General features: G+C 49.2%; 50 protein-coding genes, 1 tRNA gene and 1 pseudogene (2 of these 52 running past the window's edge). 30 read left to right on the forward strand and 22 right to left on the reverse strand.

Annotation, left to right across the window (positions count from 1 at the left end; translation table 11 throughout):
* From dnaG to G8764_RS16660, 3 genes are all read left to right on the forward strand, one after another.
* Positions 1-2024 carry the 3' portion of a DNA primase gene (gene dnaG / locus G8764_RS16650; protein WP_166165809.1) on the forward strand. The gene continues 79 nt to the left of window position 1, outside the view, so 2024 of the gene's 2103 nt are visible here — the last part of the coding sequence; the start codon falls outside the window, past its left edge; its stop codon occupies positions 2022-2024.
* A gap of 230 nt (positions 2025-2254) precedes the next feature.
* The gene (gene rpoD / locus G8764_RS16655) at positions 2255-4132 is read left to right on the forward strand and encodes an RNA polymerase sigma factor RpoD (RefSeq protein ID WP_166165810.1); all 1878 of its coding nucleotides are present in this window, start codon (positions 2255-2257) and stop codon (positions 4130-4132) included.
* A 253-nt stretch (positions 4133-4385) separates the two neighbouring features.
* Positions 4386-4462, forward strand: a tRNA-Ile gene (locus tag G8764_RS16660).
* A 697-nt stretch (positions 4463-5159) separates the two neighbouring features.
* Here the strand turns inward: G8764_RS16660 and G8764_RS16665 are convergent.
* The gene (locus G8764_RS16665) at positions 5160-5795 is read right to left on the reverse strand and encodes a hypothetical protein (RefSeq protein ID WP_166165811.1); all 636 of its coding nucleotides are present in this window, start codon (positions 5793-5795) and stop codon (positions 5160-5162) included.
* A gap of 17 nt (positions 5796-5812) precedes the next feature.
* Positions 5813-7783: a T6SS effector amidase Tae4 family protein gene (locus tag G8764_RS16670; RefSeq protein ID WP_166165812.1), complete on the reverse strand. Its 1971-nt coding sequence runs from the start codon at positions 7781-7783 to the stop codon at positions 5813-5815.
* 404 nt (positions 7784-8187) lie between these two features.
* Here G8764_RS16670 and G8764_RS16675 point away from each other — a divergent pair, with 404 nt between their 5' ends.
* The 3 genes from G8764_RS16675 (at position 8188) to G8764_RS16685 (ending at position 12628) form a co-directional block, all read left to right on the forward strand.
* A complete protein-coding gene (locus G8764_RS16675) occupies positions 8188-11145 on the forward strand; it encodes an Eco57I restriction-modification methylase domain-containing protein (protein WP_166165813.1) in 2958 nt (985 codons plus the stop codon).
* Between the two features lie 76 nt (positions 11146-11221).
* The gene (locus G8764_RS16680; RefSeq protein WP_166165814.1) at positions 11222-11737 is read left to right on the forward strand and encodes a hypothetical protein; all 516 of its coding nucleotides are present in this window, start codon (positions 11222-11224) and stop codon (positions 11735-11737) included.
* Positions 11738-11749: 12 nt separating this feature from the next.
* Complete coding sequence (locus tag G8764_RS16685; RefSeq protein WP_166165815.1) at positions 11750-12628, forward strand: hypothetical protein; 879 nt, start codon at positions 11750-11752, stop codon at positions 12626-12628.
* Between the two features lie 592 nt (positions 12629-13220).
* Here the strand turns inward: G8764_RS16685 and G8764_RS16690 are convergent.
* From G8764_RS16690 to G8764_RS16700, 3 genes are all read right to left on the reverse strand, one after another.
* Positions 13221-13637 (reverse strand): hypothetical protein, encoded by a 417-nt coding sequence (locus G8764_RS16690; RefSeq protein ID WP_166165816.1) that lies wholly within the window; start codon positions 13635-13637, stop codon positions 13221-13223.
* Between the two features lie 523 nt (positions 13638-14160).
* Positions 14161-14718, reverse strand: a complete 558-nt coding sequence (locus tag G8764_RS16695) for a hypothetical protein (protein ID WP_166165817.1) — start codon at positions 14716-14718, stop codon at positions 14161-14163.
* 147 nt (positions 14719-14865) lie between these two features.
* On the reverse strand, positions 14866-15306 hold the full coding sequence (locus G8764_RS16700; RefSeq protein WP_166165818.1) for a thermonuclease family protein: 441 nt from the start codon (positions 15304-15306) through the stop codon (positions 14866-14868).
* Positions 15307-16399: 1093 nt separating this feature from the next.
* Between G8764_RS16700 and G8764_RS16705 the strand changes: the two genes are divergently transcribed.
* Positions 16400-16990, forward strand: a complete 591-nt coding sequence (locus G8764_RS16705) for a hypothetical protein (protein ID WP_166165819.1) — start codon at positions 16400-16402, stop codon at positions 16988-16990.
* Positions 16991-17214: 224 nt separating this feature from the next.
* On the forward strand, positions 17215-18348 hold the full coding sequence (locus G8764_RS16710; RefSeq protein ID WP_166165820.1) for an HNH endonuclease signature motif containing protein: 1134 nt from the start codon (positions 17215-17217) through the stop codon (positions 18346-18348).
* A gap of 82 nt (positions 18349-18430) precedes the next feature.
* On the opposite strand, the gene G8764_RS16715 is transcribed toward G8764_RS16710, so the two are convergent.
* A complete protein-coding gene (locus tag G8764_RS16715; protein ID WP_166165821.1) occupies positions 18431-18577 on the reverse strand; it encodes a hypothetical protein in 147 nt (48 codons plus the stop codon).
* Positions 18578-18607: 30 nt separating this feature from the next.
* Positions 18608-19057 carry a hypothetical protein gene (locus tag G8764_RS16720; RefSeq protein ID WP_166165822.1) on the reverse strand — a complete coding sequence of 150 codons (450 nt, stop codon included), beginning with the start codon at positions 19055-19057 and terminating at the stop codon, positions 18608-18610.
* A gap of 668 nt (positions 19058-19725) precedes the next feature.
* Here G8764_RS16720 and G8764_RS16725 point away from each other — a divergent pair.
* Positions 19726-20640 (forward strand): restriction endonuclease, encoded by a 915-nt coding sequence (locus G8764_RS16725; protein WP_243748857.1) that lies wholly within the window; start codon positions 19726-19728, stop codon positions 20638-20640.
* Between the two features lie 580 nt (positions 20641-21220).
* Here G8764_RS16725 and G8764_RS22985 read toward each other — a convergent pair.
* Together G8764_RS22985 and G8764_RS16735 are read right to left on the reverse strand one after the other, a co-directional pair.
* A complete protein-coding gene (locus G8764_RS22985; protein WP_207951933.1) occupies positions 21221-21730 on the reverse strand; it encodes an SHOCT domain-containing protein in 510 nt (169 codons plus the stop codon).
* 39 nt (positions 21731-21769) lie between these two features.
* The gene (locus G8764_RS16735) at positions 21770-22156 is read right to left on the reverse strand and encodes a hypothetical protein (RefSeq protein WP_166165823.1); all 387 of its coding nucleotides are present in this window, start codon (positions 22154-22156) and stop codon (positions 21770-21772) included.
* 170 nt (positions 22157-22326) lie between these two features.
* Here G8764_RS16735 and G8764_RS16740 point away from each other — a divergent pair, with 170 nt between their 5' ends.
* The 11 genes from G8764_RS16740 to mauJ all read left to right on the forward strand — a co-directional run bounded on the left by G8764_RS16740 (position 22327) and on the right by mauJ (position 32042).
* Positions 22327-22938, forward strand: a complete 612-nt coding sequence (locus G8764_RS16740; RefSeq protein ID WP_166165824.1) for a hypothetical protein — start codon at positions 22327-22329, stop codon at positions 22936-22938.
* Between the two features lie 312 nt (positions 22939-23250).
* Positions 23251-23955: a recombinase family protein gene (locus G8764_RS16745; RefSeq protein WP_166165825.1), complete on the forward strand. Its 705-nt coding sequence runs from the start codon at positions 23251-23253 to the stop codon at positions 23953-23955.
* Between the two features lie 14 nt (positions 23956-23969).
* Positions 23970-24164: a hypothetical protein gene (locus G8764_RS16750; protein ID WP_166165826.1), complete on the forward strand. Its 195-nt coding sequence runs from the start codon at positions 23970-23972 to the stop codon at positions 24162-24164.
* The gene (locus tag G8764_RS16755; RefSeq protein WP_166165827.1) at positions 24157-24324 is read left to right on the forward strand and encodes a hypothetical protein; all 168 of its coding nucleotides are present in this window, start codon (positions 24157-24159) and stop codon (positions 24322-24324) included. The genes G8764_RS16750 and G8764_RS16755 overlap by 8 nt, the downstream gene beginning before the upstream one ends.
* A 28-nt stretch (positions 24325-24352) precedes the next feature.
* Positions 24353-24589 (forward strand): hypothetical protein, encoded by a 237-nt coding sequence (locus G8764_RS16760; protein WP_166165828.1) that lies wholly within the window; start codon positions 24353-24355, stop codon positions 24587-24589.
* A gap of 53 nt (positions 24590-24642) precedes the next feature.
* On the forward strand, positions 24643-25065 hold the full coding sequence (locus G8764_RS16765) for an antirestriction protein (protein WP_166165829.1): 423 nt from the start codon (positions 24643-24645) through the stop codon (positions 25063-25065).
* Positions 25066-25342: 277 nt separating this feature from the next.
* Positions 25343-26425 (forward strand): hypothetical protein, encoded by a 1083-nt coding sequence (locus G8764_RS16770; protein ID WP_166165830.1) that lies wholly within the window; start codon positions 25343-25345, stop codon positions 26423-26425.
* 239 nt (positions 26426-26664) lie between these two features.
* A complete protein-coding gene (locus G8764_RS16775; RefSeq protein ID WP_166165831.1) occupies positions 26665-28446 on the forward strand; it encodes a hypothetical protein in 1782 nt (593 codons plus the stop codon).
* A gap of 106 nt (positions 28447-28552) precedes the next feature.
* Positions 28553-28840 carry a hypothetical protein gene (locus G8764_RS16780; protein ID WP_166165832.1) on the forward strand — a complete coding sequence of 96 codons (288 nt, stop codon included), beginning with the start codon at positions 28553-28555 and terminating at the stop codon, positions 28838-28840.
* A 101-nt stretch (positions 28841-28941) separates the two neighbouring features.
* A complete protein-coding gene (locus tag G8764_RS16785; RefSeq protein ID WP_166165833.1) occupies positions 28942-30114 on the forward strand; it encodes a tyrosine-type recombinase/integrase in 1173 nt (390 codons plus the stop codon).
* Positions 30115-30533: 419 nt separating this feature from the next.
* Positions 30534-32042, forward strand: coding sequence for a methylamine utilization protein MauJ (mauJ, locus tag G8764_RS16790; protein ID WP_166165834.1), 1509 nt, complete (start codon positions 30534-30536; stop codon positions 32040-32042).
* Between the two features lie 1236 nt (positions 32043-33278).
* On the opposite strand, the gene G8764_RS16795 is transcribed toward mauJ, so the two are convergent.
* The 6 genes from G8764_RS16795 to G8764_RS16820 form a co-directional block, all read right to left on the reverse strand.
* Positions 33279-33587, reverse strand: coding sequence for a hypothetical protein (locus G8764_RS16795; protein WP_166165835.1), 309 nt, complete (start codon positions 33585-33587; stop codon positions 33279-33281).
* Positions 33571-34071 carry a hypothetical protein gene (locus G8764_RS16800; RefSeq protein ID WP_166165836.1) on the reverse strand — a complete coding sequence of 167 codons (501 nt, stop codon included), beginning with the start codon at positions 34069-34071 and terminating at the stop codon, positions 33571-33573. Before G8764_RS16800 ends, G8764_RS16795 begins: the two co-directional genes overlap by 17 nt.
* Before the next feature lie 116 nt (positions 34072-34187).
* Positions 34188-34649, reverse strand: coding sequence for a hypothetical protein (locus tag G8764_RS16805; protein ID WP_166165837.1), 462 nt, complete (start codon positions 34647-34649; stop codon positions 34188-34190).
* A gap of 11 nt (positions 34650-34660) precedes the next feature.
* Entirely contained in the window at positions 34661-37804 is a 3144-nt protein-coding gene (locus G8764_RS16810) for an RHS repeat-associated core domain-containing protein (RefSeq protein ID WP_166165838.1), read from the reverse strand.
* A 1317-nt stretch (positions 37805-39121) separates the two neighbouring features.
* Positions 39122-39652, reverse strand: coding sequence for a hypothetical protein (locus G8764_RS16815; RefSeq protein WP_166165839.1), 531 nt, complete (start codon positions 39650-39652; stop codon positions 39122-39124).
* A gap of 9 nt (positions 39653-39661) precedes the next feature.
* Positions 39662-41650, reverse strand: a complete 1989-nt coding sequence (locus G8764_RS16820; RefSeq protein WP_166165840.1) for an RHS repeat domain-containing protein — start codon at positions 41648-41650, stop codon at positions 39662-39664.
* Positions 41651-42002: 352 nt separating this feature from the next.
* Here G8764_RS16820 and G8764_RS16825 point away from each other — a divergent pair, with 352 nt between their 5' ends.
* Positions 42003-42182, forward strand: a complete 180-nt coding sequence (locus G8764_RS16825; protein ID WP_166165841.1) for a hypothetical protein — start codon at positions 42003-42005, stop codon at positions 42180-42182.
* Positions 42176-42466: a type II toxin-antitoxin system RelE/ParE family toxin gene (locus G8764_RS16830; RefSeq protein ID WP_166165842.1), complete on the forward strand. Its 291-nt coding sequence runs from the start codon at positions 42176-42178 to the stop codon at positions 42464-42466. Before G8764_RS16825 ends, G8764_RS16830 begins: the two co-directional genes overlap by 7 nt.
* 366 nt (positions 42467-42832) lie before the next feature.
* On the opposite strand, the gene G8764_RS16835 is transcribed toward G8764_RS16830, so the two are convergent.
* Entirely contained in the window at positions 42833-43531 is a 699-nt protein-coding gene (locus G8764_RS16835; protein ID WP_166165843.1) for a hypothetical protein, read from the reverse strand.
* A gap of 451 nt (positions 43532-43982) precedes the next feature.
* Here G8764_RS16835 and tnpA point away from each other — a divergent pair.
* Positions 43983-44177: pseudogene (gene tnpA / locus G8764_RS23085) on the forward strand (IS66 family insertion sequence element accessory protein TnpA); the annotation flags it as partial.
* A gap of 1193 nt (positions 44178-45370) precedes the next feature.
* Here tnpA and G8764_RS16840 read toward each other — a convergent pair.
* The 3 genes from G8764_RS16840 to G8764_RS16850 form a co-directional block, all read right to left on the reverse strand.
* Positions 45371-46084 (reverse strand): hypothetical protein, encoded by a 714-nt coding sequence (locus tag G8764_RS16840; RefSeq protein ID WP_166165844.1) that lies wholly within the window; start codon positions 46082-46084, stop codon positions 45371-45373.
* Complete coding sequence (locus G8764_RS16845; RefSeq protein WP_166165845.1) at positions 46081-47262, reverse strand: hypothetical protein; 1182 nt, start codon at positions 47260-47262, stop codon at positions 46081-46083. Before G8764_RS16845 ends, G8764_RS16840 begins: the two co-directional genes overlap by 4 nt.
* Positions 47263-47638: 376 nt before the next feature.
* Positions 47639-47995, reverse strand: a complete 357-nt coding sequence (locus tag G8764_RS16850; protein ID WP_166165846.1) for a winged helix-turn-helix transcriptional regulator — start codon at positions 47993-47995, stop codon at positions 47639-47641.
* Positions 47996-48132: 137 nt separating this feature from the next.
* On the opposite strand from G8764_RS16850, the gene G8764_RS16855 reads away from it, so the two are divergent.
* From G8764_RS16855 to G8764_RS16870, 4 genes are all read left to right on the forward strand, one after another.
* A complete protein-coding gene (locus G8764_RS16855; protein WP_166165847.1) occupies positions 48133-48717 on the forward strand; it encodes an NAD(P)H-dependent oxidoreductase in 585 nt (194 codons plus the stop codon).
* Between the two features lie 20 nt (positions 48718-48737).
* Entirely contained in the window at positions 48738-49106 is a 369-nt protein-coding gene (locus G8764_RS16860; RefSeq protein ID WP_166165848.1) for a cupin domain-containing protein, read from the forward strand.
* 24 nt (positions 49107-49130) lie between these two features.
* Complete coding sequence (locus G8764_RS16865) at positions 49131-49688, forward strand: carboxymuconolactone decarboxylase family protein (RefSeq protein ID WP_166165849.1); 558 nt, start codon at positions 49131-49133, stop codon at positions 49686-49688.
* Between the two features lie 423 nt (positions 49689-50111).
* A complete protein-coding gene (locus G8764_RS16870) occupies positions 50112-51404 on the forward strand; it encodes an SGNH/GDSL hydrolase family protein (protein ID WP_166165850.1) in 1293 nt (430 codons plus the stop codon).
* 51 nt (positions 51405-51455) lie between these two features.
* On the opposite strand, the gene G8764_RS16875 is transcribed toward G8764_RS16870, so the two are convergent.
* Both G8764_RS16875 and G8764_RS16880 read right to left on the reverse strand, forming a co-directional pair.
* Positions 51456-52361: a hypothetical protein gene (locus G8764_RS16875; protein ID WP_166165851.1), complete on the reverse strand. Its 906-nt coding sequence runs from the start codon at positions 52359-52361 to the stop codon at positions 51456-51458.
* Positions 52362-52372: 11 nt separating this feature from the next.
* Entirely contained in the window at positions 52373-53056 is a 684-nt protein-coding gene (locus G8764_RS16880) for a hypothetical protein (RefSeq protein ID WP_166165852.1), read from the reverse strand.
* A gap of 361 nt (positions 53057-53417) precedes the next feature.
* On the opposite strand from G8764_RS16880, the gene G8764_RS16885 reads away from it, so the two are divergent.
* From G8764_RS16885 to G8764_RS16895, 3 genes are all read left to right on the forward strand, one after another.
* Complete coding sequence (locus G8764_RS16885; RefSeq protein ID WP_166165853.1) at positions 53418-53849, forward strand: DUF4156 domain-containing protein; 432 nt, start codon at positions 53418-53420, stop codon at positions 53847-53849.
* A gap of 423 nt (positions 53850-54272) precedes the next feature.
* Entirely contained in the window at positions 54273-55178 is a 906-nt protein-coding gene (gene lpxL, locus G8764_RS16890) for an LpxL/LpxP family Kdo(2)-lipid IV(A) lauroyl/palmitoleoyl acyltransferase (protein WP_166165854.1), read from the forward strand.
* 541 nt (positions 55179-55719) lie between these two features.
* Positions 55720-56109, forward strand: coding sequence for a hypothetical protein (locus tag G8764_RS16895; RefSeq protein WP_166165855.1), 390 nt, complete (start codon positions 55720-55722; stop codon positions 56107-56109).
* A 102-nt stretch (positions 56110-56211) separates the two neighbouring features.
* On the opposite strand, the gene G8764_RS16900 is transcribed toward G8764_RS16895, so the two are convergent.
* Positions 56212-57671 carry the 3' portion of a TonB-dependent receptor gene (locus G8764_RS16900; RefSeq protein WP_166165856.1) on the reverse strand. Its footprint extends 1105 nt past the window's final position, so the window shows 1460 of its 2565 coding nt (coding positions 1106-2565); its start codon lies beyond the right edge, outside the window; its stop codon occupies positions 56212-56214.

The raw sequence follows: 57671 nt of genomic DNA on the forward strand, positions 1-57671 counted from the left end.
TCAAACTGAAAAAGACCGGCAAAAACTACAGCGCCTGCTGCCCGTTTCACGACGAGAAAACCCCGTCCTTCACCGTCAGCCCCGACAAACAGTTCTACTACTGCTTCGGCTGCGGCGCCAGCGGCACCGCACTGGGTTTTGTGCTGGAATACGACCGCCTCAACTTCCCCGACGCCGTCGAGGAACTCGCCAAGCTGGCGGGCCTGCAAGTGCCGCGCGAAGCCCGCAGCGACTCGCCCAAAGACCAGGTGCGCAAAAGCCTCTACCTGATGCTGGACAAAGCGGATCAATACTACCGCCAGCAGCTGCGCCAGAATCCGGCCCGCTACCACGCCACCAACTACCTGCAACAGCGCGGCCTGAGCGGCGAAATTGCACGGGACTTTGGCATTGGCTACGCCGCACCGGGCTGGGACAACCTGCTCACCACCCTGGCCAACTCGGAGACGGACAAAAAGCTGCTCACCGAATGCGGCATGTTGATTGAGCGCCCGGAAGACGGCCGCCGCTACGACCGCTTCCGCAACCGCATCATGTTCCCCATCCGCGACACCCGCGGCCGCGTAATCGGCTTTGGCGGCCGGGTACTCGACGACAGCAAGCCCAAGTATTTGAATTCGCCGGAGACCCCGGTATTTCACAAGGGGCACGAACTCTACGGCCTCTATGAAGCCCGCCAGGCCTACCGCCAATTACCGCGCCTGCTGGTGGTCGAAGGCTATATGGACGTGGTGGCCCTGGCCCAGTTCGGCATTCGCTACAGCGTCGCCACCCTCGGCACCGCCTGCGGCGAAGAGCACCTGACCCGGGCCTTCAAATACACCCAGGAGATTGTCTTTTGTTTTGACGGCGACCAGGCCGGCCGCAATGCCGCCCGCCGCGCACTGGAAAACAGCCTGCCGGTGATGCAAGACGGCCGCCAGGTAAAATTCCTGTTCCTGCCAGACGGCGAAGACCCCGACACCCTGGTGCGGCAGGTAGGCGCAGAGAAATTCAGCCGCATGATTGAGCTGGCCATCCCGCTGGAAGACTTCCTGTTCGACAGCGTCGCCGACGGCATCGACATTCGCTCCATGGAGGGCCGCGCCCGCTTCAGCAAGCGCGCCGCGCCGCTGCTGCACCGCCTGCCCAGCGGCGTGTTCCGGGAACTGATGTTTGCCAACCTGGCCCAGCGCACCGGCCTGCCCATCGACACACTGATGGAACTGGTGCAAGCACCGCCGGAAGAGCCCCCCCCGAGGCGCGGGCCGGAGCAAGGGCGCCCGGAGCAAGCCCGATCAAACCACGCCCGACCCAGCCAAACCCGAGGAGATCAACCCCGGCAAGAGCTGTCGCGGCAAGAACCATCCCGACAAGAGTTATCGAGGCAAGAGCTAGCCAGGCAAGAGCGATCCCGGCCCGAGCGCGCCAGCAGCGATCACAGCCAGACCGCAGACTCCCAGCCTGCCCACACCGGTGCGCACCGCCACGGCGACAGCGCACAGCACACGGAAATCGACGCGCGTTACCCGGAGCAGGCGCCCGCTCATTTGCCGCCCCCCGCCTTGCCACAGCGCTCCAGCTACAACGGCCCGATCAAGCTGCCGCCGGCGCGGTTTCTCTGCGCCATGCTGCTGCAACACCCGGAACTGGCAGCGGCCACACCAGCGATCCCGGCGATCGAGGCCAGCGACAGCAGCGATTTGGAGCTCTTTCTCGACCTGCTCACCCTGCTGCGCCAGCGCCCCAATTACAACCTGCCGCGCATTCTCGGCCACTGGCGCGCCACCCGGGACTCGAAATCCACCGATCAACTGGCCCAACTGGCGGCTACGGAAGTACTGAGCGAGGCGCGCCAGCGGCAGCCCTTTAACGCCCGGGACGAATACCTGGACTGCCTGCTGCGGCTCGAACAAAAACTCAACCGCGACAAGAGCCAACAACTGCTGAACGCACTCAGCACCAAGAACTTCAGCGAACTGAGCGCGGAGGAAAAGCAGCAAATCCGCGAACTGCACAACCAAAAACCGGTCAAACCCGGGTAGCAAGCTGGCGGCGGACATAGCGGCACCACTGCCCCAAAACAGTCACTAACCCAGCACTTAAGCCAGCACCAAAGTGAAGCGCAAAAACCAGGCGACAAACAGGCAAAAGCAGCCCCGGAAGCACAAAAAATAAGGCCTTTAGCCTTGATTTTCTAGAAAACAACACAACTTACGGGTTATAATGGCCGGCTTTCTGCCGACCATACCATCAGTTATCTACAGGCTATCGAATGACACAGCAAACCGAGCAGCAACAGTCTCGCATCAAGGAATTGATCGTTCGCGGTAGGGAGCAGGGCTACCTGACTTACTCCGAGGTCAACGACCACCTGCCCGAAGACATTTCCGATCCGGATCAGGTCGAAGACATCATCCAGATGATCAACGACATGGGCATCCAGGTGTTCGAAACCGCGCCTGACGCCGACACCCTGCTGATGTCCGACGGCGACTCCACCGCCGATGAAATCGCCGCCGCCGAAGCCGCCGCCGCGCTCGCCGCAGTGGAAACCGAAGCCGGCCGCACCACCGACCCGGTCCGCATGTACATGCGGGAAATGGGCACCGTAGAACTGCTGACTCGCGAGGGCGAAATCGCCATCGCCAAGCGCATCGAGGAAGGCACCCGCGAACTGATGCACGCCATGGCCTACTGGCCCGGCACCGTACAGACACTGCTCGACGAATACAGCCTGATCGAAAAGGAAGAGCGCCGCCTGCCGGACGTCATTGCCGGCTGGCTCGACCCCGCCGAGGAAGTGCCCTCCGCACTGGAAATCGAGAAACAGGCCGCCGCTGCAGCCAGCGCCAAGAACGCGGAGAAAGCCGACGACTCGGACGATGACGACGATGACGATGACGACGACTCCTCCAGTGACGACGACGAAACCACCAGCGGTGTAGACCCGGAAGAAGCCCGCGCCCGCTTTGAAGAGCTGGCCGCCGCAGTCGCCAAAATGGAAAAGGCCCTGAGCAAGTCCGGCCGCGAGAGTAAGGCGGCGGAAGCCGCGATGACCGAGCTGGGCGACATCTTCAAGTTCTTTAAATTGCCGCCGCGCCAGTTCGACCCGCTGTACAACAATATCCGCGGTGTACTCGACCGTGTGCGCGCCGAAGAGCGCCGCATTATGCGCCTGTGCGTGCGCGACGCGAAAATGCCGCGCAAGACCTTTATCAAGGAATTCCCCGGCAACGAGATCAACGAAGACTGGATTCCCGAGGTCATCAAGAAGAAGCGCGAGTACTCCGAGACCATCAAGGTGGTGAGCGAAGAGATCCTGCGTTCCCAGCGCAAGCTCAAGCAGTTGGAACAGGATGTCCGCCTGGAACTGTCGGCGATCAAGGAAATCAACCGCCGCATGTCCATCGGCGAAGCCCGCGCCCGCCGCGCCAAGAAAGAGATGGTCGAGGCCAACCTGCGCCTGGTAATCTCCATCGCCAAAAAGTACACCAACCGCGGCCTGCAGTTCCTCGACCTGATCCAGGAGGGCAACATCGGCCTGATGAAGGCGGTGGACAAGTTTGAATACCGCCGCGGCTACAAGTTTTCTACCTACGCCACCTGGTGGATTCGCCAGGCCATCACCCGCTCCATCGCCGACCAGGCCCGCACCATTCGTATTCCGGTGCACATGATCGAGACCATCAACAAGCTCAACCGGGTCTCGCGGCAGATGCTGCAGGAAATGGGCCGCGAGCCCACCCCGGAAGAACTGGGTGAGCGCATGGAAATGCCGGAAGACAAGGTGCGCAAAGTTCTCAAGATCGCCAAGGAACCCATCTCCATGGAGACCCCCATCGGCGACGACGAAGACTCCCACCTGGGTGACTTTATCGAAGACGGCACCATCACCTCACCGGTGGAATCCGCCACGGCCCAGGGCCTGGAAGAAGCCACCCGCGAAGTGCTGGCCGGCCTCACCGCCCGCGAAGCCAAGGTGCTGCGCATGCGCTTCGGTATCGACATGAACACCGACCACACCCTCGAGGAAGTGGGCAAACAGTTCGACGTCACCCGTGAGCGCATCCGCCAGATCGAAGCCAAGGCGCTGCGCAAACTGCGCCACCCCTCGCGCTCCGACCACCTGCGCGGCTTTATCGACGACTGATAAATTGCAGGTAGAAAGATCGAGCGGGGCGCTTTATAATGCGCCCCGCTGCTGTTTTGGGGCGGGCGATATGCGCAATGCGGCCACATCCCAAAAGGCAAGTTAGTTAACAGCGGATTTTTTGTTTAGGGCGTGGCGTGTATCACCCAACGCAGCCACAGGCGAAAAAAACAAGTTTGTTAACGCAGGATTTTTCGTTTAGGGCAAGGCGCTTATCACCCAACGCCTCCATCAACGAAAAAGACAAGTTTAAGGGCCTTTAGCTCAGTTGGTTAGAGCATCCGACTCATAATCGGCAGGTCCCCAGTTCAAGTCTGGGAAGGCCCACCATTTTTCAATAGCTTACAGCGATTGGAGCTGCCGACTTTCGGGTTGGAGCTGCCGATTTTGACCGCCCTGTAGTCGGACGCTCCAAATGGAGTGCCGGGATCTCTGCTAAGTAACCTTGCCACCCCTCCTCTACCCCCTTTGGAAATTGACTGACTAGGCTTGCCCCTGCACCGAGACCACCTCCAGAACGGCCAGAGTGGGCGCCTCTTGGGAAACCGGGACCGGGGCATGGCTGACCCACTGGGGGCGAGGCGGGGCGGAGAGAGGGGCAGAGGAACTCGTTATCGCTGCTGCCTGTTTGCTTATGAGGTTATTTCTTCAATGGTACATTGCCGGCTCACACCTGGGGATTGGCACTCGTCGCTTACAACCGGCAGGCATGATCACTCGCTACTAGCGGCGATTGGGAAGCTCTTGGCGTTATCAGACTCCTGATCTTCAACCAGAACCCTGCCCACTCCATCTGGGCAGCTATATCGGCGAGTCGTTCAGACCAAAACAGCACAGACAAATAAATTCTAACAGCGAGTCTGTTCAAGTCCGGCAGTATACGCATTTGCGTGCGCTGGACGGATTTGCACACTGTGCTGGCCGCACTTGAACAGGTGTACTGGAATCACCTGAACGCACCGCTGGCTCACTTGCATAAAAAAGGCGCTCAACATGCCTCCACTTCCATCTGGAAAAACTCATTGATCTACAAGCACTCCAAATCAAACCATACCTGTGCTGTATAGGGGACGATGAAATCTCCAGTAATACCGACCTCATCATAAGGTGCTACTTCATTAATTTTTTTCACCAAAACGCCTTCTGTAGAGCTCACAGACAACCGAAAGCCCATGGCTTTAAAGATGCTCATTAGCTCATTAAAAACCAAAGAGTCATTTAAAATATTTCCAACTTCAGAAATATTTTTTGGCAAGGTCGATTTTTTTCCATTATCTGTTAACTCCAACCACGCTGGTGAATTCAATGCCCCGAGAGCTAGTCTTTTTTGAAGTTCAGGGGATTCTATTCCTCCCCAAGAAATAGTTCTGACCGTATCAAGGAGATCATCATTTTTTAACTCTGCCAGCAAAACAGCAATCAAACCCATTTCATAAGAAAACCCTAAAGTACAGCTTCTCCGAATACGAAGAACGTGAGAATTCACCGTGTCTTCATCAAATACAGTTAGGCTCAAAGAACACCCATCAGTTACATGTATATATTGAGTTTGCCCCAGAGTGCCATCATAACTTCGCTGCATAATTTCTGAACCAGCATGGACTAGCCCAGAAATTAATACTGCAAAACATAATAAAACAACTTTAGCTGAGTAAAAAATCATATCGGGATAACTCCTGTCTAATCTGGAAGCGCCCATAGCATGACTCTGGATGAACTATTAAAATAATTACTTCCATCGACTGTACTACTACCATTCCACAGAGTGGCATGCCCTGAAGCATCCGTCCATGTCCCTGTTGTATCAAATATCAAAATACCTTTTTGACCACTAAAGTCAGCTATATTTGTACTTAACACATCCGGCGCTCCCCAACTTTCTGTTAAGTAACCCTCTAATGTTCTAACTCTATACATGTGCCACTTTCCATTTGCGCCAGAGCTCGTCTCACCCTTCATAAATGGAATATCAGCGCCACTAGCATTTAGACATACAGATATTCTAACCGTACAGGAGTTTGCCCATCCTCCCTTTTCAACTGGAATCTTTCCATTTACAGCAACCTTACCGCCAACAGCCTCAAAAACATCTTTAGCTTTACCCTCAGGATAGTTTTTTTCCATTTCTGCATAGCTTGGTCTATTTTGCGCGTTCCTTTCATTAGCAGCCTGCTGCTCTCCATTAAACAGTTGGCCAAATGCTGCGGTAACTGCTCCATTTGCGAACTTACCACCCGTTGCTTCTGAAATAGTTCCACCAATAACAGCCGCCGTGACAACTCGGACTGCTGCCAAGTCGGCATCAATGCCAACAATTCCATTGACATTAATAGCTTTCGTGAGGCCTGCACTAACAAATCCATGCCCGAATTTGCCGCCTTGAAGCTCAGACATAATGCCGCCAACAAGCCCGTGGGCTAGCGGCCTGATAAAAGCATCATAAGCCCCAAAGTCCGCGCCACCTATAGCTGAGAATGCCTGAGCGGAAATATAAGCTGTAGCTCCAGCTCGAAGTGCATCTCCCCAAGATGCTCCATGACCTCTAGCAGAGGCGGACGCGTATGCGGCACAGCCCCAAGGACCACCGAAATAGCAAGCAGCAACCTGAGCAACAGCATTCAGAATGGGGCTTTCAGTAATACCCAAAATGTCATCGAAGACCTCAGAGAAAAACCCATAGCCACTCGGATCTATACCACTGAGGGGGTTATTCTTCCCATAGCTGTATCGGTTGTACCCTTGGGTATTAAACTTGCCATCAACAAACGGATCCGCCTGCCAAAACCGCCCAAGCTTGGCATCATAAATCCGCCCGTTCATATGAATCAGCCCCACCTGATCCAGCATTTCATGGCCGGTGAAGCCCCTCGTGGTCGCTATAGTCGCCACCGAGAAGTTGATGTCCGTTGCAATATTCGCCAAGACGGCAGACGTACTGGGGTTGATGCGCTGTCCCCAGGCGTCAAATCGATACTCCTGCGTATTGCCGCCCTCAACAATCACATCCAGCGAGCCCAGGTGGTCCTTGTAGAGGTACTGGGTGGTCCTTGCGGTTTCGGTACCACTGCTGCTTTTTGAAATTGTGACCAGTGCATCACCGATATAGCGCTTGATCACCTGGCTGCCATCCGGCTTGGTGACCTTTTCAACGCTGCCGATATAGCGGGTCACCGTGGTGCCATTGGTGTCGGTATCGGTGCGCAGGTAGCGGGCGCGATTCGGGCCATACTTGAATTCGGTGGTGTGGCCACCTTTGCTGATTAACTTTGGCTTGTCGAAGGTGGTGTACTGCAGGCTGCGCCCGGAGGTATCCGACGTCATGTTGCCGTTGGCGTCGTAGGTGTAACTGATGTTACCCGTGGACGTTTTGGTGACGGCGTGGGGTCCGGCATTGTTGCCGTAGGTGTAGGTACCGACCCCGGTTTTGGATTTGATATTGCCGTTTTTGTAGTACTGGATATCCTGCTGGATGGCACCCCCGACCTTGACGTGCCTGAGTCGATTCAAGCCATCGTACTCAAAGGTTTCCTGGAGTGTGTTTGACCCCGTCGTCCTGGTGCGCTCGGTCAGGTTCCCGATATTGTCCCAGTCGTACTCGTGATCCTGCACCACACCAAAGCTCGCCAGCATCGATTGTAGGCAAAGGCTCACAAATCACTGGTTCTGATTTCGTATCCCAAAAACGACCACATATGGAGTAGGGGCCAAAGCCAAACCCTCAATTTATTGATTGCTTTTTTCAAAACAGTCACTATGATCACTTACCAATGGTATATATTTGGCGTATTGGAAACACCGCCTTCAGCAACCTGTTGAAAAATGTCGATTACTCTTGTAAAACTACTCACAACTATACTTCTGATACGTGAATCAGCGACAAGGAAGCCGCAATGAGAATCACAACCACCTTTCTCGTCGAAAAAAGCACCTTTGCCTCCAAGAAAGAGTTAAGATTGCATAAAATTTTAGCCAATGGCTTCCTTAGCCATTGCCTCATCCTAAGCGCCTCAACTAAAATTTCTCCTTGATCATCTCAGATCGGATTTTTATTATCTATGCCTGCTCCCGAATCTGTAAAACTACTCGTCGAAACCTTTGACAACAATTTCGATTTTTATAAATCCTCTCAATACAACGAAGCTCAACTCCGCCAAGAGTTCTTGGATCCTTTTTTTCGAGAACTTGGCTGGGATATGGATAACTCTTCCGGACTCGCCCCACAATACCGAGACGTGATCCATGAAGCATCCATAAAAATTGGTGGATCAACAAAAGCCCCTGACTACGCATTCACCATACATGGGCAATACAAATTTTTCTTAGAAGCTAAAAAGCCTTCCGTTGACGTACAATTGGATCCGGAACCTGCTTATCAGCTACGACGATACGGATGGTCTGCGAAACTTCCAATATCCATACTGACTGACTTTGAAGAATTTGCGGTTTATGACTGTAGAAAACGCCCAAAGCGAGGAGAGCGTGCATCAACTGCAAGACTCAACTTCTTTAAATATACAGACTACTTGGACAAATGGGAGGAGCTATATAGCACCTTTTCTAAGGAGGCAATATTAAAAGGATCTTTCGATAAATATGCCACAGATTCCAAACGCCACCGAGGCAGCGAAACCGTCGATGATGCGTTTTTGGTGGAGATTGAAAACTGGAGAAGTTTGCTTGCAAAAAATCTAGCACTAAGAAACCCAAACCTTTCTGCCAGAGATTTGAATTTTTCTGTTCAAAAAACAATTGATAGGTTGATATTCCTGCGAATCTGCGAGGACCGTGGCACCGAGGACTATAAGCGGCTCGCATCTATACTTAATGGCAAAGGGGTTTATGCTCGGCTATTAGACATTTTCCGGCTTGCTGATTCTCGATACAATTCCGGCTTGTTTCATTTTTCAAATGAAAAGGGCAGAGTCAACCCGGACACCATCACGCCCAATCTAAACCTCGACGACAAGATTCTTAGAGATATTATATCCAAACTTTACTATCCTGATTCTCCCTACGAATTTTCAGTGTTGCCAGCCGACATTCTGGGTCAGGTCTATGAGCGATTCCTAGGAAAAGCGATTCATCTTACCGCTTCGCACAAGGCAAAAATTGAAGAAAAGCCGGAGGTTAGGAAAGCCGGAGGCGTCTACTATACACCTAGCTATATTGTTCAATATATAGTACAGAATACTCTGGGTCGCCTCTTAGATGGTGGAAACTCTAAACCATTGAAACCATTATCTATCTCAAAGGCAGCCAGCCTAAAAGTACTTGATCCAGCTTGCGGATCTGGCTCCTTCCTTATTGAAGCCTATCAATATTTACTCGATTGGCATTTGCGTCAATATACCGTAAACCTGGAAAGCGAGGAGCTCGATACTCGCAAGATCAAAAAGCACTCTTCTGGAAGGAATCAGAAGATTTACAAATCTCCCGGTGGCGAATGGAAACTGACCACTGACGAAAGAAAGCGAATTCTTCTGAATAACATATTTGGCGTTGATATAGATTCTCAAGCCGTCGAGGTTACGAAACTTTCACTACTACTCAAAGTAATCGAAGGTGAGACCCAACAAGTACTCCAGAAGGATTGGATTTTAGAAAGACAACGAATACTACCGGACTTGGAAAAGAACATTAAATGTGGAAACTCACTCATAGGTCCTGAATTTTATAACAACGATGAAATGATTCTTCTCGATGAAGAAGCGCAATTCCGCATTAACGTTTTTAATTGGCAGTTAGCATTTGAGGACATAATAAAGAGTGGAGGTTTCAATTGCGTGATTGGAAACCCGCCATACGTGTTTGGACGAGACTGGAATCAACTAGGAATCTCGCCCGACGAAAAAAGATTCTTTATCGAGAATTATTCATGGTCTCCTTATCAGTTAGACATGTTTTCGTTATTTATGGAGCAATGTTCAAGATTAACGAAAGAAGCTGGTATGATTGGCCAGATCGTCCCCAACATATGGCTAACAAATACTTTTTCCTCCCTTACTCGAAATAAAATCTTGACCACATCTAAAGATCTTATAATTTCAGATCCGCCAAGAGATGTTTTCGCAAAAATAACGGTAGATACTGTCATTTATACTTATCAAAAGAGCTCTAAGATTGGAGACGAACTTGAGATACGCTCACTAAATAGTGATGGCTCTTATAGACAAACCTCTATCACCTCCGTCGAAGAGTACTTGAGCGGTGAAAGACCGATTTCATTGAATCTTTCAGAGAAAGAAGCAGAGATAGTATACAGGCTTTCTGAAATACCTACAAAATTGGGGCACTTGGCAGATATTACTCGCGGGGTACATTCCTACCGAACCGGTGGATATGGAAAAAGCGCCTTTGGAACCGGCCCTCAAACTAAAAAGGATTGCGAAGAACGACCATACCACTCAGAAGGAATCAGTCCTGGCTACAGGCCATTTATTTATGGCAAAGACCTAAGGCGATTTGGGCCGTTGGAGCCAAAAGAATTCATAATGTATGGTAATTGGCTCGCAGAACCAAGAGCACCTGAATTTTTTCAAGGAAAGCGAATTTATTCTCGAAAAATTCTCGCCAAGAGACTTGTGGTAACTATTGAAGATGGAGATAGCGTAGCTGATCAACAGGTCTACATTACAAAGCTTAAAAATGATGCATCTCTTCAACCAGAGTTCGTATGTGGCGTATTAGCAAGCAAATTAATTGCATTTTTCATATACGGATATTACGATGAATCTCTCGATTCGTTCCCTCAAATTAAAGTTGGACAGCTTAAAAACATTCCTATAAAAAGTGTCGACTTCAACAATCCTGAAGAGAAAGTTAATCACGACAAACTGGTTAGGCTGGTTGCTCGGATTCAAGAGCTTAATAGAAAAAAACTGACGGAGAAAAACCCTAACTCCTTGGAGCTCATAGAGAATCAAATTTCAGCTTTAGATAGCCAAATTGACAACCTTGTATATACCATATACCAACTAACACCCAGCGAAATCTCTGTAATCGAGCAAGGATAAATTCAGCCTCGCGAATGCCCGGATAATCATTCAGTATGGATGGACGAACCGAGCACCAGCACTGGAAATGTAGAAAATGACCAAGCTAGCCAAACTACTGCTTGTACTAACATCGACAGCACCTATTTTACTTACACTTGCTTTCGTCGAGTTCATCACTCAAAAGGATTGGTCAATCATCCTCCCCCTTATTCTGGTTGTGGTAGCGTTTGCATTATTTTGTTTCTATATACTGGGTCAGGCCCCTAAAAAACTTGAGTCATTTCCCATAACCAGCGTATCTCTGAAACCCGCAGACAACGAAATAGTTGGATTTGTTCTTGCTTATTTGGTCCCAATATTAAATACCGGCTACAATGAAATAAATTTCTTCCTAATGGCTTTTATTTACTTGCTATTTGTAGTTATCGCTTGGAATAGTAACGCCTACCACTTCAACCCAATTCTTGGAGTCCTTGGCTTCAACGCTTATGAGGTAACAACGAAGGACAATATTACGTATGTACTTCTTACAACGAAAACTCTGAGAAAGAACTCTGACATTTCAAACGTCTGCCAACTGACGCAATATATGCTTCTTGATATTCAATGATAAGGGATGATCATGCCGTACAATTTCTTTGCACTTATAAAAGAGAATAACGAAACGTATGTAAACCGCGTTGCACTTGGCAACGAGCTTCAACACGAACTGTCTGACATGTTCATTACACAAAGAGATGACTTTCTCAACGCTAACGTGGATGTAATCCCTTTCGACGGGCAATACAAACCGGATCCAAATGAAATTTTGGCGATAGGCGGATTCGAATTGCCGGATCCATTCAAGGAGGCTATAGATAGCCCCATGACACTACCACAACTTCATTTCAATGAAGAAACTGAGAGTAAAATCACAGCCATATTCTGCGGCCAGAATATTGAAGGAAAGTATTCGGTCTTAGTCCAATTATTCGAAGGGACTCGACTTATTAAGCCTAAGATGATGAATATCGTATTTGGAGCAAACGACGTGTTTCAACGGTTGGAATATTTTGGCATGACTTTAGACTCCAAACTAACCGCTTACTATGAAGATAATCAACTTCACTTTAGGTCGTATCATTTTACTAGAAGGATTTTTGATTTGTCGGGACACTATCGTGAAGCAACAAACCAAGAAGTCATTGAGCTAGCAAGTCATGAGCACTTTGCGCCTGTAAATCAAGCTGAGTTCCTTGAAATGGCAGATCATGTAGTAAGACAAACGATTGCTAGAATTCAGCGAAATGATGTCCTCGGAACCTTTAGCGTTAAGGATCTAGCCGAGAAGGCGCTTGATGTCAACCTACCTTTAGAACTCGACGCTAATGAAAGGATTGTCCTTCCCAAAGAAAAAAGGGAATTAAAGCTTGTTCTGAGCTTTTTAGATGACCAGCTGTTTCTTGGCCCAATTTCAGGGCAAACCCGGATTTCAAATTCAAGCAAAGTAATCGCAGCATGATTTTTAGCCAACCAAAATCGCCAATAGCAGCGAACACAAGAACTTTATGGCTTCACCTTTTTCGCCAAGCAGTGAGTCTAGCACCACTTGGCGCGAGATAAATCGTCGCAGGGATAACTGAAGGCCCCTCTCAGGCACCTTCTATACGGCTACCAGAAAAACTTTTCGTGAAAAACGCTTTCCCCGACAAAACAAAAGTCATTAATTTTACTGGTACCAGAGGCCGGACTCGAACCGAACCGGCACAGATGTTACCCCGGGGTATTTTTAATGCCCAACCCAGGAAGGCGGGTTGGAGATATCGATAAAATCACCCTACATGGCCTGATTGGGGAATAGTTCTGCCACCTGTTTTAACTGTTGGAGGCGATGCTGTGCTCCTTACTGTATGCGTCCAGAGGCATCACAATAGCCGCATTTCTATCGAACAAGTCCTTCCATTACGACTTGGTACGTCAGACTTTGATTATCGGTTTTAATGCCGGCTGCGAGGGCTGTTTAGTGGATTCAGACATAATCATTTCTCCTTTTGTGGTTGAACCGAGGCCACTTTGCGGAGAATGCCCCTCAGAATGAACGGGTACTTCCAAGCTTAGTACCTTTCAGCTTTTTTTAGAGGATCACCATCTCCTCCAGTAATATCTAATAGCTCACAAATGAGCTTGAAATACATTCTGGTGATTCCTCTAACAACCTTTTCATTTCCGTGGTCATTCATTGACCTCATCTCTGTAAACCTACCCCACAACCCTTTGTTAGTGATGTAGTTGTTTACTTCATGATGTTTAGTAAATGAGTTATCTCGATATATTGACACGTACTCTTTCACCTGTTCCCATGCTTTATCTGAAAGCCCGTACTCTGATTTGAAATGCAACTCTTCTTTCTTTGATAAAAGCTTCGATATTGACTCAGATCCACTTGCATATTGACCTAACCACTTATCCATAAAGTCTGGGTCGCTTGCACACCCACCATAAGATTCACAGAAGTCTGAATAGTCACCCATAAAACTACGCCCTTAAGCTAATTTGCTTGATTTACGAAAAAGATACCTAACATTTGTATACCCTCATGAACAGCGGCAGCCGATCAGCCAGATATTTAATCAAATTACTCCCAGAGCCATCTCTGAAGACACGAAATCAATCAACGTATAAAATCCTTGAAATGCATCAAAAAAACTCTGCAATAAAGACAGGGCTCCCTGTTACTCATTGAGCAATAACATAAACGGTAAAGGGGCGCTGGGAAGGGAGCGCCTCGCTCAACCGGCCCAATTCACTACCGTGTATACTGCCAAAACCAGGTTTCGGTGGTATCGACTGAACCTCAGCTGGCCATGATCAACGAGCACACACGCTATGGCAATCCCCTTGCGCAAGACCCGCACACATTAGCTCCTGCTGAACCGGCTCAGTCCAGAGTTGCACTTTGATAGCAAGCTGGAACTGGGGCAACTACCGCCCCATGGGGGACCCCCGGTGTGGAGAGCGGACCAGAGAGCGGCCGAATAGAGACCGCTAGATACCTCACCACATCCCCTTGCCATTTTCGACTCTGCGCGTCCCTAGTAGTTCTTCTTTGAAGCGAGTTTTTGGGTGGCACCACCTCAGCTTAAATGACCACGGAGGAAAGACACCATGCGAAAGCGCTTCGCTCAAATCATCAATCTGTTTCTCCTTGTTTGCTCCTGTTTCTGTTTCTACTTGATCAACGTAAACTTCATTTAATTCGAGTAGAACCGGGTCATATTGCTTCGACATAATCTCCCGTATTTTTGTAGGGACAATTTTCACTGCAGATTCACGATGACCTAGAAAATTAAAAGCAATCGCTAAATAATTTAGCTGTTGCAAAAGCTCAGATCCACAGGGGCTCTCAACAGCGTACTTTACTGCTAGCCCACGGTAGCAAGTGATATAAGTGCCCCTATGGGAAAAATTATATTTTGTGGCTTTGGGCGTTGCTTGCGCTGCGTATTCGCGAAAGCGCTCTCTGTACTTCTGCCATTTGCTATACCCAGAAAAGTTGGTCTCTGCAAACTCGAATAACTCTTTAAAAACTGAAATAATACCCAATTCCTCCATAGGGCTTTTCCCTCCTAGCCCGTGCTTCCTGATTGAGTCGATAAAAAGGCTCGTAGTCCCGTGATAAAGAGGGATGGTGAAAATTCCATTTTTAGTTATGCGCATTTCAATTGTCCGGATATCCTAAGGGATTGATAGGTTGATGTTTTACTCACACCAACTCTGCTTCTTTTTACCGACATACCCGTAGCCCAACCCCGCGTCTACCAGACCCTGGGCAACGCTTGCCCCATCAACGCAAACATCAGCCAAGATCCTGAAGTACTTATCCCGGCGTAGATTCCTCAGCTCCACTCGTTTCCCTGTTGTCACTGCAGTCCGGGTGTAGGCTCGGGCTTTCATGGCGAGGCTCTTTTCCCCAGGACACTTGCCCCGTATCTCAGGGGTATCAACCCCGGCAATTCGAACACCAACGGAATCCCCAATGATCTTTGGCCAATCCTCAATAGTCACCGTTATGGTATCGCCGTCATACACACCGACGACGTGATCCACGACCGCATGGCCGTAACTCTTTGGGAGGGATTCTGTACAAGGATTAACCGATAACGGGAGTACCGCAGCCAACGCGATGAGGTTTAAAGCCATATATTGTGGTCATCCAACAAGGAGGGTTCTATCAGGCCTCGATTGAAGTCTTGGGTGAATTTCGTGACGGCTTGGAGGTCCTGCCACTCGAAGAGATCATGCTCTCGTCCCTGGAGGACATAGCCAGAGCGATCGCCATCTCGGGCGGGGTATACCGATTGGTGATTGAGATTGAATGCTTGGTCCCTGAAGATTTCCATAGCGCCTCCTTGCTGTGATAGGTGAATAATAGCAGATAACGAAAGAGGCGCCACCGGTAGAAAGTATGGGAATTCGTAAAAACCTTGCAGCAGTACCATTCGACGAACCCGACGCATCGACGCCTACCCTTGCTTCCGCCAGCATAGATGTGGCGTCAGGTCGTCAAGTGCGTCAATTAGATACCCGCTGACAGATTCTGGGGGGAATGATGGAGCCCGGGGTCCAACCCCCCTCCCCCCTCTCCACCAACTTCGCCCAGAGTGGCCACCTGTGGTCCGATTTCGGGTGGTGCATGGCTGCCCCCATACAGCCCCATGTTGGGCCGCTCCGGCGGAGACTGGGGAAATCTCGGAGGGGCCCCTCCCGCCCCAGTTTGCCAGAATTCCAGTTTCCCAGAATTTCAGATTTTCGGGGGTACCGCGCTAGCCCACTATGATCTCACCTGCCCGCATTGGCCTCCTCCCCCGGCGGGTCCGAAGCCACCCCACTCACCCAGAGTGGCCACCTCTGCCTCGATTCCGGGCTGGGCATGGCTACCCCATTGTGTCAAGTGATGGGGCGCAGAGTGGGTCAGTCTGGCGGAAGGCCGGTTTAGCCCATCAAGGAACTGAATACCTGAAAATCTGGAATTCTGGGGACCTGACCTTGTCACTGCTGGGCCTGGCGACCCGGCGCCAAAGACCTCAATCAGATGCCCTTGCTGGCAACGAGTCATCGAACCACTACCAATAGTATGTCACTGGTTCCGCTGCCACAATGATAGTATCGCCTCCCTAGCTCTACACCCGGATACGAGCTGAATCTTTTTTTGAGCACTTTTCCCGATTATATTTCTAACAACGGCCCCCTTAGGATAATATTTAAGAATTACGCTCAATAAGGACAAATGGCCATGACTTTCCCAAACGAATTTGTCGAATTCTGTAGATTGCTATCAGAGATGGATCCAGGTGTATTGGCCGGCGAGAATAACTCTATGGCCCTATCTGGGCTAAAAAATACCTGGGATCTGATCCCTGGAAGCGAAGAGTCGAGCACTACCTCAGATAAGCTACACCGCGCCGAGAAGCTGACCTGGGAGCCTCCAATACTAAGCTTCACACTTGAACGCCACGGTGGCACGGTTAACGGATCCTCTCGTGCCGAGCTTCATCACTGGGAGATAGACACAAGCAATTTCCGAGCAAAGATTTCAAAGCGCGGCAGCCGTCAACTGGAACCAACGGCCCCTAGATTCTATGCAAAAGCATGTGCAGAGAAGGTCGCCAATCTTATTTTGAAGGGCGAAAATCATGAGTATTTAACCTGGAAAACGGAGCACGAATGGGTAATCATAAATATTGGAAAGGTTATTCCTGAATCCTTTCCCCGAACGACATCAGGAAGACGAAAGCGCTTCCGGGATGAGCTTGGGAAAATCATGGTTAGTAAGGGTTGGATAAGGCGAGATCATGGCAACAAGATTGGCTTCGAGAAGAAATAGCCTCTTTTAGAAGAAAGACCAGAGCTGAGTCTTTGTATTTTAGACAAGGCACTGTCAACTATAGTCAACACTTTCTCGAAAGTAACAACACCCTGTGATTAGCCAACAGCCCAAATATAGTCATAGCCAAAAAGTAATGGGTTCTGCCCTCCTCAAAAACAATGAAATTCTTTCGGTTTTCTACTCAATAGGAATAAAATCAACTGGAATCGAGAGCAATGGCAATGAAACCAAAAGATGTAATCAGCAGAGAAGACGCAATATCAAAAGGACTAAATAAATATTTCACTGGTAAACCATGCTCAAGAGGGCACATTGCTGAGCGAAAAACTGGAAATAGTACCTGCATCGATTGTGAGAAGCTCTATCGGAAATTAAAGAGATCTGGAACTCCATTAGAACCACTACCACCTAAATCAGCTAAAGAAAAAACCAAAACAATCAACACTAATATAAAGAAAAAAGCACCACCTGCACCCCCTCAAAAACGTTCTCGAAAGAAACTTACAGACGAGGAAAAAGTAGCTGTTAGTAGAGCTAGACACCACCTTAGCACTCTAAAACCTTACAAACATACCAATAGACCCTACTCTATTAATTATGAGATCTCAGAGGATGTATTGGGCTATACCTATGAAGAGCTATATGCTCACCTCTCTTCTCAGAGATCTGGATACGGCGAATGGGGCAATCGTGGTCGCTGGCATATAGACCACATAATCCCGGTCTCAGAATTAGTTCGTCGCGGAGTTAGACAGCCATCAATTATTAACCACCTGGACAATTTACAGTTATTAACCGCTTCGCAGAATCTAAAAAAATCTGACAAGATAACAAAGATTCCTGATCAGCAGATCGAAGAGTTTATTCAAAGAAAAACCAGCGAACACGAAAAGGCAAGCCTTTGGTGTGACGCGGTGTGTCGAGACTTAGAAAAGACCTTTATAAACGAAGGATACTCTCTAAAATGGGACATGAAGGCAAGATACTTCGCTATCAAGTTTTACTACTCTGCCAATATAGCCTTACCGTACAATAGCACTGCCAAAAAGTGGCTAAGATTTTCAATTGACCTCGAAGAAAATTCTTTCAACCTAAATGATATTGATAGTAAGAAGCTCAACAGAATCGGTTTCGTTATCAATAAGGCGTACGGGCCAATAGTAGAGAATACTTGTAAGACCGCATTCGAAGCGGCGAAACAACATGGCGAGGGAAGTAGAAAACATGTACTCGCTATTGAACGAATACTAAACGAAACGCAACATGAATATCATCAGTATAAAATAATGCAGTATCTACAACGTACGATAAAACTGAGAAATTCAAGAGGCTTCATCTGGAAAATCATTCATTAATCACAACCTGCGAGAATTTCGCATTGGCCAGAAGCGGTTCTAGCAGGTTTTGTTATGTAATGTGTTGTAGAATAAGCAGCTATTACTTACCGGCCACCTCATCCTTTAATCTTTGCAATCTTGTTTTAAAGTACATAAATTTTTCTTTTTCTTCATCACCATCACAAATATCTATACAATTTTGCCATAATGATTTTCTTCGCTTGTCACTTGTTAACTCTTCAGACACCTGGTGATAATCTGAATCAGACTTCAGATCCTAAAATCTAAAAATATTGGCAAACCGTTTCTTTTCTGAATAGGAACTTTGAACAACTTTTTCTATTTCGATACTAGACTTCTGACCACTCGCGTCAATTATAATGAATTCTCCATACAGCCCCAAAAGTAAACCAAGCGTATATGCGTATGGCCCCGCACCAACTTCAAACTCATAATGATTGCCCAACAATGAGAAACCATTTTCTGCCGGATCAAAACCGAGCAACCCAAGAGCACCGACTGTTATCGAGACTCTCGTCAATAGAGGAAATGACTTTCTATTAGCCACAAAGTAGAGCGGAATAAACCAAGCTGGCAACAACATAAAAGCCTGATTACTCCAACCACTGATCTCTCGAATCCCCAACTGAGCCCATGGTAAAAACATAGAAAATATTACTACAAGAAAAGAAAGATACATCCACTTTTGTTTTTGTGTAAATTCCATATACATCTAGCCTCTAATTAGCAACGTCACACTTTAATTATATTTAACTGAAAATACTGTACCGGCTGCCCTCTTCTATTCACTATGCAATTCATACAACCAATCTGTTGTAACAACTACCAGCAATAGCCCGGCAAAACAAGTATAAAATAGGCCGGCGAGGCTGCAGGCTCGCCCCAAGAGCCCCTCTATGACCCTTGTGCTCTTGGGGTTGCGTCGGGCCATGCCAGTGTAGATTTCAGGCCCCCAGAATTCCAGGATTTCAGCTTTTCAGGGTTCCGGGAGTTCTTCGGATGGCATCCGCTGCCGGCTGACCGGCGCCGCCGAGGCGCCCCCCCCTCCGAGGTTCAGCGCCCTCTCCCCCAGACTTGCCACCTCTCGACCGATCCAGTCTGGGCATGGCTACCCCCATGGGTCCCCGAGGCCCGCCAGAGCGGGGCAGTCTGGTGCCACCGCCAACTCCACCCCGACTGCTGCCGCTGTGGCCCGCCGGTGAGCTGGAAAGCTGGGATTCTGAAATCCTGAAATGCTGGGCCGGCGCCGGATCGTCAAGTGCGTCGGGTCCCATCGTAAATTTTTTCTAAGCGCCGCCCGGCAGCTGCTTGGTCTCCTCTTTCAACTCATGGTACATTGCCGTTAACTCACCAGTGACTTCAAGGAACGATCACTTGGCTATCCCTGACTTCCAATCCTGTATGCGCCCTTTACTTGAAGCAGTAAGTGATGGGGAAGTACACGCCTTTAATGAAGCGTTCGATAGAATCTGTGCTCATTTTCAGCTGACAGAAGGAGAAATCACTGAAAAGCTCCCTTCCGGCAAACAAACTGTTATTCGCAACCGAGTCGCTTGGGCAAGAACTTATATGAACAAAGCGGGCCTGCTAACTTCCCCCGGCAGAGCTCAGGTCCAGATCACCGATCGAGGTTTACAGGCTCTCGCCGACAAACCAGACAGAGTCACTGTTGCCTACCTCAAGCAATACCCAGAATTCGTGGAGTTCCATACAGCCAAGCCAAAACCTGTGGTGGACAGCAGCCCTTCAGGAGACGGCGACTCTGACACAGACCCCCTGGAACGCCTTGAACAAGCTCATGGAGAGATTCAGGATAGCCTAGCAGGAGATTTGCTTGAACTGATAAAGCAGCAACCACCACAATTTCTAGAAAACCTTGTCGTGGAGCTTCTGCAGGCTATGGGGTACGGAGGCTGGAGCGAAACTTCTGGTGCTGCGACTCAGTATACTTCTGATGGAGGTATAGATGGTGTCATCAATGAAGACCCCTTAGGACTTGAGACCATTTACCTCCAGGCCAAACGTTACACAGACAATACAGTGAGCAGACCTGATGTTCAGGCATTTGTTGGTGCTCTTGAGATGCGTAGATCCCGCAAAGGTGTATACATCACCACTAGTCGATTCAGCCGAGAAGCTGAGGACTATATCAATATGATTGAGAAGAAAGTTGTACTGATAGATGGCAAAAAACTAGCTCAATTAATGATTGGGTATAACCTCGGGGTTTCCGTAAAATCTACCTATCAAGTGAAATCGATTGATACTGACTATTTTGAACAACCCTAAAATGCACAATCGATCCGCGACGGAGTAACCGTTGCATCAAATGAAAGGCCAGGTATCTACCGGTTTTTATGTGGCGAATGACCAATGGTCATAGGAGAAACCAGGCAAAGCACGGCTTTGGGCGCCTACGGCCTCCACCCTCGAACCTAGTAGAACCCAATTCCTTATAGCCATGCTGGTGGCAACCCTACTATCTAATATCAAGCCGCAGCAGTAATAACTTTGTATTTCAACCTAACTACAATAACACCCGTTTTTAGCACCGCACGATGGACAACGCTGTTTGGATTTCCCCGCACCTATCCTCGTTAGTGCCGCAATTGATGGTTTGTCTTTCTTTTTCTTTCTCTTTTTCGATTTGGTTGAATCGCTCAATGAAACATCTTTCGAGTGGTACGCTTGATTCAATGCTTCTCTGGAAAAGCATAGTGAACTCTCTATAGCCTTCTTTCTAGCTTTTTGTTTACGAGTTAGTTTCAATTTCTGTTTCATAGCGATACTGGTCTCCTTTACCAAATTGGAAGAAAAAGTACCTGATAGCGGCTCGCCAATTCAGGAAATATTTTTCTAACTTATTAATTTATGGTGACCTGTCCAATATTTTACGCTTTTGTTCTTCAAATTCTGAATCTGTTATTAGCCCGTCCTGTCGCAGTTTATCAAGAGACCTGATTTCACCAGAAACGTCCATTTTCTGAACTTCGTTATGGCGCTCCATAAAGAATTCAGTAGATAGCCTGGCATCTCTAACAATATCTATATCAGTCATATTTCTGTAGGATTCTGGGGCACCCTGATCAACCAGTTCAAACTTATACCAAAACCAAGCCCAGTCCCCCAAAATACCGACTCTGTGAATTCGAGCAGCCAAGGGACTCGCAACCTTACCCTTTTCAGACGCAAATTTGTCTGCTTGACGTAGCACAGATTTCTGTAGAGAAGCTTCTCCACCAAAAATCCCCCTACGATCCACATCGAGAATCTCATAAACATTACCCGAAATTAATAGTACTTGTTCATCTGGCACCTGTTCCGTAACTGACGCACACCCGAACAGCATAAGTATTGCTAGGAACCCTAATATCTTCACAAATAAATCCTTCCATGCGATTAAAAATATTATAATTTCTTATATTTCAGCTGACTTTCTATTTTCAACAATATGTGTATATAGGTCTACGCATTTTTTATTTAATGCTGCTTCTTCAATAGCAATCACTTCTCCTTTCAGGATTGCAATCTCTCCATCTTTCGATCCACCACTCATAAACATAAAAGGAAAAACAATATTCAAAACCCCGGAGGCTAATGCGACCCTATCCATTGTTACTGCCACACCTTGTATTTGAGCTAGTTTATACGCTCTGTCAATGACCTTTTCAAAGCGATTTTCAAGCATATTACATTCATAGTATTGATACTTTTTCGCGGGGATTTTCTGAGCAGGGATACTTTCGTATTTTGAAGCGCAACCAATAAATAAGGGAAGAACGGCAGCCGCGAGGAAATATTTCATGTGTATCTTCCGTGATAATTTGGTGCGTAGGGTTATGAGACTACCCGACAATTGCACTATTGTGAATAAATTTTGAAGCGGGCCCCTATCATTCATGCAATGAGCTCAGAAAGATGACTGCGCATATCTGGGTATCTTATATGAAACCAACCCACACCCTGGAGGTGCCCATGCGTATCATCAAGAAATCCACCTGTTCACTCATCACACCCACTGCCCAAGGCAAGCTGACTTACAACATTGGCCATGAGGCCGCCGATGACAACTACCATCTCCGCATCACCCATAACTCGGGTGGCGGATTCTTCAGCAATGAATGGATCTCCATCGAGGGTGTCCTGACTTGCATAGAGGAAGCCCCCGAGGACAAGCCTTTTCGAGCCCTGATTTTTCGCAACCTGTATCAAAGCCGAGGCGCCAACAACCACGGCTTTCTCGCGGCAGCACTTCGGGCCGAAGGACTATTGTTGCCGGTGAAGAAAGCCACCTACAGCCACCAACCGGGTGACCCCAAGGTATTCTTCGCAGCCATGAAGAAGCTGGTGGCCAGCAAGGTGGATCTGGAGGACGAGGTCGCCAAAGCCCAGGCGGAGATCACGGCCAAGCGGGCACAGCTGGCTGCCAAGATGAAAAAGGCAGGCAAGGCAAAGGCGGCATCTGCACCGGCCTCAGAAAATGAGACAGAAGCATCTGAGCCGGTAGATGAGACACCGAAGAAAAAGCCATCTCGGAGAGCACCCCGAAAGGCCCCCGCCAAGTCATCCACACCGCCTGCCAAATAGCACCAGTCCCCATCAGTGGTAGCTCTGTCTGCCTGCTGCACTAGTTTGCATATCCGTTAAGGCTCCTTTAGTGAAATGCAAACCACCACCACCAGTCCATCAGGGATACCTGCTGCTGTCCCCCGGGTGATTTCGCCCAACAACACACCCCGTTCCATTCGTCGCACTCGACGCCTCGACGCAGCTCTTATACCGCAAGGCCTCTGGGGTCTCCGGTGTTGCGTCGGGTCGTCGGGTGTGTCGTATGCGCGGGGTGATTCCGTCCATAACCCCAGTCACCCGCCAACATCTCATTTATCGAGGACAATGACCATGAACGCGCACCAACCCTCCCCTGCCCGGTATGTGGCCTATTACCGGGTGTCCACCCAGAAGCAAGGCCAGTCCGGGTTAGGCCTGGATGCCCAAAGGAAGGCAACCACTGACTTCCTGCAGCAGTACGGCGGTCAAGTGGTCGCTGAATTTGTTGAGGTGGAATCCGGTAAACGATCCGACCGGCCAGAGTTCAACAAGGCTGCCGACTATGCGGAGCTGGCCAACGCCACTTTGCTGGTGGCCAAGCTGGACCGCCTTTCACGGGATCTTCACTTCATCACCAGCCTGCAGAAGCGGGGCATTCACTTCAAGCTGGCGGACTATCCATCCATCGATCAGCTCACCATCCACATACTGGCCGCAATGGCTGAACACGAAGCCCGCATGATCTCCCTGAGGACCAAGTCTGCGTTAGCCATAGCCAAGGACCGCGGCACTCTCTTGGGCAACCCTTGGCTGGACGCCCAACGCAACCTGGATAACACCGAAGCCAATATCGTTCGACTGGATGCCTTGAACGCCTGGAAGGTCAAGATTCTCAAGGTGATCCGGCACATCGAGCAATTCGATGGCATCCGCTCTTGCAAGGGCATTGCCGAGGCCCTCAATGAGCGAGGCCTCAGCAGCTACTGGGGCAAGCCCTTCTCAATACCCATCGTCAGTCGCCTTCGACGCGAATCCCATTCAACCCAACACCACTAACCCAAGGAGAAATAATGAGCATTTCCACGATGTTGCTTGTTGCCACCATCGCCTGCGTTCTCGTGCCGCCGGTACGGATGTACAGCATTGGCACCGGAGCACTGCTGTTCCTGATGTATCCATTGACGTTCTGGCTGGCTGTGATCCTTATCGCAGCCATAGCCTTGGCTTACTACTTATACAACAAAAGGAAAAGAAACCATGTGTAACTATGAAGACACCGTTCAAGACGCGATCGATATGGTCAGCGCCTGGGACTCTTTTGACACTGACGAAGAGTTCTTTGCCGCTGTCCGGGACCAAGCGATGCTGATGCAAGGCCTCGCTATCGATGACACCTCCACCTCAATCTCATTTCACCACCGCTAGCCCCTCCACTACACCAAAGGAACCTCCAATGACCACTATCGGCAACCTGGCTGAGGTCTACGCACGCCTGGAAGAAGCGGTTTCCCGGCTGGCTGACCAAGCCACCACCCCCCAGGAGCAGTTTGACCAGTATGAAATGCTGGCCATCCAGATCCTCGACAGCGAACACCAGGACTTCACGCCCGGCAGGCTGGAGGAGTATCTGCAAGTCTGCCTCCACAAGAAATCTCTGGAACTGAACCTCACCGACGATATTCGTCAGTAACCCCATTGGGACCTGTCCATGTGATGGGTCCTTCTTTATATAGGTAAGTGACTATGAACACTGACAACAACACCATAACCCGGACTTTGGTACCCGAAGACCAGCGACTGGACACCACCGCCCGGCTGTTTGACCACCACTTCCCCCTGGCCATCGAGCCGACCATCTATGCTTTTGCCGACCGGTTGAGTGAGGGCTACCGGGGCGGTTACTGGCTGTTCTATACCCTCAGCTCCGGTGGCTTCTATATGGCTCCCGAGTCGGACACCCCTTTTCAGGTCACCTGTGACAACGGCTATGAGGGAGAGCTGTCGGCAGATGCCTTCGGGATCACCGTCTGTCTGTATGCCTACAGCCACCTGAGCTTTCATCGGGATATCTGGCTGTCGGAGCTCTGCGCCAACCATTACCATTGGTTAAGGGAGTGCATGCTGGAGCATCCAGAGGCCCGGGTGATTCTGGCTGCGGTTGACTAATACCACCCGGCGCACCCGTCGACCTGTCGCCCCTGCAGCGTCGAGTCGTCAGGTGCGTCAGGTGGTGACCTGTAATCCAAGCTGGTTTATAGTGCACGTTGAAACCGCTTTCCCGTATATTCATAAAAGCAACGGGGCGGATCGTAGCGACAGATAGCATATTCTCGAAAGCATTGTAGTAAAAAGTGGCTGGCACGACTTATGCCGTTGTTTTCGATTCGCTGCTTCACCACAAATGACACGGTAGAATTCATTTACCATTTACCGAGATATAGTTATGAGCACGAAGAGATTCACTCTACATATTCCAACAATTAGAAAAAGAATTGAACAACAAATCGATGGTCAAATAATGAACCTGAATGATGCTCTGGGTGCTGTTTTTAACAGAGCATCACGAATTACAGCTGGCTCATGCCATGAAGTTGAATATGGATCAATTGAAATTTATCAGGATTGTATCTATGAAGACACTATTGGTAAGCACATCGACATAATTAACCTTCTTGATTCTGAATTAGAATATTCAGATTTTCAAATTACAATAGAGGAAGAAACAAACGGTAAAACGCGATTGCTGAATAGGCTTACTAACGAAAAGATTAAAAAACAAGAAGAAAAAACAACGGCTTTACGGCTATGTAATTTCGGTCTCATTGAAATTACCAAAGCTCAAAAGGGAGAACACACCGAGCTTATCTTAGCTTCAAATTCAAATTCGGATTCCGACGTCAATCCTCGTTTTATATATTTTACGACCCAGAGTTTTTATAGATGGATGAGCCATAGAAAACCACTCACCAATCCTCCGAAAGAATTTAAGGACAGATTCATTGATATTCTAGCTACAAGCACAATGAATATTCAAATAGACAAAACAAAAGGTATAACTGACTCAAATGATAAATCGACATGGGACAAAGTCACCATCTACTTGCAGGCAAAAAATAGAATTGGGTACCAAATAGAAAATAATCCCATACAAACTAAGCATATGATGGATATAGGTTTACTAAACAAGAAAGCGAATACACCCAATACGCAATACACAATACTCCTTGGGTTGTCAAGAGGTATGAGATACCCCACCAAAGCACTCCCCAAAAACAACGAGAAGACAGCAATAAGTAAGTTGCGTCGTTCACTCGAAGCTCTTACCGGTATAAGAGACGATCCATTCAAGAACTTTGATGACGATCAAGGCTGGAAACCGCTATTTAAACTACTGGATCGTACACATTCTGCCGACGAGCGAGCCAAAGAAAGGGCCATTCACATCCCTTTTGATGATTCCTTTTCTGACTCGACAGCCGATTTCGATGATGAAGATGACGCGGCCGGCGAATTCCTAAAACAGTAAAAGACCTCATAGACCAGAAGCATCAATCTGTCAGGTTACCAGAACCGCCCCCCTATTTTTACACACAAAAATATGTAACCAACTGATTTATATAGAATTTTCACCAAGAAAAGACCTCCCCTAAGTTACCAGAAGCGCCATATCTCTGAAGGGCTCTGTCAATTTGTGCGTGCCCGGTATTGGGTCGGGCAACTTTTTACCGCTCTGACCCGGTGATTTTGCAACCTGAGGTTTTTTCCATGTCCAACCCTTTTGATCCAAGCAATACGAATACGACCCCTACCCCAACTACCACAGTTCAGTCCGCGGAGGGGAGTAGTGATTCTGAAAACACTTCACCACTCGACGCACCCGTCGATTTGTCTCTCTCCCCTGGCGTCGATACGTCGGGCGCGTCGACCGAAAAGCTCATACCCTTTTCCCTCACGCCACAATCTACGTCACCGTCCTCCCTAACTAAATCCCCTCCAAAGGCAGTTGGTGAAGAAAGTGAAAAAGAGCTGCCACCCGACGAGATTGACGAAATGTCGCCCACCTCTGGCGTCGAAGCGTCGGGCTCGTCAAATACAGGCGGGGCATTTTTAACCCTCGAATCGCTTCCAGCCCCGCTGACGACAGATTATGAAATCTGCCGCGACTTAAATGGTGTCGGCCACATTGTCAATAAAACCATTTCCGAAGCGTTCATAATCGGCAGCAAAAGGGCCAACTCTGAATTACGAAGAATAGCCAAATCCAAGCAATTAAAAGTATCGCCCAAGGACATGCGCGATATTAACGAAGAGCTGTTCGAACTCGCGGAGGAAGCACCCCGCCGTCAGATTTTTAACCGCGTTGGACCAATCACAAACGGTGTCGAGCTATATCTCGGAGATGAAAAAGGATCACGAGTCAGGGTTACGGCAGCTGGTGTCGAAGTCATTCAAGATACCTCAATCAATGTGTTTTACGTACCCCCCACTTCCGGCTCCCTTCCGATACCCGAAACCATCGGAGACCTCGCTAAATTAAAACCCTACGTGAATGTGAGTCATGAAGATTACATCCTTTTTCTGGCCTGGATGAGCTTTACTTTGGCACATCCAAAACTGAGCGCGACCAACTATCTTCATCTCGATATTCGGGGATGCCAAGGAAGCGGAAAAACCAGTTTGTGTAAAAATATCGTTCTTCCGCTACTGGATCCCACCTCAATCGGGATACAGTCTTTCCCACGAAAAAATGAAGACTTGGCAATCCTAGCCTCCACGCTCCATGTCGTTTGTTTCGATAACATGCGGAATTTTAAATCGGATACAAGCGATCTACTATGTATTCTTTCAAGTGGCGGCGCTTTCAGCACTCGAGCCCTTTATACCAACTCAGAATTGAGCGTCAAACACGCCCACTGCGCTATAGTCTTCAACGGAATACACACCGCAATCCTGCAACCTGACCTAGCACAACGATGCCTCCCGATTCACACTCTCGCTATCGATGAAAAATCTCGACAGTCGGAGGCGTTTATGATGCAGCGGCTACACCAAGAGCTGCCTGCCATATACAAGGGCTTGTTAGATCTGACGTCGAAAATACTGTTCCACCTGCCCGGTGCAGCTGTAACGCATCCTGAACGCATGGTAGATTTTTGTCAGTGGCTTGCCGCCTTCGAATCGGTTAAAGAAGTTCCCGCCGGTACTTTTCAGCAGCTGTACAGCGACGCTCTTCGGCAAGCATCCTTCGACAAGTTGATGGAACACCAACTTTCTGCCGTTATGGTGGAGTTTGCCATCCAAATAACAGGCGGTGAATGGTCTGGAACTCCGAAGGCACTACTACAAAAGCTCGACGAAATGTCCGATACCGAGAACCGGTACTCAAGAGAGTGGCCTCAAAATCCTATAGCGCTCACCAAGCGCCTCAAGGGCCTCGCGGCCAGCCTTCTCACGCAGGGCATTTCGTTGGAGTTCGCGCGTGGTAAGTACCGCACGATCACGGTGAAGTACACCGGCACAGCGATCGACGATTCCCCAGAATTTTAAAGGTGCTTCCAAAGGAAACGGCTTCGGCCGATTTCCTCACCCCAAAACTAACCACAAATCGCGGCCACAGGCCCCGACCACGCTGTCAAATTCTACGAGGTATTTCATGCCAAACGAACTAGAAAATAAGTACTTTCAGGTACATACCACAGATACCGAAGACGAAGTAGTGCTGATCACTTACATCGAATCGGTCTATCCAACTCTTGAAAAAGGAAGGAGGATTACCTTCCACGAGCTCAACTTGCTTTTACCGGCGAACGAACGCTACTCCCCGGAAGAGTGTAAGAGCCAAGGTAAACTGCTTTCCAAGCTTGTAGCCGCAAAGAAAGTCCCATTCGTGCATCTTGAAATTGCAACCTCCGGTCGTATGAACGTTTACAAAGTCCTTTAACTTGTCGCTATTGCCTCGACGGCTCATCGCCCAAATCCACCAGGCGCCGAGTCCGTCTAGTGCGACATTTTTTCATGTTAATTTATTGGAGAACTCAATATATGATTCTTGATTCAATCGACCAAGCGTTCCTGGATAAAGGCCTTGTCGTGCCCGATGGCAAAATCAAGGAAGAATACCGTGCCAAGGACTGGCCGAAAGGGTTTCGAGTTGAGACGCGAGCCACAAGCAACGGTATCGGTACCTACCGGCTCCGGCTCAACGGCAAAGATATTCGCATTGGTAGGACCGACGCCATGTCCCTTGCAGAAGCTTTGGATATCGCCCAACCTCAAATCGATGTAAAGGCCAAACCCACCAAGACGCCTGTTTCCACAACAGGCATTACCTTGGAAAGCTTCTGGGATAACCATTACGAACCCTACGCCAAGGCTCGACTCAGATCCTGGCGGAATCTGGAATCCCTCTACCGACTCAGAATTGCCCCCCGCTTTGGCAAGCGGTCCCTACCCTCAATCACCACCACTGAACTGGAGCAATTCCAGACCGAACTTATCAACGAAGGCTTATCCGGAAGCCACGTCGTGGGCCATCTGAAGCTACTATCGCGGATGATGACACTGGCAATCAAGTGGGGACACCTACAGTCCAATCCCTGTCTCAGTGTTGAATTGATCAAGTTTGACAATAAAAAGGAGCGCTTCCTCACCAAAAACGAACAAAATCAATTAGTTAACGCAATAATGTCCGATGCGAATCGGGAGATTGCCCTGTTGATCCTCTTCTTGCTTGCATCAGGTGTCCGCTGTGGGGCTGCCAGGGCCCTGCGCTGGGACTGGGTATCCATGGAGAACTGCACGGTCACCATTCCACCCGAGGCATCCAAAAACGGAAAGTCCAATGTGGTGTATTTAAACGACACAGCTATGACCGTACTGGAGGAACTCAACAGGGCCAGCAGGCGGGAATGGGTATTTACTAATCCACGAACCAAACTGCCCTTCGTCAATATTACCAAGGCCTTCAAGCGGATCCTCAAGGCAGCAGGCCTCCCCTCCTCTATCCGGATCCATGACCTCCGCCACACCTATTGCAGCAATATCCTGTCAGCCAACCACTCCCTCGCCACGGTCCAGCAATTGGTCCATCACTCCAGCTATGACACCACCTTGAGGTACGCCAAGTTGTCTCAGGATGTGCTCCGAAATGCCAGTCAGGCAGGGGCTCTATCCCTTCCTGCCGGCTTGGGACGTCTCAAAGCGGTTAAATTTTAATCAACACACCATTTGCCCCCCGATCATGTCCTTACGGATGTGATTGGGGTGGCTCCTTTCTTTTTTTTGCTCTGGAGGTACGGTAGAAGTCAAATGACTAAACCCTGTGCCTGCCACTGAAATGGTCCTATAATCGATAAAGCTCCCTGAGACAAAATGGACTTTGTATGTACAGCCTGCCGATCCTCTATTCAGCAGATTCAACTCCAATAGCGTTGCAAAACACTGGATTTATTGAGCAATGGTTCCAGCATCGGCTGTTTGAGCTGCCCAAGCCACTCGCCCTCGCAGAGATCGACCCTGCATACACATCTGTAGCGTCCCTACGCACTGAAATAATCACCTCTTCTGGCCCCGGGCACCACTATGATGAGGCATAGTTTAGTATGTCCCAATCGAGCGTGTGAGGTCCACAAGATATGAAAACACCTTATGTTCGACATATTTTTGGAGAGAAAGTAGAACAAAAGTTGCGTGACCAAAGAGGATGGTTGAATGCGGGGGTGGCTTCTTCCATTCCATGGCCTTCACATGATGTATGTATTGAATATGCTGGACATGAGTATTTTCTTCGCGGGACGAATCGTGGAGAGCAGCAGGGCCCACCTTGTATATCAATACCCTGCGATAAAAGCGATATCGATGCAGCAATTTCAAAGATCTATAGATTCACGTCAATACTAGGTTGGTTTTCCGGTGGGTATGTTGATGTTGCCGGCTACGCATGGGGATCCCACCCGATTCTTTATGGAAGGCGCACTGTTTATTCCTCAATGGGGACTTCCGGTCCTAAAAGCTTTCACTGTAACCATATGCCAATTATTGAAACTGAAAATGTACGGAAAGCTCTGGCATTTTGGAGAGAAGGAAAGATGCTTGATGAAGTTCATGATAGTTACGCTTTCCTAAGTTTTTACAAGGTAATTGAATCGCAGTTTTCTAATGGAAAAAAGAAAGCAAAATGGATCGAGTCAAACATTGACAAACTTACAGGAAGAGCGGCGGCACGTGTAAATGAGCTCAAAGCGGTAGGTGTTAATGTTAGTCGACACCTTTTCGAAAGTGGGCGCTGTGCAGTTGCACATGCAACGTTCGAAGGTGAAATAGTTGATCCTGATATACCGAAAGATAGAAAGCGACTCACTGCTGATCTTGTAATTATGGAGGAGTTGGCAAGAATCTATATTCGGGACGAGTTAAATATTCCTGATTCGCAAAGTTTATATCAAACACGCAATCGGTTAGAACCGTGGTCTAACCTTCTGACTTCTAATGAAATCATCGAGTTGAAAAAAGGTGCAAATATAGAAGCGCCATTATCTTTTTCGGGCAGAACTATTTCTGTTGGAATATGGCCTGATGGGATTGTCCCAGGTCTAGAGAATATGACTCTCCAAGTACAAGGAGTAGAAAAAGGTGTAGTGAAAATTGCACTTTTTAACGACCGGAAAACAATCTCACTTATATTTTATCTAGACTACAAGCACGGAAGAATTCACACGAGCCTAGAGGAGGGAGGGATTGCATATGAAGGTGGGAATGTTACTGAAGGTGATATAAGAGCATATTGGACTTTCTACTACAAAGTTTTCAGCAATGGCATTGCTGAATTAACATGTGATAAATGTGAGCCTATAGACTGCGAAGTCGTTATCCCGACTAATATGATGATGAGAATGTCAGCCGATGACGCTATACAATATGAAATCCTTAGATTTCAAAATGAGAAACCGCGTTACCGTTTAACATTAGATTCAGGTTTTGAATGGTATATTTCAACAAAAAAATATGATGATAGATACCAAGGCTTTGCAGAACATAAAAATAATAATGACAGCTTGCTCACAATATTTGGGGCCATTTCAAAAAGCGAAAAAGAATCAATCGTTAATACCGCCGAAATGATTAGTAAAAAATTTAATAGATAGATTAGACCAATTCCAGCGTCCGCTTTTGCCGAATTGGGACGTGACGGAAACTAGGGTATAAACCGCAATCTAGAGACTCGTTTCCACTCAACAATGCGATGCGCCAAAACCGCCGAAACCTCTTCCGTTCCGTGGTTCCGTTTCCGTTCCGCTTTCCGTCACCCTCCCTAAGCCCTTGATTTACTTGAAAACCTTACAAATCTCCTAATATTTCCGACTTTCCGAAGCGGAAACTTCCGAAAAAAGTCCATTTAGTCGTTATTTATCATAGACTTACGGACACTGTTCGTCTAACTCATAATCGGCAGGTCCCCAGTTCAAGTCTGGGAAGGCCCACCATTTTTCAATAGCTTACAGCAATTAGAGCTGCCGACTTTCGGGTTGGAGCTGCCGATTTTGACTGCCCTGTAGTCGGACGCTCCAAATGGAGTGCCGGAACTCTGCGAAGTAATCTTACCCCCTCCTCTATCCCCTTGGGAAATTGACTGACTCGGCTTGCGCCTGCTCCGGGACGCCGCCAGGGCAGCCAGAGTGGGCGCCTCTTGGGAAACCGGGGCTGGGGCATGGCTGACCCACTGGGGGCCAGGCGAGGCGGAGAGAGGGGCAGAGGGACTCGTTATCGCTGCTGCCTGTTTGCTTCTGAGGTTATTGCTTCAATGCTACATTGCCGGGTCACCCCTGGGGTCTGGCACTCGTCGCTCATAATCGGCAGGTACCCGGGTTAGGCCCGAAGGGAGACAGTGGCGCGGGCTCCGAGTAGCCAGTCAATAGAGTCCAATGACAATTGGGAATTGCCCGGACGTTAGCACTCTCCTGACCCCCAATTGGAGCTCTTCCCACTCCATCTGTGCAGTTAAATCGGTGAGTCGTTCAGACCAAAACAACACAGACAAATAAATTCTAACAGCGAGCCTGTTCAAGTCCTGCAGTATACGCAGCTGAGTGCGCTGGACCGATTTGCACACTGCGCTGGCCGCATCTGAACGGGTGCTCTGGTTTGATCCGAACAGGCTGCTGGTACACTTGCATAAAGAAGGCGCTTGTCGAGCCTTAGTTTTGTCTGGCCTCACTATTCGAGGCAATGTTAAGTTGTATCACTATATGCACATGCCCGCGCTGGCCCCAACTGACCAGCTAGCCGGCGACAACCGATCACCTGCGCCAATTGTGACAAAAAGCACAACAGGCAGATCCAAATTTTTTCGGAGAAAACTTCCTACTTTCAATATTTTATTTTTAGGGATTCATGAGAGTATCCGCGCCTAGAACTAGCATTAATATTGCAACTACACTACCGAGAACAGCCAACATCCCCCTTTCCCCATACTTTTCATCTCGGCATTCAATAATTCCTCTTGCTAGCAGTGTTTTATTAAAAATAAAGGCATAAGGCCACTGTAAGATACCAAGTAATAGTATTGAAAAAACTATTACTTGGAGAAGTGACACTTCTTGCCAATCAATATATAGCCTCAAGCCAAGTAAAGAAAAACATACAGCCCAATATAAAACCTCTAGAAATCTTCTACTATTTGATGATGTCATTTAAAGAGTCACCACTAAACATGAAGTAATTATCAACTGCAAAGCCAATTTGGCCGTTACCAAATCCAGCTACAGTTCCTAATGCTCCAGTAAGATAATCACCCGTATATGTTCCTTCTACGGTAGAAGTAAACAGTCCGACGGGAGCTGTCACGTATGTACAAGCTTTACAAATTGCCCCCACATAAGAGTTAGTGTAGGAAATTTTTGAATTTATATTTCTCACCATATTGGATTGAGAGTCGTAATAAGATTCTATCCCTGTTCCTGGTAACAGCTCATTTCTTAATGGCCCAGAACTATAAAGAGGGGTATCGCTATAAGGAAGAGCCTCCCATATATCTACTACTGAAAACGTACTAGCCTGAGGCACATCCCTATAAATCAAAGGCTTTGGTACTGCCTTGTCTCGCTGCGAATATGGTTGCTTGGTCAAGTCAATTGATTCTTCCACAGGGGTTAATTCAATATCTTTAGCAGGCACACTTGTATTCATTTTCGGTGAAGGCACTGAAGGAGCGCTGAAGTAAGTTACTAATCCGGCTACGACTGCGCTAAAAGCACCAGTTGAAGCTCCATTTGCGAACTTACCGCTAAAGATCAATCAAAGAACGTCGACCTCAGCTCTTTGATAATAATCTGAACCTCCGAAAATCGCCGCCGGATATCATCATCCAAATTAACTATTTCCACTTTTAGCCGTAAGCTATCCGTTCGTTTAAAATCATTGGTATGGAAAGCCAAGACCGACTCACCTAAGTACCCTTGATCCATATTTAACTCTTTAACAACACTTGAATAGTTAAGGTTTGAGGCTGAATCATAGACATAGATTCTAGCTGGTAGCTGAGCCGACCATTTCTTTCGGTCAGAGCTTTCTACTTTGTAAAAGTACATCGTAACTTCATAGTATGCATCATCTTTCAATACAATTTCTTCATCCAGCAAAACTCCCTGTTTAAGAAAAACCTTTTGGGAGAACGCTGGCTCTGAAGGCTTACCACTCATAGCCATTACGCTCAAGGATGAAAGCAACACAAATATAGAAAACAGTCTGGCCATGCTCCGCATCATTATTGCCCCCAATCTGGATAATCATTTCTATACACTTTATTTATATTCCCTTGCTTAACATCCCAAACTTCAAAACCGTGCATGATGTTTTCCAGCGGACCAGCCATTGGATCATGGGCATCGTAATGCAACTGAACACCAGGAATATCATGATCGACTGTCAGGTGATAGCCTCCTGGCAACCTTTGGTTAAATACATGATCACCTAAATCGTCGACAAGCGGAGCATAGATTCCCCCAGGTTCCCAGTCGTCCAGAATAACATCCGGAAGGTCACTCAGATCGGACGCAATTTGTTCAAATATAAAGTCATCACTAGCGCCACGCTCGACACCTTGCGCTCGAACAAAGCCCATGAACTTATTGAATTGTGCCCTTCTAGCTTGAAGTGCTTGCCTTTGACTACGACGCGCAGCGCCCGCCGCCTCATTGAACATCGTTGCGAAGGCTGCAGTGGTTGCCCCATTTGCGAACTTACCACCAGTTGCAGCAGAGATAGTCCCGCCAAGAACAGCCGCACTCATTACCCGAACGGTATCTGCATAGCTGCCAGCGTCATTTGGCATGATCCGGTTTACATTAGCCAGCTTAGTCAAACCAGCGCTCAGGAAACCATGACCAAACTTACCGCCCTGTAAGTCACTCATAATTCCGCCGGTCATACCATGAGCTAATGCCTTACCACCTAGCCCCATATATGAACTTCCTATGGCACCGAACAGGCCACCAGAAATGCCTCCATATAGTGCTCCATTGAACCCAGACCTCAGTGCTTCAGACGGACTAGCCCCGCTAAAGGCTGCCGACGACACACCGGCAGCAAAACCAGCGGCAGCACCTCCGACTGCCCCGGCTATGAATGAGGATGCCGCCATTGAGCATCCTATTGAAGTTCCTGCCATAGCCCCAGCAGCCCAAGCTGATGCAGCCCCGTATGTAACAACCGATATAACAACTACCGCGACAACCTTCACTACATCTTTAAAGCTAAAGTAGCCACTAGGGTCTGTATAGACCAATGGGTTGTTCATTACATAAGAGTAACGGTTGTAGCTTTGTGTGTTATCAGGGAACTGTATAAACGGATCTGCCTGCAAAAACCTCCCCAGCCTCGCATCATAAATCCGCCCATTCATATGAATCAGCCCCACCTGATCCAGCATCTCATGGCCGGTGAAGCCCCTCGTGGTCGCTATAGTCGCCACCGAGAAGTTGATGTCCGTTGCAATATTCGCCAAGACGGCAGACGTACTGGGGTTGATGCGCTGTCCCCAGGCGTCAAATCGATACTCCTGCGTATTGCCACCCTCAACAATCACATCCAGCGAGCCCAGGTGATCCTTATAGAGGTACTGGGTGGTTCTTGCGGTTTCGGTACCACTGCTGCTTTTTGAAATTGTGACCAGTGCATCACCGATATAGCGCTTGATCACCTGGCTGCCATCCGCCTTGGTGACCTTTTCAACGCTGCCGATATAACGAGTCACCGTAGTGCCATTGGTGTCGGTATCGGTGCGCAGGTAGCGGGCGCGATTCGGGCCATACTTGAATTCGGTGGTGTGGCCACCCTTGCTGATTAACTTTGGCTTGTCGAAGGTGGTGTACTGCAGGCTGCGCCCGGAGGTATCCGACGTCATGTTGCCGTTGGCGTCGTAGGTGTAACTGATGTTACCCGTGGACGTTTTGGTGACGGCGTGGGGTCCGGCATTGTTGCCGTAGGTGTAGGTACCGACGCCGGTTTTGGATTTGATATTGCCGTTTTTGTAGTACTGGATATTCTGCTGGATGGCACCCCCGACTTTGACGTGCCTGAGTCGATTCAAGCCATCGTACACAAAGGTTTCCTGGAGTGTGTTTGACCCCGTCGTCCTGGTGCGCTCGGTCAGGTTGCCGATATTGTCCCAGTCGTACTCGTGATCCTGCACCACACCAAAGCTCGCCAGCATCGATGTATCCAGTGTTTTCAGCCTGCCGGTGGCCGGGTCGTAGTAGCGATTCGACGTCAAACCATTGCCGCTGACCCACTCGGTGACGTTGCCACGGAGGTCCATGGCGTTGACCTGGTAATAGGTGGCAGAACCGGGGCCGGCTTCCACGACCTTATGCAGGTAGCCGTGGATATTGTACACGTTGGTAATGCCTTCGCTTTCCCAGCTGCCGTCACCGGCGGCATCGTAGACTCGCGAGACACGGCCGTAGTCGTCGTACATGACGTATTCATAGTGGTTATCGTTGGCGGCCAGGCTGGTGACCGTCTCGGTGACGCGACCAAACTGATCATGGCCAATGACTTTGATATAGCCACTGACGCTATCACTGACCGATTGCAGGGCGCCAAGCGCTCTACCTGAGGTGGCATTATTGTAGGTCCAGGTGCTTAGGCTTTCGGTGACGCCTGCTGCGGTCTTGTCCTCGCGGGTAATCATCCGCCCCAGCTGGTCGTAATCCATGATACTGCGCTGCCCCTTGGCGTCGATTTGACCGATCAGTTCCCCAAAGGCATTGTATTGGTATACCCACCAGCCAGTTTTTGCCGCGAACGAACCGGGAGCTGGGCAGGTGTTATTTGTGCCAGCTAGGAAGCCGCCCTTACTGGGGTCTCTCATACCGACTTTTCTCCCCAGGGAGTCATAACACATACGAATTTCTGTTGTGGAAAAGTCAGTCCCAGAATTCGTTACACGCTCTAGGTTACCAAGCACATCATAAAAATAATTAATCTTGCTGCCCAGATTATCTTCAACTTCGATTAGTTCACCTAATTCATTCTTGACTTCGGTCTTCTGCTGGCCGGCAGGGTTTGTCGTTATGGTCGTAAACGCGTTATAGGTAACTGTGACCGGCGCAGTAACTCCAGGAAGCTTGGTAGCTACCAGCCTGCCTAATATATCGTAATCAAACTCTGTCCAATACTGTGCAGTCCCGCTATGAGGCTCTGATTTTCGTTTTACTCGCCCAATGTTGTCATACTCTGTGTCTACGTAGGACCAGCTTCCATCAAATGTTTTCGAGCCACGTCGAATCTCCCGCCCTAACAAGTCAAAGTATGTCTTTGCCTCAGATCCGCCACTTTGCTTTACATGCTCTATAAATGTGCAACCTGCCAAGCCGGGTTCGTCGCAGGCAATTACTACACAAATCATGTGGGGTCAGATGAAACTTTTGCTTTCATAGCCTGCCTATCCTTACCCATTTATGGGGTTAATGATAAGCAGCCACACAGATTTTTATACAGCCTCGCGACAAAGTCTCATCTCACCCTACTTATCCCCGTGGGACATCGGTGCTCTCCATTAAATTGATCGTCGCAAAATCAGTTTAATGAATGCCGGTGTCCCCCGTTAATGATGAAGAGCCCCGACTTTCGGGTTGGAGCTGCCGATTTTGACTGGCCTGTAGTCGGACGCTCCAAATGGAGTGCCGGGATCTCTGCTAAGTAACCTCTCCCCTTCTTCTACCCCCTTGGAAATTCGACTGACTCGGCTTGCCCCTGCACCGGGACGGCCACTAGGGCAGCCAGGGTGGACGCCTCTTGGGAAACTGGGGCTGGGGCATGGCTGACCCACTGGGGGCGAGGCGAGGCGGAGAGAGGGGCAGAGGGACTCGTTACCGCTGCTGCCTGTTTGCTTCTGAGGTTATTTCTTCACTGGTACATTGCCGGGTCACACCTGGGGATCTGGTACTCGTCGCTTACAATCGGCAGGTAACCGGGTTAGGCCTGAGGGGAGACAGTGGCGCTGATTCCTAGCGATCAGCCAGTGCATAGGGCTCAATGGCAACTGGGGATTGCCCGGACGTTAGCACCCTCCTGATCCTCATCTGGAGCTCGCTCTTCTCCATCCGTGCAGTTATATCGGTGTATCGTTCAGATCAAAACAACACAGACAAATAAATTCTTACAGCGAGTCTGTTCAAGCCCGGCCGTATATGCAGCTGCGAGCGCTGGACGGATTTTCACACTGTGCTGGCCGCATGTGAACAGGTGTACTGGAATCACCTGAACGCCCCGCTGGCTCACTTGCACAAAAAAGGCGCTGGTCGCGCCTTTAATTTCATCTGACCCCACAGCAAATTTCGCGAAAGATAGCGTTTGCGATGTAGCATGGAGCGACTTGAATAGAATTACTGATGGCTGTACTGATAGAGACCACCACCCAATTTTTGCCAATATGCTACGAAATGCCCCTCCAGACAGCCCTTCTATCTACGTATTTACGTACAACCCAGGCCCAACTGAACGGAGTTTATCCAAATAGGGAAGAGCCGTTGATCAGAAATTACAAAGTCGAAGCCGCTGGTACGACTGGGATCGGGTAGTGTAATTGAAGAAAAAGGCACTCTCATTTAGGTGCCTAAATTCTCGAGAAATAGGATGTTTTTTCAACACGCAGTATGAACTAATGCAATATGAACTGAAAATCGTTCTTGGTTGCCACTAAACCTATCCTTTTATTCCTCCGCTAAATACTTGTACTTTCATCGAACCAGTCACTTCTTGATTCAGTGCGAAATTCTTTTTCTAGAACTACGGATAAGTCCAGCTTTTCAATCCCACTAGATCCATGAAACACAATGGTAGCTTTTAATAAATAGTCTTGATATTGATAATTTTCCTTTATCAGGGGACCAACTGCCACTCTTAGCAGTTTTTTACCTGAATAATCTCTAACTCTATTAGTGCCAACATCTCCCAAAGTGTATTTCTTATTATCATCTACGCCAATTAATTGGATATTGATAATCTCTAACCTTGAAATTTCCCCATCAGCAAATCGAAAGCCAAAGTGAATGTTATATGGAAACCCCCAATCCAGAAACTTCCTTTCACCTTCCTCATAGTTCTCACCATAGCGTCCCACCACATCAATACTAAACACCCCTCCGAGCATTTGTTGCTCATAGTATTTATAACCATAATGGTGAACTTCTCTACAACCGAACAGGGACACTAAGAGCACTCCTAATCCTACCAATGAAAAAGTCTTCATCATTATCACCTATTACTGGGGTGTGTTCCCATGTCGCCAATACGGAACTATATCTCGAGTAAAGTGTGTAAGCGGGTTACTTCCATAGTTTAATGTTCCCATATTAAGAGACTCTGTAACATGTGTGAATGTGCCATTATCATTTGGGCGCAGAATGATTTCATAACGGCCATAGCGGTTTGAAATTTCCCTCTGCCACCAGTTCTCTCTTCTTGCAACTTTACTGGTATATTTTAGGTTATGTTCATTACCTGGTCCGTTCCTGTGAAATTTTGTTTCACTTGGCGAAGCTTGTTTCATTCCATATTCTCCTGCCCCTTCAACTTCATCAATAGTTAAGTCATTCCTTCCATACAAGCGTTCATCTTTTAAAAATTGATCGTTTTCTACATTCCTCGCAAAATGGCTCTGTTTGCTTCTAGCTCCTGCATTATTACAAGGCCGTCCCGTACATGACGAATTATCTTTAACGGCTGTTGGCTGCTCAAAATTCGCTGGTGTTAAGCCAGCCAAACCCACTCCAGCAACTTGAATAGCTATGCCAGAATTAAAGGCACTTTCTCTTGTGGCAGTAACTACAACTTCTTCGAGAGTATACCCTGCCTGATTTGCTCCCGCAGCTATGGCTTCACTAGAAACCGTATTACCTGCCAAGTGCTCGGCTGTTGCCTGGCTAGCAACATCCGACGCAGCCATTGCGCCCCCCTCCGACACTCCGGTAGTGGTACCTGGCTGCGCCATTTCCCCCCCGATCCATGCCATTGCGGCGGCAAAAAATGCCTGTCCGCTCGTGGCACCATTCATTTTTGCGAAACCATATGCCAAAGCCGCTCCACAAGGCGGACAGTAATAACTAACGACAACTGTTATCACTGTTTGAACGACCGACTTTACAAAATCGCCAAAACTAAAGTAACCACTAGGGTCGGTATATCTCAGAGGGTTATTCATTACATAAGAATAGCGATTATAACTTTGCGTGTTATCCAAAAATTGGACAAACGGATCTGCCTGCAAAAACCTCCCAAGTCTCGGATCATAAATCCGCCCATTCATATGAATCAGCCCCACCTGATCCAGCATCTCACGGCCGGTGAAGCCCCTCGTGGTCGCTATATTCGCCACCGAGAAGTTGATGTCCGTTGCAATATTCGCCAAGACGGCAGACGTACTGGGGTTGATTCGCTGTCCCCAGGCGTCAAATCGATACTCCTGCGTATTGCCGCCCTCAACAATCACATCCAGCGAGCCCAGGTGATCCTTGTAGAGGTACTGGGTGGTTCTTGCGGTTTCGGTACCACTGCTGCTTTTTGAAATTGTGACCAGTGCATCACCGATATAGCGCTTGATCACCTGGCTGCCATCCGCCTTGGTGACCTTTTCAACACTGCCGATATAGCGGGTCACCGTGGTGCCATTGGAGTCGGTATCGGTGCGCAGGTAGCGGGCGCGATTCGGACCATACTTGAATTCGGTAGTGTGGCCACCCTTGCTGATTAACTTTGGCTTGTCGAAGGTGGTGTACTGCAGGCTGCGCCCGGAGGTATCCGACGTCATGTTGCCGTTGGCGTCGTAGGTGTAACTGATGTTACCCGTGGACGTATTGGTGACGGCGTGGGGTCCGGCATTGTTGCCGTAGGTGTAGGTACCGACGCCGGTTTTGGATTTGATATTGCCGTTTTTGTAGTACTGGATATTCTGCTGGATGGCACCCCCGACTTTGACGTGCCTGAGTCGATTCAAGCCATCGTACACAAAGGTTTCCTGGAGTGTGTTTGACCCCGTCGTTCTGGTGCGCTCGGTCAAGTTGCCGATGTCGTCCCAGTCGTACTCGTGATCCTGCACCACACCAAAGCTCGCCAGCATCGATGTATCCAGCGTTTTCAGCCTGCCGGTGGCCGGGTCGTAGTAGCGATTCGACGTCAAACCATTGCCGCTGACCCACTCGGTGACGTTGCCACGGAGGTCCATACATAGAGTGGATTTTAGGTCGAATGACAAAGCACTCACCGCGAGCCAGACGCAAAAACAGCGGCATGGCCGCTGCTTGATGACTTTCCTGAAAAGCCTATCTAGCCACTACAACAAAGAATAACACTACATCTTGGGATTTATGAATACGTGTCCTTAGTCTTTCTACGATAGACTACCTGGTGACCGGCCACCCGGCGGAAGTCAACCCCTTGGCCAACCCCCGATGGTTTAAACGCTTCCGGGTAGTGGATCGCTTGACGATGATGACCAAAAAGTCATAATTAGAATCATTGATGCCATGATTGCCAAACAGTAAATGCAATCTGTACTTCAACCCTTTGATGACGCTGCCAGCGCCTAACCTTTGAGAGGCAACCCCATGCAAGCCGCAAAACAAGATGCTTTAGATGCGATCAACCAGGCTCCCGAGAATGCCGACATGGAAGAGATTATGTACCGGCTGTACGTGCTCGATAAGGTACGCAAGGGGCTGGAAGCGGTAGAACGTGGAGACACCCTCACCAGCAAGGAATTGGAGCGAGATATTGATTCATGGTGATATGGACAAAGCCCGCCAGAGCGGACTTAAAACATATCCATGATTTTATTGCCGAGGATTCCAAACACTACGCCAGGAAAGTGGCTCAAGAGATTCGGGAGAAAACCGATATTTTGAACAAGCTCCCCGACATCGGGAAGATGGTGCCCGAAGTCGGTAAGCCTGAGATTCAGGAACTGCACATTTATTCCTACCGGATTATGTACGAAGTTAAAAATGAGCAATGTTATGTGCTGGCTGTGATCCACAAACGGCGGGATTTTGCGCCAGAGGATTTGCCTTAGATTAATATTTGATGCAATACCACCGGCCAAGGTTATTGTCGTCTAATAGACCCTGATTCCAAACAGTCTGCGCACAGGGTCCAATAACAACTGGAAAGCCCCTGACGTTACCAGCCTCATAACCCTCAACCAAATTAAGTGGGGTCAGATTAAACTTTTGCATTCATAGCCTGCCTATCCTTACCCACTGATGGGGTTAATGATAAGCAGCTATACAGATTTTAATACAGCCTCGTGACAAAGTCTCATCTGACCCTACTTATCCCCATGGGACATCGGCGCTCTCCATTAAATTGATCGTCGCAAAATCAGATTAATGAATGCCGGTGTCCCCCGTTAATGATGAAGAGCCAAAGTGCGTAAATCCTAAATATACGGTAATAACTGGCTTGCCAAAAATAACACCGCGGCATTGAGTGCATTGGTTACGGCAAAAGGCTGCTTACCTAGAGATACATCAATAAACCCCTTTGGAATCGCTTGCGCCTTTTTTTGATACCGAATCGATCTATTCACTTCTAACCTTGGCGCATTGGGGTCAATCACCAGACGAAGCCCGGAACCTCTTAGCTCTCGACGAACCGGGGCGCCCGTAACTATATTTAATAGGTAGATAAGCGGAGAAACTACAATAACCCAACCAATCACCGTAAGCCCCATCATGAATAACATGCTTTTTCCCGCCAGAGAATCCCAGCGACTCTCTAGCCTCGTAATCAGGTCACGCCCATCTCCACTTTTTGAATTGGCCAAATTTGCTGTGATGGCAAAAAAGAAAATAGCGGTTAATGACACGCATGCAGCTATAAACTCACCGGGATGTATGGAGAGCAACGCCTCCCTGTCTTTTAAGCCGTCCCAGACGAGAGCCATGAACGAAGTCATAATACTGATTGGCGCGCCGTAGTTGATAAACCAGACAAAGTAATTGGTTTCAGCGTATCTGCCGAACACCCAATTGAGTGCCCAGATCCAGATTACTATCACTAACGCTGAAACTAGAAACACTGTTATCAGTCGAGCATTACTCTGAGTGACATTTGTCTTATCATCAATATTATTCATGAAACTCTCCCTAAAACAGGCGGCTTGAGGAGCACCCCGCGAGTAGCGGTGATAGTTTCTAACCCTTTCCAATATAGCATGTCATACTCTCGCCCTTAAATTGCCTTCTAGTGCGGGGGGATTACCCTGTTGATTGAAATCGAAAGCCTGCACTACCAGACAAATCCGTCACAAAGACACAACTTCCTGTAACTCATTGATAAATTGAGGAGGCGGTCCAGAAGCGGTCCGAGAGATACCCCTCGCTCAAACTACCCTGTTCACTACCGCTTTCGCCAAAACTGCCAAAACCCTGTCTCGGGGTTTCAACAGTACTCTCGGGGTCAAATTCCGTAGGCGATCAATAAACCCCATCTTCAACCTGACCCTGGCTGCTGTTACGGCTTGACTTCACTGACCAATGGAGAACCACCGTATGACATCAGAACAAAAGGAGTAGTTTTGGCGGGGCCGTATCAATGATTGGCGCAAGAGCCAGGTCACTCAGAAAGTTTACTGCGAAGAGCGCGACTTGTCTTTTACCCAGCTTGCCTATTGGCGCACTGGATTCAACCGGGTCAAATTCGGCCGTCTCCTGAGCCAGCCACCGACCCCTGGACCCCACCAACCGGTCGCCTCGCTGTCGGCCCGAGTCTCTCCAGAGTGACAGTCTGAGAGCGAACTGGAACCGAGGCATGGGTAGGGCCATGGGTCACCCCCGGCGGGGAGAGTGGGGCAGTGTCGGCGAAGTCTGGCGAGATGCGGCAGACAGCCCTGCCAGGTAAATTTCCCAGATCGGCAGGTTTTCAGCAAACCTGGAAAACTAGCAATCTGGAATCTACTTGTCGTACCTGACGCCTTGACGCTAGCACCCGAGCGAGGCCTTGTGCGGCATAGACTGGCGTCGAGTCGCCGAGCGCGTCGATAAAATTGAGTTATGCCTGCACTACACTGCCCCGAGTTCTGGGGTAATACACAGGCGCTACAGAAGGAAACTTCAGAATCCGCGCATGGTTACAGTATTCACTATCCGTATTTGTAAAGCGGTAAATGACGCCGCGGGTGCAAAAAGCTTGACCCTTCAGGATCTTGAGAATAATTTAAATGAGAACTCTATTAGAGTTAGTCGTTGTAACGACTTCATCATCGGGGTGGTAATATAAATTCGGTCATCCGTTGTGCCTGCGATGAATGTTTACATTACTACTTCAGGCAACACATAAAAGAGGGATTTTGTTATGGCTAAAGGCAGCAGTGGTTCAAAAGGTCGTGGATCAGGTGAAGGTGGTGGCGGTGGTCGTGGCACGTCAAGCCATCCCAGTCCTGGTGGAAATTGGCCTAGCACATCAGGCAACCCATCTGGAGGCGGCCGAGGAAATGCACTGTCGAAAGGCAAGTAGGTAAGTTTGCTTGTTGGCTCTTTTGGTGTATCAGTTCTGCAAGTCCCAAACCCTAACAAGCGCATGTTGTTAGCCCCTGCGGGGCTGGGATCTGCGTCCCGCTGCACTTTTCTACAGCTCCAAATGTGGGCGTTATATTTCAATGAGAGCAAGGTGCCACGTCACCCTGAATTAAGTGAAGTTCTAGCTGAGCAGTGTAGCTATGAGTGGATGTCACTTACTCCCCAGATGCTACCTTTCAGGAATTGAGCCAATGCTGAGAATGCAGAGGGTATTAAGTGGGGTCAGATGAAACTTTTGCTTTCTTAGCCTGCCTATCCTTACTCACTTGTGGAGTTAATGATAGGCAGCTCCACAGATTTTGATACTGCCTCTCGACAAAGTCTCATTGTGAAGCTCCCCCTTTTTCCGAAAATGGTTGCGTCCCCTTTTTCCCTCCGGCAGTTGATAGTGTTTCAGGTCATTGAATCAGGGCGTTGCGCAACCCGTACAGGGATTGCCGCACTGCGCGAACCTGGTCCTTGCTCAACACATTGGTGCGATCACAGCGAATATAGCTCATAACATCGTGTGGTGCGGCGCTGTATTTGAATGTCGCGAAGTTGGACGAAAACGAATACTTTGGGCCGTCATCGCAGCGGTCAACACCCTGGTTATCCCAGAACCCCTCCGAGAAGGCCGGCATGGTGTCATGGGTGGCCAAATAGCAGCCGCCTTTTCCGCTGCACGCAGTTGTGGCGTAGCGATCGCCGTCGAGATTGTGGATCGAGGCATGGTTGGTCGCGGTCTCTTCGTTTTTCAGCATCGTTTCAATTGCCGACTTTGTTGTTTTGGCAGTGCGATAGGCATGAGCTAGCTGGAAGAAGTGACCGAGTTCATGGGCGAGTCCGCGCGGTGAGGGACGATCGTGAGTGACTGTGCTGTTACCGCGGTACCACTCTACATAGGTGCTGTCAGCATCCTGGCCATTGAGTCGGATTCCAGTCGGTCTGGTCATGGCAATGAAGTTGGCCCGACCACTGGAGCAGCCCTTATTGTTGCTGTGGGGGATGATGATCGGAATCGAGTCCGAGGGAATATTGGTTGCTGACCAGGCATTGAGCGGATTGCGGCTTTTCCCACAACTAAAATCGGCCAGGTCCTGGTTCTGGGTGACTGTTTGAGCCGCATTCATAAACTCGATGCCGGCGGCGGCAAAGGTGCGGTTGGCGCCCTCAATCCAGCGCTGGATACCCGAGTTGGTGAACTCGTCAGCGGCCAGGTCGTTTTCAAGCCGGCTACTACGAAGTGCAGCTTGACCGACCGGGCATTGCTGTACAGGCCAAAGCTGTAGTTGTTGGCGATCAGGTGAGTCCAGTCGGAGCGCCATCCGGTGTCGATGCTCTTGATGCCGTAGTCACCACTCTTGTTGTCAACATACAAAATCGCTCGCCCGCCGCCATGGCACGAAGAATCGCTGCCGGTACGGGGCTTGCCGACGATCAATACCGGATTCATCTGGGCTTTCCCGCAATCCTCGGATAATCGGTAGTGAGCCTGATAGAGCAGAATGTCGCTGCGCGATTCGCCACCGTAGTGCTCGCCCACCCCCAGCAAAGCCGTATGGGCGATGCCGGCGTTGGGCAGGTCCTTGACAGTCTTCGCGTACGGGTCCCAGATCCGCACCTCCCCACCATCCTGGTTGTGCAGCACCAGTTCCTGATCGTCATCGTCGTCAAAATTGCCTGCCGCTATTTGATCCCAATAGCTGCTAATGATCGTGGTGGATTGAAGCTCCAGGGTCTTGCTTTGACTGGAATATTTGTAAAACTGCGCGGTGCCGGTACTGCGCTGGTAAAACAAGACGCGGCTGACGCCAGAGTAATTAAATGGAACGACAATGTCCCATCCCTTCGCCTGGTCGGTGTTGGTAATGAGGTTTGGAATAGTTTGTGAAAACCGCAATGTGGCCTTGTTTGTTTCGAGTTTGAACGCCTTGAAGTCACCGGTATCGCGGCTGTAGAGAACGACATTGGCATCGACGCCGTTGAGAAAATTCGCCGGCATGATATCTGACCAGATAGTGGTCCACTTGTAAGTGTGCGGCTGCTGCAGGGTACCATCGTGGCTGATGACAGCGGTCTTGGCGTTGCCGCTGTTGCGGTCATATACCAATAGCAGGTTGTGTCGCAGAACTGTTGCATGGGTCCAGTCCCGTTGCCACTTTTTGGCACTGCCGAGGGTGATGTCTCCTTGCCGGTCGAATACGAGCCATTTAGCATTAGTGCTGTTCAGTGCTTGACCCGGGGTCGATGCCAGGAACAAAACAAGTAGAAACAGGATTTTAAGCAGCGGAGCTTGGAGGAATGTCATTTTAAACTCCTTCTCGCGGAGTAAAGGAAGGATCAAAACCCTTATTGCTTTTAGCCTACTTTAAAACTGAGCCTACTCCTAAAATCAGACACTGGCTATTTGTAAATATCTATTCAAGCCAACTACTGCAAAAATACTGAAAAATCATGTGGGGTCAGATGAAACTTTTGCATTCATAGCCTGCCTATCCTTACCCATTTATGGGGTTAATGATAGGCAGCTCCACAGATTTTGATACAGCCTCGCGACAAAGTCTCATCTGACCCTACTTATCCCCGTGGGACATCGGCGCTCTCCATTAAATTGATCGTCGCAAAATCAGATTAATGAATGCCGGTGCCCCCATTAATGATGTAGAGCCAATGTTTACCAGGGCTCACAGCTCATTAAGCTCAGACCACACCCTCAACTGATCAAGAATATCCAGAGCAGAACGCCCAAATTCGGTTAGCTCATAAGTAACCGCTACAGGGCGATCGCTGATTACAGTTCGTATTACCATGCCACGCCCTTCAAGTTCTTTGAGGCGCTGGTCAATCATTTTCTTACTCGCGCCTCCCAACATCCTGGTCAAGTCATTAAACCGTACAGGCCCATCTTTGAGGTGATAAATGATGGAGCCAGTCCATTTCCCGCCGATGAAGCGCATACCCTTTTCAATCGCACAGGGCTCCATACATGCGTCATAAACTTTTTTCCGACCGTAACTATCTGTTTCTACGCGACTTTTCATGCTTTTTGCTCAACTTTTTTAAGGTTACTAAAAGTATACTAATTGATTATATATTATAGGTAACAATACTATACCTGCAGCAATTAACTAACCACTACTTCTTGTTCAAAAGTTCGTTCAATGCGAGGAAAGAAGACATGAGCAATATCTTGATTATTAACGCACATCACAAATACCCATTTTCAGAAGGTCGTCTAAACGGCGCTCTGGTTCAAATGGCAGATGAACTACTACAAGCCAAAGATCACGAAACGCGTATCGTTAATATCGATGAAGAATGGAATGTAGCAACTGAACTAAAAAACCATCAGTGGGCTGACACCATCATTCTCCAAACGCCTGTGAATTGGATGGGGGTACCTTGGACGTTTAAGAAATATATGGATGAAGTCTATACCGCAGGCATGGGGGGTCAATTGTGCAATGGTGATGGTCGCCATGAAGACACGCCCAAGAAGAACTACGGCGCAGGCGGTACGCTCACTGGAAAAAAATACATGCTGTCTTTGACATTCAACGCCCCAAAAGAAGCATTTGATGATGAAAGTGAATATCTGTTTCAAGGTAAAAGCGTGGATGACCTATTTTTCCCCATGCATATAAACTTCCGCTTCTTTGGTATGCAGCCGTTACCAACTTTCGCCAGTTTCGATGTGATGAAAAACGCAGAAGCCGAAAATGACTTCAAACGTTTCTCTGCTCACATTCAAGAAAATTTTTAATCCAGATTGTAGTCAAACTTATGGATCCACAATTTAGGAAGGCGCTTTCAGGATTGGCACTAGCCATGATCGCATCAGTTTCAAGTGCCCAGGAATTTTCTTTAGCGCATATTGCTTCGCCAGAGCACTACAATCTTGTTATGGAGAATGAGCACGTACTGGTTCTAAAAATGGTGCTGAAGCCTGGAGATGCTGATCACGCTCACCGGCACCATAACGAAACGGTCTACATTCAAAAAGGTGGCCAGATAACGATTACCGAGAAAAATGGAAAATCCTTTGTTGCTGATATTCCTGACGGCCATGTGATGTGGCATGAAGCCTGGGCGCACCAAGTAAGCAATACAGGTGATACAGAAGTCATCGCCATTATTGTTGAGCAAAAATAGTTAAGTTATCTCCGAGGAGTATTTATGTTTACCTACTATGATGTTGATAATGCACCGGAAGAATCCAAAGCACTAATGAAAGCCTCCTTAAAAGGCTTCGGCATGGTGCCTAACCTACATAGAATATTAGCGGAAGCACCCGCTAGCTATGAAGCCTATAACACGCTGTTCAACCTGTTCATGAAGAAAACCACCTTGTCGCCGATCGAGCAGCAAGTGATATTTATGACAGCCAATTTTGAAAACAACTGCCACTACTGCGTTCCTGGGCATACCTGGATGATGCACGCAGCTAAAATGCCAGATGATGTGATTGATGCATTGCGAGAGGGCACCCGGATTCCGGATACAAAGCTTCAGGCGCTCCATGATTACACCAGAGCATTGTTGGATAACCGTGGCCACATAGGGGACGAGCAGCTTCAAGCCTTCATCTATGCAGGGTATACCAAACGTCAGGCTTTAGAAGTATTGACTGGACTCGCTTCGAAACTTATTTCGAACTTCACCAATGCCATAGCCCATACCGAGCCTGATGAGGCCTTCCAAAAGTATGCATGGACTCATCCAACTCAACGTTAAAGAATAAGTAGTTGACGAACACTCAATATAAACCGGACGGCACTGCATTCATTACTTGGGTACAACCTTCAAGCGAAACCCGCGCGCAGCACAAACGAGTGCTGCTAGCGGGCGCCGTTGCCAGTAGCCAATCTGACCCGGTTTGTGCTGATTTACACGACGTTATTTTTTAATTGCTTTCAATTAATGCTCGTGTCTCCTTTGATGTGAGCATATAGTGAGAGTGCCCCACATATGATTCCACAACTCATTTAGCCTCAAGGAGATGTCGTCCACGACTCCGGGTTATTACAATTAAAGAATGGAATATTAAAGAGAGCAGCCACTTCGTCATTTGTTATATAGCCGAGTTACAAGCGCTATTAGTGACATGCCATTATTCGATTTACTACAGATAAAGTATGCACTCAAAGGAGCTGAACCGTGTATTTTCAAAAATCTATTTGCGCAAGTTTCTTTGCGGCTGTAATCGCCGCTTCCACGACCACCAACGCTGGCGTCTTTTCCACGATTTATCTTTTCGGAGACAGCCTGTCGGATCAGGGTAACCTTTTCGCGGCATCCGATTCGCTGATCCCGGGCGCTGACAATGGAGTCCCCCGAAAAGACTACTATTCAGACGATGGCGGCACCTTCGGGCGCTTCACAAACGGGAAAAACTGGGTTGATCTATTCGCAGAAAATCTGGACATGTACTCGCTGCCCACCCTCCATGGTGGTAATAATTTTGCCTACGGTGGAACTCGAAACAAGCACAATATTGTCGAGCTCAATAGTACGAAACCACCTGAGGTACAAGCTCTCACAAGTATAATCCCCGGGCTGCAAGGTGATCTCTTCCCGGAAGATGCATTCCCCTGGACATTGCAGGGTCAGACAACCGCATTCGAAACACTGGGCGTGATTGATCCGGACGCACTCTATGTGGTTTTTTCCGGTTCAAACGATTTGTCTGAAACTGTATTAATGCTAGCCGTTGGAGTCCTGCCATCCAGCGAAAACACTCTCGAAAGCTGGTTGTTCGGTGTGTTATTGGGGGTCGAACAGACGATTGATACGCTGATAGCCGCGGGAGCACAGGAGATCCTGGTTCCCAACTTGCCAAATCTGGGCATAGTTCCTGGGTTAGTTAATTCCCAGCTGTCTGGCTTGGCGACTCAGATTTCTGTGCAATACAACAGCCTCCTGAAAACGATGCTGACCACCAAAGAAGCCAAAGGCGTCAACGTTATTCATTATGACTTTTACAACTTGACCACCGAGATTTCAATTCATCCGGAGACATTTGGCTTTACCAATGTTACCGGGCAATGTTACTCGGGCTTTGTCGCCCCAGTGGTTAGTGAAAGCATCACCGTGTGCGACAAGCCGCAAGAATACGCTTTCTGGGATCAGGAGCATCCGACTACTGCCGTTCACAAGATAATGGCTGATCGCATGTCAACGCAATTGCTTCCAGACATGCTAGAGCGCCTGAGACTGCAAATCACTGAGATAGATGCTAAAACCGGAAAACCTATACTGAAGAAGTTTAAGAGTGCCATGAAAAAGCTCGAAGATCACAACCCCAAAAATGATCAAGCCGCGATAAAAAAATTCGAAAGTCTTATTAAAAAGGTGAAGAGTAAACAGAGGAAGAAGATTTCTGAGGATCTAGCTTCATCAATAATTTCGCGAGTTGAGAAAATTATAGGACTCTTACATTTGCAGCTATAAGTATTAGCAGTCGGAGAAAGGCCAGAGCCATCCGTGCCGCATACTCCGCATTTATATTTTTGCAGCGGCGGCTTCCTCGTCAGGGCCGCACATGATATTTTGGGGAAGGATATATATCCAGCCTCGCAAAGTTCTGACGACTCGCTTATCGCAGTCATCTATTAACACAGTGCCTCTTTCATAGTGTGTTACGTCGCTTAGCTTATAAGCGATTGTTTGTGCTTTAGTTGTATTCTTGAAGTGCCCCCCAGCATCTTTCATTGCAGCTTCTATAGACCTAATTATAGCGCCAGATACGACTCTGGAGAGCTCTTGCCCGTCTTGTGCCAGCCAATAATCAGAAGGGGTAGAACTTTCGGTAACGGCAATTGCTTGAATCATGTTCTGGTAAACAATTTTATCTTCCGGGAGGTCTTTATAGATAGTGATAGCGTTCTTGAGGACCAGGGATTTTTCATCTTGCGCCATATAGAAAACAGGGCTCATTTCGATGATAAAGCCGAAGTTCTCAGGGTGTTCTGTAATACTATGAAACTTCCCATCCGGAATTATAGTATTCAATGATGCCAGACTAACTGCAGCAATATAACTATCCGTATAGCGGGCTAATACACTTTGATACTTATCCAATATTAAATTTGCTTGTGCTTGAGCCTCTGCTGCCTTGGCTTCATCTACTGCACTTTGGGTAATTGCATGTGCCGCAAGCATTGCCGCAAACCCTGCAGCCCCTGGTCCGTACAGCATGCCGCCAGCGCCTTGATAGGGGCCAGAACTTTCAAGCCCTCCGAGAAAACGAGGCTCGCCACTATTAACAACAACCAAACCAACATGCTCAATTGATTCATTTTCTGGTTGTTGCTGATATTGTATATAGTGCCTGTGATTCTGCGATCCACAACCAGTAAGGCCTGCGATCGCCGTGCAACAGAGCAGTATAAAAAGGTGGGCCTTCATTTCAAGTTCAATTAAAAGTCGTTAGTAAGAGTGGATTTTCCTTCAGCAAGCGCTTGATAGTAAGCGTTGGTCAAGCCGGGAAACGCAGGCGGCTCGTCCCAAACAATATCGGAGGCCTTGAATATTTGAACCGGCTTATACCAGGCATAGGTATTTGTACGAAGATCTACCATGTAACTTAGCGCAGAAAACCAGCCTTGCGGGTCACCTACCGGAACGTAGCTGGAATAATTTCTGTGTATACCCAGCCCTTGAATTTCTACTACCAACAAGTGCGTAATGTCGCTGTCATTGGCAAAGGATGAATAGTCAAATTTAGGCGACTGAGGGTCACTGGATTTAATCTTTTTTAGTGCTTTTCCACTAAATTTTTCGCTCAACACAACCACTTCCAGGCCCTTGCTTTCCAGCTTGTGCTTTATCTCTTCGGGCAGTGACTGTAACTCCGAAGTGTCGAAAGTATCCACATTTTTGCTCAACGTTGCATGATTACCTTCAGCTACCGCCACACAAAGCAAGCAGCCGGCGCCGGGCAGAAAAACATCGGGTGCCGGAATCTCGGAAATGACAACACCAACCTTTTGATTCGGCGTGTCCCAGAATTCGGTTTGTAGTGCAATAGGTTGGGTGGGTGCGGTGGCGCAGGCGCTGGTCAACGCGGCCAAAACAAGCAAGAGGCTAACTCGAAAAAGCATAATCAATCCTTAATTTTGTATTATTTATTCCTTCAATGCACTGCCAGCTAGTTGTCGTCAGGCAAAAAGATGGCGGAAACAATACTAAATGATATAGGTGACAGGCAAGTAGAATTTACTGATTCCGGTATATTTCAGGTCTTTTATATGCTTATACTTTACACTGCGACTTGCAGGTTTTTGAGAGATTGTCCACCGCTCCCTTCGAGCCAGAAGCGGTCGTTTAATCCGACTCTGACCCCAGTTCATGCAATGCACATCAAAGCGCTACCAGATACCATAACGCTTCTTCATATAACACTATATTAAGGGTTAAATTATGCGCAGATTAATACGGCTTTTAACGCTATCAGTCTCGCTAGTGGCAATTTCCGCTTGCACTTGCTACATGGGTCCGCCTGTGGCCGTCGCGAAGACTGAGGCCCCTGCCAAGACTGCGACCGTCGCGAAAACTGAAACCGTTGCGAAAACTGAAACCGTTGCGAAAACTGAAACCGTTGCGAAAACTGAAACCGTTGCGAAAACTGAAACCGTTGCGGAGACTGAGGCCGTTACCAAACCAGGCGACGTCGTACTGAGCAGCAGCGCAGACGTCGCGGGTTGCAAGTTGCTCGGTACGGCCACGGGCAAGGCCAGAACCAAATGGCTCAACTCGCGCAACGACAAAAGTGTCGCCACCGAAGTGCTCAAGCGGGCACGCAACGAGGCGGCCGACATTGGTGGTAACGTAATGGTGGAAAAAACAGCGCTGCTAAATAACAGCCAAACCTTCTCAGTCTACAGCTGCCCCTGATACAGGGTAGAGCCTAAAGCTGGACACCAGCATTCGTTCGACGAACAAACACGGAAACACCTGCGATTGGCAGCTGCCATTTCGCAATACCTTGTTTGCAAAAAATCAATTGGACGGGGTGTATAGTAGAACCGGATAAATTTGCTACACTCGTGCCTGCGCAATATATCCCGGCGAGCCAGGTTTTCCTATTAGGCTTGCCGGATAGAAACCCTGAGACAACCTCATGAACAGCAACAACAACCCTAACAATAACAAGGCTTTTTAAATGCCGTTTAACCCCCACGTAAAGCGTCACACCACTTATTTCAAGGGTGGCCGTCCCCTGAAGCCAAACACCCGGATTCGACCGTCGGCATCCGACGAGGCCATGGCAATCACACTCGGAGAGCCGCGAGTAACGAAGCGGATGCCGCTACCTGTATGAGTGCGCTGCGAAATTATCTGGGGCCGAAATACTGGCTGACCTGGCTGAGCCTCGGCTGCATGTGGTTATTGGGGCAGTTGAGCCTGCGCGCTCAAGTTCGCGTTGGTAAATTACTTGGCCTGGTGGTTTTTCATTTAGCTCGACGCCGGCGTCACATTGCCGAGGTCAATATCGATCTGTGCTTTCCGGAATTATCGGAGGATGAGCGGGCTAAACTGGTCAGGAACACCATCAATGAGAATGCGATCGGACTGGTTGAGACCTCCTCCGCCTGGTGGAAGGACCCGGAGTACTACCGCAACAAGCTGGAAATAGAAGGCCAGGAACACTTGCAGGAGGCTCTTTCCCACGGACGCGGCGTGATTATGGTGGGTGCGCACTACACAACACTGGACCTTGGCGGGGTTCTGGTATCGCTGATACACCAGCCCACGGTCATGTACCGAGCCAATCGCAATCCGCTGTTCGACCTGATGATGAAGACGCGCCGGCAGCGCTTCTGCAAACGAGTGATTGAACGTCGACAGATGCGTGAAGTCTTCGCTGCCATGAAGGCGGGTGACTTGATGTGGTACGCGCCCGACCAGGATTACGGCCGCAAACAATCGGTATTCGCGCCTTTTTTTGGTGTTCCCGCGGCAACCATAACCGCCACCAGCAGGTTAACAAAAATCAACCAGTCGCCATTGATTATACTCAGCCACCACCGGAAAGCCGATAACAGCGGTTACATCCTCAGTTTCAGTCCAGTGGTAGAAGGCTTTCCCAGCGGTAATGACCTTACGGATACGACACTGATCAATAAACTGCTGGAGGAGCAAATTCGCAAGAATCCGGCCCAATACATGTGGGTCCACCGGCGCTTTAAGACGCGCCCGGAAGGCGAAGACAAGCTCTATTGACGCCTGGCTTCAGCCACCTTCGCTCCGTCAACAATTTCAGTAAACCACGCAGCCATAGGACCCGGAGCACAGCCCCAGTGGCCCCGGGATGGCCACTGGAATCAAACCGGAACTGGGGCACGGCGCCCCACCCTGCCATAGCAGCCAAGCAGCAACCGGTCGACATCGCAACTGGCGGAGAGCCCTGACCGAAGCCCCGCTGCCCCGGCGCCAGCCCCTCTAAAATCGGCTTTGCCACCCCAGGGTTTAGGAGTATATTCAGGCCAAGGGGCGCTATCCTGGCGTCGCGTTGCGCACACCAACCCCGGTCGTAGCTCATTGGCGGCTCCTGCCAAGTTTGCTGGATAGGCAAATCTTTGTGAGTCTATCACCGTGTTTATTGATTTCACTCTTCCAACCTATACCGTCGAGCAACGTGAGCGGGCCCTCCACCCCAGCATGGCCTATACCCTGGCTGCCACAATGATATACGGCTTCGACCCCTCAATAGCCACCCCTGCAAAGACTTAACCGAAAGACAGGTATTGTCACGGAGCGTTCCATGACTACAAATGACAAACTCAAACGTAAGCACGACATCGCCTACGCCTGCTTTATTCCACCGGGGCTGGTTTACCTGATTGGCGGCATTGCACCCTACTTGGCCATGGATACTGGTACGGCTGGCGGGGTCGGTTTCCTCATCCTGATTCCCCTGGCGCTGGCGGCACTGACGTCTGTGCCGCTGGGTCTGTATTACTCACTCCCATTTTGGCGCGACCGGGTGCTGGTTTTCCTGGCAGTTATCACCCTTATCATGCTGGTGCAACTGTTCGCCGAGTGGGGGCCAGTCAAATTCAGGAACCTGGCAGGGTTACTGTACGGTGTGACCGTATTGCTGATAGAGGCCAGCTGGTTTCTGCTGCGGCGCGGCCGGACCTATACCGCGTAATAATGCAGCGGGTGTTTTGCAGCGCCGCCCAATCTATGTAAGCCAGTTAGCAACTGGTCAATATTTAATCCCTCCGTCCCCTTTTCACCGTCCCATTTTCAACTACAGGCGCCACTGCAGCCCGATCCAGGCGCCCCGGGGAGCGCCGGCGCCGAGGAATACCGGGCTGGGATTGGCCAGTGCCGGGATGACTTCGGTGGGGTCTTCTCCCAGCAGGCCAAAGTTTTCGTATTCTCGGTCGAACAGGTTATCCACTCGCAGGTACAGCTGCCAGCGCTCGCCAGGGGCGTAGGCCAGGTTGAGGTTGACCAGGGTGAAGCTGCTGACCCGGTCGAGCTGGTTGGATTCATCGCCGCGCAGCACCTGGTCGCTGTTGTGAATCAGCTCCAGTCCCAACTGTGTCGCCGCCCCCAGCTGGAGCTGGCCCAGCAGTTTTAGCTGCTGGCGCGGAATGGACGGCAAGCGGTCGCCCTTGCCTACCTGGACCTCGCCGGCGGCATCGGCAAAGGCGTGATTGGGGCTGAGTACCGCCATGTCGCTCTCGAAGGTAGCATCGATCCAGGCGTAGTTAAGACTCCAGTCGAAGCGCCCGCGGGCACCACTCAGACCCAACTCCAACCCGCGCCGGCGGGTGGCATCGACATTGGCAAACAAGCCGGTGGCACGGCCGGTGGACTGGAACAGGATGTCGTCGCGGTTGCGGGTGCTGAACAGGCCCAGGCTGTAATCCAGCTCGCGCCACTGGCCGCGGCTGCCGACTTCGAGATGGCGCGCCACCACTTGCTGCAGTGGCGGGTCGGCGAGGAAGGCGTTGGGCAGGCGGCACTCGAAATCGATATCGTCCGGGTCGTCGCCGCGCTCCAGGGCAAACCGGCGGGCCACTTCGAACACTCCTTCGTTGCAGGCCAGCTCAATGGGTGTCGGTGCACGCGACGATTCACTCAGCGACGCGTAGAACTGGCGGCCGGGAGAGGCCTGGTAATGCAGGCCGAGGGACGGATTGAAGCGGCTGAAACGATGGTCGCCGTCGAGCTCCGGGCGCGCCCCGGAGCGGTCGCGCAAGCGCACCTCGGTGCGGTTGAAACGCCCTGCCAGGGTCAGGGTCAGCGCCTCGCTCCAGCGCAGGGTATTGGCCACCAGCAGGCTGGCGTTGCGGCTGCGGGTGCGCACCTGCACCGACTCGTCGGCGAGCAACGTGCCGGTGCCCAGGCCGCGGGTACTGCGGGTCGACGGGTCGAGCCCGGCCAGCTCGGTGACCGAGCTGAAACCGCTCTCGCCGAGACTGTAACCGGCACCCACCACCAGGCTGTTACTGCGCCCCAGCAAGCGATGATTCCAGCTCAGCTGCAGATCCAGGCCACGGCTGCGCTGGCGGCGCTGGCTGATGTTGTTGATCGCCTCATCGCTTAGCGCAGCCCCTGCGGGCAACTCGGCGCTGATATCCTCTGGCAGCAGCGAATCCGGATCCAGACCCGCTGCCTGGGCACGGTCCTCGATCAATTGCGCCAGGCTGGCATAACTGCTGACGCTGGCATCAGCGCCGCTGCAAATGTCGTCCAGCT

It is taken from the genome of Pseudomaricurvus alcaniphilus (assembly GCF_011440395.1).
GTDB lineage: Bacteria > Pseudomonadota > Gammaproteobacteria > Pseudomonadales > Cellvibrionaceae > Pseudomaricurvus > Pseudomaricurvus alcaniphilus.

Excerpts from the sequence above, each read along its gene's own strand:
- G8764_RS16680 (WP_166165814.1), top strand. The coding sequence starts at position 11,222 with ATGACCAAGCTAGCCAAACTACTGCTTGTACTAACATCGACAGCACCT.
- G8764_RS16720 (WP_166165822.1), bottom strand. The coding sequence starts at position 19,057 with ATGGAATTTACACAAAAACAAAAGTGGATGTATCTTTCTTTTCTTGTA.
- G8764_RS16865 (WP_166165849.1), top strand. The coding sequence starts at position 49,131 with ATGTTTACCTACTATGATGTTGATAATGCACCGGAAGAATCCAAAGCA.
- G8764_RS16705 (WP_166165819.1), top strand. The coding sequence starts at position 16,400 with ATGACTTTCCCAAACGAATTTGTCGAATTCTGTAGATTGCTATCAGAG.
- G8764_RS16805 (WP_166165837.1), bottom strand. The coding sequence starts at position 34,649 with ATGGCCAGACTGTTTTCTATATTTGTGTTGCTTTCATCCTTGAGCGTA.
- G8764_RS16825 (WP_166165841.1), top strand. The coding sequence starts at position 42,003 with ATGCAAGCCGCAAAACAAGATGCTTTAGATGCGATCAACCAGGCTCCC.
- G8764_RS16875 (WP_166165851.1), bottom strand. The coding sequence starts at position 52,361 with ATGAAGGCCCACCTTTTTATACTGCTCTGTTGCACGGCGATCGCAGGC.
- G8764_RS16685 (WP_166165815.1), top strand. The coding sequence starts at position 11,750 with ATGCCGTACAATTTCTTTGCACTTATAAAAGAGAATAACGAAACGTAT.
- G8764_RS16690 (WP_166165816.1), bottom strand. The coding sequence starts at position 13,637 with ATGGGTGACTATTCAGACTTCTGTGAATCTTATGGTGGGTGTGCAAGC.
- mauJ (WP_166165834.1), top strand. The coding sequence starts at position 30,534 with ATGAAAACACCTTATGTTCGACATATTTTTGGAGAGAAAGTAGAACAA.
- G8764_RS16740 (WP_166165824.1), top strand. The coding sequence starts at position 22,327 with ATGCGTATCATCAAGAAATCCACCTGTTCACTCATCACACCCACTGCC.
- G8764_RS16880 (WP_166165852.1), bottom strand. The coding sequence starts at position 53,056 with ATGCTTTTTCGAGTTAGCCTCTTGCTTGTTTTGGCCGCGTTGACCAGC.
- G8764_RS16710 (WP_166165820.1), top strand. The coding sequence starts at position 17,215 with ATGAAACCAAAAGATGTAATCAGCAGAGAAGACGCAATATCAAAAGGA.
- G8764_RS16830 (WP_166165842.1), top strand. The coding sequence starts at position 42,176 with ATGGTGATATGGACAAAGCCCGCCAGAGCGGACTTAAAACATATCCAT.
- G8764_RS16760 (WP_166165828.1), top strand. The coding sequence starts at position 24,353 with ATGACCACTATCGGCAACCTGGCTGAGGTCTACGCACGCCTGGAAGAA.
- lpxL (WP_166165854.1), top strand. The coding sequence starts at position 54,273 with ATGAGTGCGCTGCGAAATTATCTGGGGCCGAAATACTGGCTGACCTGG.
- G8764_RS16795 (WP_166165835.1), bottom strand. The coding sequence starts at position 33,587 with ATGACATCATCAAATAGTAGAAGATTTCTAGAGGTTTTATATTGGGCT.
- G8764_RS16770 (WP_166165830.1), top strand. The coding sequence starts at position 25,343 with ATGAGCACGAAGAGATTCACTCTACATATTCCAACAATTAGAAAAAGA.
- G8764_RS16755 (WP_166165827.1), top strand. The coding sequence starts at position 24,157 with ATGTGTAACTATGAAGACACCGTTCAAGACGCGATCGATATGGTCAGC.
- G8764_RS16785 (WP_166165833.1), top strand. The coding sequence starts at position 28,942 with ATGATTCTTGATTCAATCGACCAAGCGTTCCTGGATAAAGGCCTTGTC.
- G8764_RS16695 (WP_166165817.1), bottom strand. The coding sequence starts at position 14,718 with ATGGAGGAATTGGGTATTATTTCAGTTTTTAAAGAGTTATTCGAGTTT.
- G8764_RS16840 (WP_166165844.1), bottom strand. The coding sequence starts at position 46,084 with ATGAATGCGGCTCAAACAGTCACCCAGAACCAGGACCTGGCCGATTTT.
- G8764_RS16765 (WP_166165829.1), top strand. The coding sequence starts at position 24,643 with ATGAACACTGACAACAACACCATAACCCGGACTTTGGTACCCGAAGAC.
- G8764_RS16750 (WP_166165826.1), top strand. The coding sequence starts at position 23,970 with ATGAGCATTTCCACGATGTTGCTTGTTGCCACCATCGCCTGCGTTCTC.
- G8764_RS16675 (WP_166165813.1), top strand. The coding sequence starts at position 8,188 with ATGCCTGCTCCCGAATCTGTAAAACTACTCGTCGAAACCTTTGACAAC.
- G8764_RS16745 (WP_166165825.1), top strand. The coding sequence starts at position 23,251 with ATGAACGCGCACCAACCCTCCCCTGCCCGGTATGTGGCCTATTACCGG.
- G8764_RS16860 (WP_166165848.1), top strand. The coding sequence starts at position 48,738 with ATGGATCCACAATTTAGGAAGGCGCTTTCAGGATTGGCACTAGCCATG.
- G8764_RS16855 (WP_166165847.1), top strand. The coding sequence starts at position 48,133 with ATGAGCAATATCTTGATTATTAACGCACATCACAAATACCCATTTTCA.
- G8764_RS16780 (WP_166165832.1), top strand. The coding sequence starts at position 28,553 with ATGCCAAACGAACTAGAAAATAAGTACTTTCAGGTACATACCACAGAT.
- G8764_RS16850 (WP_166165846.1), bottom strand. The coding sequence starts at position 47,995 with ATGAAAAGTCGCGTAGAAACAGATAGTTACGGTCGGAAAAAAGTTTAT.
- G8764_RS16775 (WP_166165831.1), top strand. The coding sequence starts at position 26,665 with ATGTCCAACCCTTTTGATCCAAGCAATACGAATACGACCCCTACCCCA.
- G8764_RS16665 (WP_166165811.1), bottom strand. The coding sequence starts at position 5,795 with ATGATTTTTTACTCAGCTAAAGTTGTTTTATTATGTTTTGCAGTATTA.
- G8764_RS16895 (WP_166165855.1), top strand. The coding sequence starts at position 55,720 with ATGACTACAAATGACAAACTCAAACGTAAGCACGACATCGCCTACGCC.
- G8764_RS16845 (WP_166165845.1), bottom strand. The coding sequence starts at position 47,262 with ATGACATTCCTCCAAGCTCCGCTGCTTAAAATCCTGTTTCTACTTGTT.
- G8764_RS16810 (WP_166165838.1), bottom strand. The coding sequence starts at position 37,804 with ATGATTTGTGTAGTAATTGCCTGCGACGAACCCGGCTTGGCAGGTTGC.
- G8764_RS16835 (WP_166165843.1), bottom strand. The coding sequence starts at position 43,531 with ATGAATAATATTGATGATAAGACAAATGTCACTCAGAGTAATGCTCGA.
- rpoD (WP_166165810.1), top strand. The coding sequence starts at position 2,255 with ATGACACAGCAAACCGAGCAGCAACAGTCTCGCATCAAGGAATTGATC.
- G8764_RS16735 (WP_166165823.1), bottom strand. The coding sequence starts at position 22,156 with ATGAAATATTTCCTCGCGGCTGCCGTTCTTCCCTTATTTATTGGTTGC.
- G8764_RS16700 (WP_166165818.1), bottom strand. The coding sequence starts at position 15,306 with ATGGCTTTAAACCTCATCGCGTTGGCTGCGGTACTCCCGTTATCGGTT.
- G8764_RS16815 (WP_166165839.1), bottom strand. The coding sequence starts at position 39,652 with ATGATGAAGACTTTTTCATTGGTAGGATTAGGAGTGCTCTTAGTGTCC.